Consider the following 57,537-nt stretch of genomic DNA (forward strand, 5'->3'; position numbering starts at 1 on the left):
GGCGTTGTAAGAGCGCCAGTTCGTCGTGCGGTAGGTCGGAGGTGCAGGTTTGCTCATACCCTGCGACTAACACCTTGCAGTCACGCAGGGAATCCCTCACGATTTGTGCAACAGAGCCTCTCTGAAGCTCAGAGACTGACCGGCCGGACGTGGGCAACGTCGAAAAAGGACTTAGAGAAGCTGTGTAGAAAAGGAATGCTTGAGTTTTCTGCTGGTGACTATTCACGAGATCCAAAGGCGCATTACCAATTAGCGAAAAAAGACTTATCGTAGGACTTCGCTCCGATTTCGACTATTGTGAAATCCCTATTCTTAGCTTGGGTTAATTGCGCCAAACCTTATCAAATCCTTAACGCCCCACCCCAACCAACTGATATAAAACAACAAAAAAAGGTCCCGAGTTGGGACCCTACCCGATCCGGCCCCGAACCCCGCCAGTCTGGCCCCGGTCCAGCAAGATATGGTCGGCCAGAACGCAGGCCATCATCGCCTCCCCCACCGGAACCGCGCGGATGCCCACGCAAGGGTCGTGCCGCCCCTTGGTGACCAGAGCAATCTCCGCTCCCGTCGCATCAATCGTCGCCCGTGGCGTCAGAATAGACGAGGTCGGCTTCACCGCGAACCGCACCACCACCGGCTGACCCGAGGATATCCCGCCCAATATCCCCCCCGCATGGTTCGACAGAAACTCCGGCCCCGATGCCCCCATCCTTATCTGATCCGCATTCTCAACCCCGGTCAAAGTGGCGGCATCGAACCCGTCCCCGATCTCCACCCCCTTCACCGCATTGATCGACATCATCGCGCTGGCCAGATCAGAGTCCAGCTTGCCATATAACGGCGCCCCCAACCCCGCAGGCACCCCCGACGCCACCACCTCAATCACGGCCCCCACCGAATTGTGGGCCAGCCGCAGCCCGTCCAGATAGTCCGCCCACCCCGCGACAGCCTCTGGATCAGGACAAAAGAACGGGTTGCCCGAGATCACCGAACTATCAAACCGCCCCCGATCAATCCCCATCACTCCCATCCGCACCATATATCCGCTGATGGTCAGCCCCGGCACCAACGACGCCAACACCGCCCGCGCCACCCCGCCCGCAGCCACCCGAGACGCCGTCTCGCGCGCCGAACTTCGACCACCTCCGCGATAGTCCCGCACCCCATATTTCTGATGATAGGTGATATCAGCATGACCGGGGCGGAAGGCTTGGGCGATGTTGCTGTAATCTTTCGAACGCTGATCCGTGTTCTCAATCATCAACTGAATCGGCGTGCCGGTCGTCACGCCCTCAAACACTCCCGACAGAATCCGAACCTCATCCGCCTCTTTGCGCTGGGTGGTGAACTTTGAAGTCCCCGGTTTGCGCTGATCCAGCCAGGGCTGCAAATCCGCCTCGCTCAGTTTAATCCCCGGAGGGCAGCCGTCTACTGTGCAGCCAATCGCAGGCCCGTGGCTTTCGCCCCAAGTGGTGACGCGAAACAGATGACCGAAGGTGTTCAGGCTCATGGGCGGGCTCCTCTTTGCATCTCCAATATGCCAAGCTATGCCTTCGATAAACCCATAAAGCGGTTTGTGGGCTATCTGAAGAGCCGGCCCTTAAGCTGCAAAAAGTCTTCCCAGCGGGGAGTGACTTGTGTTTTGGGGCCAGTTTAGCGGCGATTTCCACAACATATAGCGGTTCACCCGCGCGCGCTGTGTTAGGCTTTGTTAAAACTCCAACGCCCCCTGCCCCGAGCCATCAACCTCTTTCGCGGCTTTCTTGAAGCCATCGTCACGGCGCGCGGGCAGGCGCACGGCGCGGTCGCGCAGGGCGATGGACGGTTTCGCGCTTGCACCGATACGCCCGGCTAGGTAACGTAACAGTCTAGTCCCGGAGCCATAGAATGTTGAAATCGCGTCTCCCGAAGTTCATTCGGGACAGCTATGAATGCTATGAGTGGAAGCATGCGAGCGCGATCCTGTCGCAAGATTTCCCCAATGAGTGGCAAGATATCCTTGACGCACTTTCGACCTTCCGGCTGCGCAAATCCTGGATCAGCAAGGGCGGCGGCAACAAATCCCAGCTGTCGGCGTTCATTGATGGGTTTCTTACCGATAGGGGTTGGGTCGAAAAGCAGTTTCAAACGGCGATTGAGGTCGATGGCGCGCGGTTGGATTCACCGACGCACAAGATTGACTGCTTCAAGAATGGGGTCGCGCTTGAAATCGAATGGAACAACAAAGACCCATTCTTTGATCGGGATCTGAACAATTTTCGACTGCTTTTTGATCTGCGAGCGGTCAGTGTCGGCATCATCGTGACGCGGGCTGACGAGTTGCAGGATATTTTCAACGATCTTGGCCGCGGAAACTCTTACGGAAACTCGACCACACATATGTCAAAGTTGCTGCCTCGGATTGAGGGCGGCGGCGGCGCGGGTTGCCCGCTGTTGGTATTTGGCATCACCAAGGCGCTCTATCTGGAGGACGCGGAATGATCAGTGCTGCTGACGACCTGTTGGGTAAGGCGGGCAACACCAAGTTTCGCACAATTCTGGCCGATCCGCCGTGGCAGTTTCAAAATCGCACCGGCAAGATGGCTCCCGAGCATAAACGGCTTGCGCGCTATCCGACGATGACTCTGCGCGATATTTGTGAACTGCCTGTGCAACAAGTGGCGGCGGATACGGCGCATCTTTACCTGTGGGTGCCGAATGCCTTGCTGCCCGAAGGACTGAAGGTGATGGAAAGCTGGGGGTTCAGTTATAAATCCAACATCATCTGGTATAAAATCCGCAAGGATGGTGGCCCTGATCGGCGCGGGGTTGGGTTTTATTTTCGCAATGTTACCGAAGTGTTGTTGTTTGGTGTGCGCGGCAAAAACGCCCGTACTCTGCAACAGGGGCGCACCCAAGAGAATATACTATCAACCCAAAAGCGGGAACACAGCCGCAAACCTGATGAGCAATATAGCCTGATCGAAGGGTGCAGCAGTGGCCCTCGGCTAGAGATGTTCGCACGCGGGCCGCGCGTTGGATGGACAGTTTGGGGCAATCAAGCAGACGAATATACCCCAACTTGGGATACGTATTCCAATCATTCACAAGCCAACGTCACGCCGCTGGTTGTGGCTGCAAAATAGGTATTTGCAAAGCACCATTGGCTTAGATCGCAAGCCGTCAAGCGTGCCGCGCGACGTAAGGTGCCGCGCTCCACACCTTCGGCAAAGGTTAAGAATTGGTGAATGGGATATGTGTAACCTGTTGAAATCCAATAGTCATACCCGCTGTCCACACGTGGACACATATCCCCCTTGCACGCAGCACCGCATTCCGTATGCTTCGCCTTACCTCGGGGAGCCCCTCGGTCGTTTCTTTGAAACGAGCCGATAGGCTGAGATGCGAAAGCGAACCCGTCGAACCTGAACCGGATCATACCGGCGGAGGGAAGGTGCATGGGTTCTCCATTGCCGACCAATCCGTCGCACCTTGGAGAGACTTATGAACACCAGACTCCTCGCTGCGGGCCTCGCTGTTATCGCCGCGCCCGCGCTGGCTGACACGCCTGTTCTCACCGTGCTGACCTACGACAGCTTCACCTCGGAATGGGGCCCCGGCCCGGCGATTGAGAAGGGGTTTGAGGCGAGTTGCGGCTGCGACGTGAAATTCGTCACCGCAGGCGATGGGGCGGCGTTGTTGGCCCGTGTGAAGTTGGAGGCGGCAGATAGCAAGGCCGATGTTGTGGTGGGCCTCGATACCAATCTTACCGCCGACGCCACCGCAACCGGGCTGTTCGCGCCCGTTGTGGCAACCCCGAACACCCTGCCGGTGCCGTTCACCGATCCGAATTTTATCCCGTTCGACTGGGGCTATTTTGCCTTTGTCTACGACAAAACCAAGGTGGCGAAGGTGCCGACTTCGTTTCAGGAACTGGCGGCGTCTGATCTGAAAGTGGTGATTGAGGACCCGCGGTCTTCGACCCCCGGTCTGGGATTGGTGTTGTGGGTGAAGGCGGCTTACGGCGACAAGGCGCCGCAGATCTGGGCCGATCTGGCGGATAATATCGTGACGGTGACGCCCGGCTGGTCAGAAGCCTACGGGATGTTCACCGAGGGGCAGGCCGATATGGTGCTGTCGTATACCACCTCGCCCGCCTATCACCTGATCGCCGAGAGTGACGATACCAAGGCGGCGGCGGCGTTTACCGAGGGGCATTACATGCAGGTTGAGGTGGCGGGGAAGCTGGCCTCAACGCAACAGCCCGCGCTGGCGGATCAGTTTTTGGCCTACCTGACGGCGGATGCGGCGCAGTCGGTGCTGATCACCACGAACTGGATGTATCCGGCGAAAACTCCGCTGGAAGGTTTGCCGAAGGGGTTTGAGACATTGGTGCAGCCGGTGAAAGCTTTGCTGATGTCGGCAAGTGACGCCGAAGCCGCCCGCGCGCCCGCGATTGCGGAATGGCAAGCCGCGCTGTCGAAATAGGCCCAGCCCTCGGGCTGAGCCTTGCCATCGCCGCGCTGATTTTGGGCAGTGCGGTGATGGTGGCCGCGCGGGCGGATAGTTTTGCTTTGGCCGCGCAGGATTGGCAGGCGTTGCGGTTTACCGTGCTGCAAGCCAGTTTGTCGGCGGCAGTGTCGAGTGTGCTGGCGATCCCTGTGGCGCGGGCTTTGTTCCGCCGTCGGTTTGCGGGGCGCGGCGTGTTGATCCGGCTGCTGGCGGCTCCTTTTGTGCTGCCGGTGGTGGTGGCTGTGATGGGGCTTTTGACGGTGTTTGGGCGGGGCGGGCCTGTGAATGGGGCGCTGGCGTGGCTTGGTTTGCCCGAGGTGTCGATCTTTGGGCTGCATGGCGTGGTGTTGGCGAATGTGTTTTTCAACATGCCGCTGGCGACCCGGATGTTGCTGCATGGCTGGCAGTCGATCCCGTCTGAGCGGTTTCGTCTGGCGCAGTCGCTGGGATTGCCGCCATCTGCACAGTTGCGGCATTTGGAAGCGCCGATGCTGCGGGCACAGCTGCCGGGGACATTCGCGGTAATCCTGCTGATTTGTCTGGCGAGCTTTGCGATTGCCTTGATGCTGGGCGGGGGGCCGAAAGCAAGCACGCTGGAATTGGCGATTTACCAGTCTTTGCGGTTTGAGTTTGATTTGGGGCGGGCGGCTTTGTTGGCGGCAGTGCAGTTTGCGCTGTGTGCGGCGATCACGCTGGCTGCGGCCCGGTTGACCTTGCCGCAGGGATTTGGCGCGGGGCTGGGGCGGCGGATGGAGATTGCGGCGCCGAGCGGATGGCGGCGGGGGGCGGATGGACTGGCGATTGTGGGTGCTGCGCTGTTTTTGTTCGCGCCGTTGCTGGCGGTGGTCATTAAAGGATTACCGGGGATGGCGGCGCTGCCGAATGGGCTTTGGCCTGCGGTTTTGCGCTCGGTTTCGGTGGCGGTCATATCTGCCATTTTGGCGACGGGTGGTGCGCTGATCTTGGCTATGGGGGCGGCGCGCAGCAGAAGCCGCGCCATCGAACTGGCGGCGATGCTGCCGCTTGCAGCGAGTTCGCTGGTGTTGGGGACGGGGCTTTTCCTGATGGTGCGCCCGTTTGTCAGCCCTGAAAGCTTTGCGCTGCCGATCACGGTTTTGGTGAATACTACGCTAACGCTGCCCTATCTGTTCCGCCTGCTTTTGCCCGAGGCGCGGCAGCTTGAGGCGGATTATGGGCGCTTGACTGCCAGCCTTGGTTTGCCGCGCCGGACGGTGTTGCGGTTTATCACTCTGCCGCGATTGGCGCGACCCTTGGGCTATGGCGCAGGACTGGCTGCGGCTTTGTCGATGGGCGATCTGGGGGTGATTGCGCTGTTTGCGGGGGATGGAGGTGCCACTTTGCCGCTGTTCGTGCAGCATTTGATCGGGGCGTATCGGCTGCAGCAGGCGGCTGCGGCCTCGTTGATACTGGTCGCGATCAGCTTTGCCTTGTTCTGGGCCTTTGACCGATTGGGAAGCCATTATGCTGACGCTTGAAGCGCTGGTTTTGCAACAGGACGATTTCTGCCTGACGGCTGATTGGTCGGTGGCAGCGGGCGAGCGGGTGGCGCTGATTGGGCCATCGGGTGCGGGCAAATCAACGCTGCTGATGGCGCTGGCGGGGTTTTTGGCCCCAGCGCAGGGGCGGATTTTGTGGCAGGGCGCTGATTTGGCAGGGGTTTTGCCCGGAGATCGACCGCTTACGATTCTGTTTCAGGATCAGAACCTGTTTCCGCATCTGACGTTGACGCAGAACCTTGGGCTGGGGTTGTCGCCGACCTTGCGGCTGACCCAAGCGCAGGAGGTGCAGATTGAGACTGCGCTGCAGCGTGTTGGCCTTGGCGGTATGGGCGGGCGCAAACCCGGTCAGCTTTCGGGGGGGCAGCAGGGCAGGGCGGCGCTGGCGCGGGCTTTGCTGCGGGCGCGGCCTGTGTTGCTGTTGGACGAGCCATTTGCAGCGCTTGGGCCTGGATTGAAGGCCGAGATGCTGGATTTGCTGGATGAAGTGGCCATGGCCACGGGGGCGGCGGTGCTGATGGTGACGCATGACCCGAGCGATGCCAAGCGCTTTGCCGACAAGGCGGTGCTGGTGGCGGAGGGGGTGGCACAGGCACCGGTTGCTACGGCAGAGTTGTTCGCCAACCCACCGCAGGCGTTGAAAGAATATCTGGGTTAGGTGTTAGAACAGGCAGTTTGACGGAAATCTTTCGCTGTCTGCAAAAGCACAGCGTGCATTATGGGCGCCGAACCGAAAGAAAACGCTCTGGGAGAGCGTTTTTCGGTTTGTTGCGCGTAAGGCGGGACGCCGTTGCGCAAGGGGAGTGCTGCTAAACTAACGCTTTGTAATCGGGTCGCGCCTGACTGGGCTGGCGCATTTCGCGCCTGCCGGGGGCAGTCAGGCGCGGCCCGATTTGTCGGGGGACAAATCGGGCAAGATGAAAAGCGGCGGTTCCGTTAAAACCGATCCCGCTCTGGTCATTAAAAAGCCCCGCACAATGGCGGGGCTTTCTTAGAAGTATTGATCCGAAAATCAATGCGCTTTCTTGCCTTTGATGCCCGACCACAGACGCTTGTTGGTCAGATACAGCAGCGACGACAGCAGGATCAGGAACAGCACCGCCTTAAAACCAGTGTCCTTGCGTGCGTTCAGCTTAGGCTCGGCGGACCACATCAGGAAGGCCGCCACGTCTTCCGCCATGTGCTTTACGTCATTCGGTGCGCCATCGGCGAATTCCACCTGACCATCGGCCAAGGGCGGTGGCATCTTGATCCAACCGGTTGAGAACACGGGGTTCTCATAGAAGGTGGAGCCGGCTTCGTCTTTTTCTTCGCCGGTGTAGCCGTGCAGCAGCGCCACGATATATTCCGGCCCGCCCATGCCTTTGAACAGCTGATTGAAGCCCAAGCCGTAGGGGCCGTGGAAGCCCGCCCGTGCCTTCGCCATTAGCGAAAGATCGGGCGCACCCGCGCCATCATTGGCAGGGAAGAAGTCAACCGGCAGGCCGTCACGATCTTCGCCAGTGTCCTTGTCGGTCACAGTGAAGTTCTTGGCATAGGCGCGCACCTGATCTTCCGGCAGCCGCGGGCCGCCTTCATCCGACAGGGTGCGGATCGGCACCATGTTCAGACCATGGCAGGCCGAGCACACCTCGGTATACACCTGAAGGCCGCGTTGCAGTTGGTGCTCATCATAGCTGCCAAACGGGCCTTCAAAGCTGAACGCCACGTCTTCGACATGGCCGCCTTCTTCAGCAGCCATGGCCGCGCCCGTTATAAGGCCCCCCGTCATCAGACTCAGTGCAGAGACAGCGCTGATTGCGATTTTGCGAAACATCTCAGTCAGTTCCTTTCTCTCACTCAGCCGGTGCGGCGTAGTGCGACTTGAAGTCATCCTCAATCGTCGCCGGTTGCGGCAGTGGTTTTTCAAGCACCCCCAGCAGCGGCATGATGACAAGGAAGTAGGCAAACCAGTAGGCCGAGGCGAGCAATGAGATCCAGGCGTTCAGCTCATTCGGCACCTGGGCACCAACCCAAGTCAGCACCACAAAGTCGATGGCCAGCAGCCAGTACCACGCCTTGAACTTTGGCCGATACTTGCCCGAGCGCACCGAGGAGGTGTCAAGCCACGGCACCATCGCCATCACGGCAATCGCACCGAACATCGCGAGAACACCGAAGAATTTGGCGTCAACGATGCCGAAGGTCACGAAATGCACCAGTTGCACCACCCAGACATCGGCGGTGAAGGCGCGCAGAATGGCGTAGAACGGCAGGAAATACCATTCAGGCACGATATGCGCCGGCGTCGACAGCGGGTTGGCTTGCACGTAGTTTACCGGATCGCCAAGGAAGTTCGGCATGAAGCTGACGACGGCAAAGAAGATCGCCAGAATGATGCAAAGCGCGAACAGGTCTTTGATCACGTAGTACGGCCAGAACGGCACGGTGTCTTTTGCGGCATCCTCTTTCGAGGTGCGACGCACTTCTACGCCCGTCGGGTTGTTGTTGCCGGTGTTGTGGAACGCCCAGATGTGCAGAGCCACAAGCGCCGCAATCACGAAGGGCAGCAGATAGTGCAGGCTGAAGAAGCGGTTCAGCGTGGCATTGTCCACCGCAGGCCCGCCCAACAGCCATTCCTGAATCATCGGGCCAACACCGGGGATCGCGCCGAACAGGCCGGTGATCACCGTGGCACCCCAGAACGACATCTGACCCCATGGCAGCACGTAGCCCATGAAGGCGGTCGCCATCATCGCAAGGTAGATCAACATGCCGATGATCCAGGTGACTTCGCGCGGGGCTTTGTAGCTGCCGTAGTAAAGACTGCGGAAGATGTGCAGATAGACCGCAAAGAAGAACAAGGATGCGCCATTGGCGTGGATATACCGCAGCATGTAGCCGCCGTTTACGTCGCGCATGATATGCTCGACCGAACGGAAGGCGAAATCGACATGTGGCGTGTAATGCATTGCCAGCACGATGCCGGTGATGATTTGCAGGCCCAGACAGAACGTAAGGACGATGCCCCAGATCCACATCCAATTCAGGTTCTTCGGTGTCGGGATCGTCAGCGTATCATATGCGATGCTGACGATCGGCAGACGGCTGTGCAGCCAGGTTTGAAAACCCGGCTTTGGTTCGTAATGGTCGTGCGGAATTCCGGCCATGGTTTTTGTCCTTATCCCAGCTTGATCGTGGTTTCGTTTTCGAATTTCGCAGTCGGCACCGGCAGGTTGCGCGGGGCCGGGCCTTTGCGAATACGACCGGCCATATCATAGTGCGAACCGTGGCAAGGGCAAAACCAGCCACCGAAATCGCCGGCATCGCCCAAGGGCACGCAGCCAAGGTGGGTGCAGACGCCCATCATCACCAACCACTCACCGGCTTCATCCAGCGTGCGATTTTTGTCTTCGGCGGTGGTCGAGGCATCCAGATTGGCGTTCTCGGCATTGGTGTCTGCCAGATCGGTCAGCGGCACGGCACGGCCTTTTTCGATCTCATCCGGGGTGCGGCGGCGGATGAACACCGGCTTGCCGCGCCATTTCACCGTGATCTGGGTGCCGACTTCGACAGCCGTGATATCCACCATGATCGAGGCCAAGGCGCGGGTATCGGCCGAGGGGTTCATCTGGTTGACCAGCGGCCAAACCGCTGCGCCGGTGGCAACAATGCCCGCCCCGGCGGTTGCATAATACAGGAAATCCCTGCGGGTGCCTGCGTGATCGTCTGCGTGGGACACGAGAACTTCTCCCTTCAAAGGTCGCAAGACGTGCGACCGATATATAGCTGCGGCCCCGGTTTCCCAGAGCCTTACAGGCCGGGTTTAGCCACAGAACGCGCGGGCGTCCAGCGGACAAAGGCGCGCAGGGGCGGCGTAAATCAGCTTTTCCTGATCTGCGACCTTGAAGCGACGTAAATCATTCCCATGCGCTGCCTGATTTCGCATCTTGTGCTGTAATTAAAGTGTTTTTGTCAGGTTTTATTGGCTCAGACTTGCACGGGGCGAGTCGCCAACATCGCCGGACGCTTGGCAAATTCTGCTTCCCATGCCGTCAGTTGTGGCCGCCCCTGCCGCCAATTCCGCGCATCGTGCCGGAAGTCGAGGTAGCCCAGCGCGCAAGCCAGACCGATCTGTGGCATCTCTAGCGGCCCGTTCAAAACCTCCGCCCAATCCGCCTCGATCACATCAAGCGCGCGGGCCGCTTTGGCCCATTGCGCCTCAATCCATTCGGGAAATTGCTTGTCAACCGGGCGCAGGCGCACCTCATAGGCCATTGCCAGTGCGGCTTCCAGGATGCCATCCACCGTCGCCTCTCGCACCAAGCACGGCCAGATCGCGGAGCCGGTCGGATACAACGCACCCCCCGCCAGATCATTCAGAAAGCGGCAGATCACCCGGCTGTCATAGATCGCACCGTCATCGGTTTGCAGCGCCGGGATCTTGCCCAACGGGTTCTGATCCACCGGCAAAGACCCCGGAACAAGCGGCGTGCCCGCTACGGTGACGATCTCAACTCGATCTTCCAGAGCAAGTTCCACAATCAATGCCATAACCTTGCGGCCAAAGGGCGTCGCGGGAGAGGTGTAAAGCCGCATGATGTCTCCGTTCAGGATGATTCGCTGATTTGCCGCCAGTTAAGCCGTGCCAGCCCGCGCATGACAACACTTGTCAGTTGCCAACCGCGCCCGGCGTATCGCACCCTGCGCTTACCCCAACCGGAGCTTGCCCGTGCGCGCCTTTATCCTTGCGGCCTTTCTTGCCACCCCCGCCATGGCCGAAGACGCCTTTCAGTTGGTCGTCGAACCCGGTTTTCAGGATGCAGCCGCCGCGCATCAAGGTGTAGTGCCGCTGAAACAGGGCGGTCTGTGGGGGCTGATGGGGCGCGATGGTCAATGGATCGTCACCCCGCAGTATCAAGCTGTCGGCGATCCGGGGATAGGCTGGTTTCCGGTGCAGAAATCCGGCAAATGGGGCACCGTCGATCTGACCGGGGCCGAAATTGCGGGCTTTGACTATGACGCCATCGGCAAGCCCGCCACATACACGCCGTTCAAATATCAGGGCCTGTGGTACGCGCTGGCCCCGAGCGGCGACTTTGAGGCCAATCCGCTGCCGTTTGACACCCTGTTGGCGAATGATGGTGCCTGCATCACTGGAACGCAGAACAACGGTTTCGTCAGCTATTCGGGCGGGCCTGAGCCGTTCATCCAGACCCTGCCCGAGGTGCAAGACGCCCTGCCGCCATCCGAAGGCATGGTCGCGGTGAAACTGCCGGGGGGCTGGGTGCAACTGAACTGCGCCGATGGTTCGATGGTGATCGGCGATGATGCGCCCTTTGTCGCGATGCGCCCGGTCAGCGATGGCTATGCAGCAGTGCAGGGTGATCAAGGCTGGGGCTATGCCATGCCCTACGGCGTCGGCATCGAGTTTGGCGGTGACTATACGGCGGCGGGCGATTTTTCCGAAGGGCTGGCCCCGGTGCAGGTGGCGGGCGGCAAATGGGGCTATATCAACAAGCAAAACCAGATGGTGATCGCCGCCAGTTATGACCGCGCCTATGGCTTTGCCGATGGGCTGGCGGGGGTGCTGATCGGCGACAAGCGCGGCTTTATCACCCCGGATGGCAAGCTGGTGGCCGAACCGCAGTTTGATGATTTCTGGCGGCATGATGGCGGTTTGGTTCCGGTGCAAGTCGGCGATCTGTGGGGGGTGATTGCGCCGGATGCGACCGACCCCGCCACCCGGTTCACCCTGCCCTTGGCCGATCTGACTGCGGCGCAAGCCCAGCATCCGCAGGGGTTTGAGTTGGTGCCGTCAAATCCACATTACTATGTGGCGCAAGATGATGTGTCGCTACATTCGATCAGCTTCGCGCAGGATGGCACGGTGATGCTGACCGTGCTGGCGAACGACATCAACGCTGAACTGGCATTGTGGGATATGCGCAGCCATCGGCTGATCCGTAAGGTGAAGCAGCCCGACCTGACCCAAGCCATGCTGCTGCCGGGGCGCAATCTGATCGTGGCGGGTTACGCCTCGGGTCATATCGCGGTGCTTGATGCACTGACTGGGGCCAAGCTGTTGCGCCTGCATCCGTTCAAAGGCCCGGTGCTGGATATGGTGATCTCGCCCGATGGCAAGCTGCTGGGCATGACCGATGGCACGACGATCCGCATCTGGAACCTTGCCACCGGGCAGGCGATGCCGCCGCTGTTTGAGCCCGCGCAAAAGCTGCGCTTCACCGCGGATTCGACGCAGATCTATGCCGCCAACACGCAGGGCGGTCTGGTGCGGCTGGGGCTAGACGGAGCCATACTGAACCGCGTGCCCGAAGGCCCGCCACTGGAAAACGCGCTGCCGCCGACCTCTGCCATTCCCACGATGGCGCTTGGCCCGGATGGCAGTTTGGTGCTGGCGGGCAGTGTTTTGGTGCAGCAAGCCGATGGCTTTTACAAACCGCAAAACTGGCTGGATGTGATCACCGAAACGGGCAGCCGCCGCATTGATCTGCCTGCAACTGTTTCTCGGGTGATGACGCTGGATATCTCGCCCGATGGCAAAACCCTTGCCTATTCCAGCACGCAAGACGACCCCTATGTTGCCTATCTCGCCAGCCTTAATCTTGCCGATGGCAGCCTGATTGCCGAGGTGACGTTGGATAACTCCACCGATGCGCAAGCCAAGGGGATGCCGCGCGCGATGTCTGCGCTGGACCGCATCGCTTTTGCGCCTGATGGCAGCCTTGTGCTGATAGGGTCCGAAGGCAGCGATATTCTGGCGGTTGATCCGGCCTCGCTGACCAAACAAGCCACCTTCGCCACCCCGCTTGCCAATGCGCAAAACGGCACGGCTTTGCTGGACGGCAACCGATTTTTCACCTCGGATGGCGCAGGCACGGTCTGGGTCTGGGATCTGGCGCAAGGCCGACTTGAGGCGCAAGTGCCGATCACTGGTGCCGGCTTTGGTGTTGAAGAACAGATCGAGCCCGCTGGCGATCGGTTTTACATCTACTCCGGCATGGATGACAGTTCGGCTGCCGCGTTTGATATGAAAACACTGGCGCAACTCCCGCTGAGCCAGGATCAGATCAACGCGGTGCTGGCCGATTTAGATTTTGACCCGTCGCTGCCCTACAGTGATGAGATCAACGCGCAGTTTCGCAATTTGAACCTTGAAGGCCCGCGTGCGGCTTTGCTCGGCGGGCGCGTCGCGGTGGTGCTTGATCCGGTCGGCATTCATCACGCCTATGATCTGAAAACCGGGGCGCTGTTGACTGAGTTTCTGGCCACGCCTGATGGCGAATGGTTGATGCTGACGCCAGAAGGGTTCTTCGCAGCATCCCCCAACGGCGCGCAACTGGTGTCTGTGTCCAACGGCTTGCGGGCGTTTTCGGTCGATCAGGTCTATCAGGCTTTGTACCGCCCCGATCTGGTGGCGGCCAAACTGGCAGGCGATCCCGATGGCCTTGTCGCCAAGGCGGCCGCCGAGTTGGACCTTGCCCGCGTGTTGGGTTCTGGCCCCGCGCCGATCACCCGGTTCAAACTTCCCAGCGCCAAATCCTTGGAACCTGACTATGAGGTCGAGATCGAACTGCAAGACGAAGGCGGCGGCATTGGCCGCATTGAATGGCGACTTAACGGCATGACGGTCGAGGTGCAGCCGACCCGCGCTCCGGTGGCGTTGGATGAAGACCTGCCCACCGCGAAGGCGCGTGTGGCGCTGGACCCCGGTGAGAATATCATCGAGGTGGTGGCTTATAATGCAGCAGGTCTGCTCGCCTCCCCGCCTCGGCAGATGGTGGTGACTTGGGACGGCGTTGCCAGTTCGGAGCCGCCTGCGCTGCACGTTCTGGCGGTGGGGGTGAACGATTACGCCGATGGTCGCTTGCAGTTGAAATATGCCGCCGCCGATGCGCAAGCCTTTGCGGATGCGATGAAAAAATCTGGCGCGGGGTTGTTCAGATCGGTGAATGTGGTGACCTTGCTGGACAAGGAGGTGACAGAGGCCAAGCTGGACGCCGCCTTCACCGAGATCGGCAAACAGGCGAAATCGCAGGATGTTTTCCTGTTTTTCCTTGCCGGTCATGGCAAGACGATTGAGGGCAAATACTACTTCATCCCGCAGGATTTCCGCTTTGAAGGCGATGATCCGATTCGCGCCAATGGGATCAATCAGGATCGCTGGCAGGAATGGGCAGCGCGGGTGAAGGCTAAAAAATCGGTAATGATCTATGACACTTGCGAAAGCGGCAGCCTGACGGGCACGCGATCCGTCGATGCCGCGATGGCGCAGTCGGCGGCGGTAGAGCGGCTGACTAGGGCGATGGGGCGGACGATTCTATCGGCTTCAACCGACGATGCCCCGGCGCTGGAGGGTTACAACGGCCATGGCGTGATGACATGGGCGATGCTGGATGCGATGGGGCAGGCGGATAGCAACGGCAATGCGACGATTGAGGTGACGGAACTCGCGAACTTTCTGGATGTAAAGGTGCCAGAGGTTTCTTTCGCGGCCTTCGGGCTGCGGCAGGTGCCACAGATGTCGATCAAGGGATCGGATTTCGCCTTGGGGTCAAAGGTTTCGGTGCTGGATGCCAGCGCCGAAAGTTTCCCCGCCACGCTGACGCATGTGGTGGCAGGTGGCACGAAGGTGCTGGACGCGCCGGGTGGCACTCAGGTGCAAGTGATCGCTGCGGGAGTGTTTTCGGGCGTTTATAAGATTGAGGAGAAGGATGGCTTCGCGCGGATTGCCAAGGATGGTGCGGCGCTGGGCTGGGTGGCGGTGGGCGCGCTGACGCCTTTACAGTAAACTTTGCCGCCGCGGACTTGATCCGGGGCCTCCTGCATTTTGCGCAGCCGATGAGGCCCCGGATCAAGTCCGGGGCGGCGTGGCGTGGGTGGGTGGTGTCAGCCTAAATCGCGGCGCATCAGGGCTGCGATGGCTTGTGATCCCATATCGGCTTGCTGTTCCAGATGATCAGCAGCGCTGGCCCGCACCTCTCGCGTTTTGTTCTGGTTCAGTTTCCAAGTGCCATCGACCGAGGCAATGTCGAACCGAAACGGCAGGATCATCCGCATCATGCGGGGCATCACGCCTTCCGACATTTTGTCGGATTTCCACGGGGTCTTCGGCAGCAGGCGGTTTTCATGCTCGGCTGACAAAGCGTCAACATGCGGATGCAGCGCAGACTCGGGCAGCGACGACAGCACCCCGCGCAGATGCACCGCGATATAGTTCCACGTCGGCACCTGATCGCCGGCACCATACCAATCGGGCGATATATAGGCGTCGGGGCCAGAGATCGTGATCAGCGCAGGCAGACCCGCCGCGCAGGCGCGTACAATCGGGTTAGAGCGTGCCAGATGCAATTCGGCAAAGCTGGCATCCTCCGAGATCATAAACGGCACATGCGCGGCCAGTGGCCCCTCGGCCCCGTTCACCGACAAGATCCCAAAACCACGCGCGCGGGCGAAGGCGAGATTGTCCTCCATCGGGGTGGAGCGGAAGGCGGGATTGGGGTGCATGGGCGGGCTCCAGACATCGTGATTGAAGCGCGTTTAGGCGGCGGCGCACCAACCGACAACTTAATCTTTCTTATCCGGCATCAAACAGAGGCTAACCATCACCGCACTGCCCCGAATTGAAAAAGCCGCCAGAGATTGCTCTCGGCGGCCTATTCGGTGCTGCTGCGCGCGATCAACCTGCCAAGTATCAACCTTGGCGGGCCTTGTAGCGCTTTTGCGTCTTGTTGATCACATAGACGCGGCCTTTACGGCGTACGACCTGGCAATCGCGATGACGGTTTTTCAGCGAGCGCAGCGAGTTTGCAACTTTCATCGTAGCATCTCCCTTGTTCGCGGCGCGTCTTCGCGCCAGTTGAAAAGCGTAGCCCCCGTTACCGGAAGCGGCGAAATGGTGGGCGGTACAGGGATCGAACCTGTGGCCACTACGATGTCAACGTAGTGCTCTACCGCTGAGCTAACCGCCCACGAACCTGACGTTCCCGCCCAATCTATTCATCCAAGCCCGAAGGCCCAAACAAAAGGACGCGGGCGGAACCGCGTCGGATGGCTGGGCTATAAACAGAGTCGCAGCGCGGTTCAAGGGGGTAAAGGGGGGTATCGGTAAAGGATATTTTGCAGTTATATCACAAAGTAACAGGAGTGTGGCGTGTCGCAGGTCTACCTTATTCATCGCCCCGTTCGGCAGGATACGGCGGTGGTGTTTGCCTCGCCGCACAGCGGGCGGGCCTATTCGGCAGCGTTTCTGGCACAGACCGTTTTGTCGGATCATGCGATCAGGTCATCGGAAGATGCCTTTGTGGATCAAGTGTTTGGCGCGGCCATGCAGCACGGGGCACCCCTATTGGTGGCTGATGTGCCACGCGCTTATCTTGATCTGAACCGCGCGCCGGATGAATTTGACCCTGCGGTGATTGAGGGTATCGCCCGTGTGCCGCACAATCCGCGCATATCCTCGGGGTTGGGAGTGATTCCCCGCGTGGTGTCGGGCGGGCGCTTGATCTATCGCGGCAAGCTGGGTTTGGCGGAAGCCGAGGCGCGGATTGCTGAAGTCTGGCACCCCTACCACCGCGCGCTGCGGCAGTTGCTGGATGAAACCCACAAGACCTTTGGTGAGGCCGTTCTGATCGACTGCCATTCGATGCCACATGAGGCGATTGACGGCCACGGTCGCCCCGGTCAACCCAAGCCCGATGTCGTACTGGGCGATCGCTTTGGCGCTGCTGCCGGGCGACATGTGATGGACGCAGTTGAGGCCGCGTTTCAGCGCGCGGGCCTGCGGGTGGCGCGCAATACGCCGTTCGCGGGCGCGTTCATCGCGCAAAGCTACGGTCGGCCCTCGGCGCGCAGGCATGTGATACAGGTGGAAATTGATCGCGGCCTTTACATGGATGAGGCCACCATCACGCCACACAGCGGTTTTGATGATTTCCGCGCGCTGATGGCCGGGGTGATCGCCGAAATCGCAGGCATTGGCCGCGAACAACTGCCGCTTGCTGCGGAATAGCGGTGGTTTGGCGGCTGGTCGCCCTTGGTCAGAGGCTTCCCAGATGCGTCGCGTCATGGCCCTTTGACGCTCAATCGTTAAAAATGTCTTAAATTCACGACATCAAGCCATTGATTTTCATAGCATAAAAAAGGTCCCGAGTTGGGACCACTCCCGTTATCGCAGCGCCCGCCCCTTGATAATTGCCGCGCGGCCAAAGCGGGCGCGGATCGCGTCGGTCGCGCGCTCGGCTGCGGCGCGTTTTCCTGCGGTGGGGTCCAGCAGGTCGGCGGAAAGATCGGCTTGCGATTCTGGCGCGAGATCGCTGATGCCGACGCCGATCAGCCGGTAAGGGCCTTTGCGGTCGGTCTGATCGAACAAGGCGCGGGCGGCGCGGTAGATGCGGTCGCTCAGCTGAGTCGGATCGGTCAAACTGTGGCGGCGGCTGATCAGTTGAAAATCGGCGCGTTTCAGTTTCAGGGTGACGGTTTTGCCCGCCAGCGCCTTGGCCTTGGCGCGGTCAGCGACCTGCTCGGCCAACCGCCAGAGATGGCCGTCCAGCAGATCGGGGTCAGAGGTGTCCTCAAAGAAGGTGGTTTCCTTGCTGATCGACTTCAGCTTTTCATCGCGGTTGACGCGGCGGGTGTCCAGACCTCGGGCGAGGTGCCATAGCCTGTCGCCCATGCTGCCAAAGCGGGCGACAAGATCGGTGCGGTCCCAGCGCAGCAGGTCGTTGATGGTGCGGATACCGGCCTTTTCCAGCGCGGCTTGGCTGGCGGTGCCGACGCCCCAGATGATCCGCACCGGTTTGGGACGCAGGAAAGCCTCGGTCTCGGCCTGCCCGATGATGGAAAAGCCGCGTGGTTTGTCGAGGTCGGAAGCGATCTTGGCGAGGAACTTGTTGTGCGACAGGCCGACCGATCCTGACAAGCCTAACTCGTCCTCCATTCGCTTCACCAGCCTTGCCAGCACTACGGCGGGCGGTGCGCCGTGCAGGCGTTCGGTGCCGGTTAAATCCAGGAAAGCCTCGTCGAGGGAAAGTGGTTCAATGGCGGGGGTCAGCGCCTCCATCATCGCGCGGATGGCACGCGAGGCGTCGACGTAGACGGACATGCGGGGTTTGACGACCACGGCATCCGGGCAGAGTTTCAGCGCCTGAAACATCGGCATGGCAGAACGCACGCCATGGATGCGGGCGAGGTAGCAGCAGGTCGAGACCACGCCTCGGGTGCCGCCGCCAACGATCACGGCCTTGTCGCGCAGATCAGGATTGTCGCGTTTCTCGACGCTGGCATAGAAGGCGTCGCAGTCCATGTGGGCGATCAAAAGTTGGTTCAACTCGGGGTGGGCAAGCAAACGGGGAGAGCGGCACTTCGGGCAGCGGGCTCCGGCGTCAAATTGGGTGAGGCAGTCGCGGCACAGGGCTGGCATGGTTGGATTATGCCAGATCGGGGGCGGGGTTGTCCACGCGTGGCGCATTGGGGCGTTTTATAGGAATCAATGGGTTATGAGGTAGTGTTTACGAATTGTTTACGGTTGTGTCCACGCGCCCTTAGGTCATCCTCTCTGCTCAAATATCCCCGCCGGAGGCATCCGACACCCCCCACAAGCGTCTTCGCGTCAGAACTCTGGCTGCGGCCCGCAAATCTTCTATAACAGGCGGCATGTCAGACTCGATCAATCAAACCTTAGTGGTGGGCGCAAGCGGGCGGGTCGGGCGGCTGCTGGCGCGGGCTTGGGCGCTGGGCGGTCTGGCCCCGACCTTGCAGCATCGCGGCGCAGGGTGGGCTGCGGGTTTGCCGCAGATGGAATGGCATCCGCTTGCGGGTGCCGCGCTGGAGCAGGGGCGGTTTCGGGCGATGATCGTGTTGGCGGGGGCGGTGCGGGGGGATTTGGCGTTGAATACGCAACTGACCCAAGCGTGCTGTGCGGCGGCAGCGCAGGCGGGAATTGGGCAGGTTTTGCTGGCCTCGTCCTCGGCGGTGTATGGGGTGAATGGTGGGCTGGCCTGCCGCGAGGATACGCCTTGCCTTCCCGTCAATGACTATGGCCGTTCTAAGCTGGAGGCCGAGGCGGCGGCCAACCGCTGGCGCGGGCGCGGGCTGGCGATCACGGCGCTGCGGATTGGCAATGTGGCGGGGGCGGATGCTTTGCTGGCGGCGATACAACCCGGTCAGCCGACCAAGATCGATTGTTTTGCGGACGGAACGGGGCCGATGCGCAGCTATATCGGGCCGGAGACTTTGGCCGATGTGCTGGTGAAGTTGGTTGGCAAGACCCTGCCGCCTATCCTGAACATTGCTGCTCCAGACCCGGTGGCGATGGCTGATCTGGCGCAGGCGGCTGGGTCAGCTTGGGCCTATCAGCCCGCGCCAGACAGTGCGCATCAGCGCATCACGCTGGATTGTGGCCTGCTGGCGCAGCATTACCCCTTCAGCGAAAGTCAGTCCGGCGCGCCTGTGATGGTCGCGGAGTGGCTTTGTATGCGAGAGCCACAATGACGCCGATGAAACGCTTTCTGGATGTGCTGGCCGTGCTGGTGCTGGCGATCCCGCTGCTGCCTTTGGGGCTGCTGACGGCGCTGGCGATCCTTATCCTCGACGGTCGCCCGGTGATCTATTGGGCCGAACGAATGAAGACCCCGACGCAAAGTTTCAAGCTGGCAAAGTTCCGCAGCATGACGGTGCGGCCTGCCGAGGCGGGGGTTTCGGGCGGTGACAAATCCAGCCGGATCACCCGGACCGGGCGGTTGCTCCGCCGGAGCCGTTTGGATGAATTGCCGCAACTTTGGAATGTGCTGAAGGGCGATATCAGCTTTGTCGGGCCGCGCCCGCCGCTGCGGGAATATGTTGAACGCTTCCCGGAGATTTACCGCCAAGTGCTGAAATCGCGCCCCGGTATCACCGGCCTTGCGACGATTGTGTATCACCGTCACGAGGAATTGCTGCTGGCGCGCTGCAAGACGGCGGCGGAAACCGATGCGGTCTATGCGCGGGCCTGCGTGCCCCGCAAAGCCAAGCTGGATTTGATCTATCAGCGGCGGCGCAATCTGCGGTTTGATTTTTATCTGATGCTGAAGACGGTGTTCAAAAGGTTGCCACTGTAGGCTGGTTCTTGCCCAAACAGCACGAACCTGCCGTCAAGCAGCAGATTTTCGGATGATCTTTCCAAAGCCGCCATCATCTTTGAAATGGAGGTTCAGCGACAGCACGTCTGAAGTCTATCAACTTTATCGTGTTTAGGAAGCTGCTGATGCGCTCGCTGAAACTGGTCGGTTTGTCCGGCAATATAACTGCGCCGTCCAAGACCCGTGCCTTGGTGCAAACGGCGGTGACTTTGGCTGCTGATCGCTTGGGGGCAGGGGCTGAGGTGATCGAGGTCGGTGACTTTGGCGACCAGCTTGGCCGCGCGCGGCGGTTGACCGATCTGGACGCTAAAGGCCAAGCGCTGGTTGCCCGCATCGTAGACGCCGATGCCTTGATCGTCGCCACACCGATCTACAAAGCCAGCTGACCGCCATTGGCGCAACGCCCGCACCCTGCACGACCCGGTGCGCTGGAAGTATGCGATCCTTGGAAATTACTATCTGAACGGCGTCAACCCGCCCTTCCATGCATGGAGCTGATATGAGCATTCCCGACAAAATCAACGTGCTGTGGTTCATACCCACCCACGGCGAAAGCCGCTATCTTGGCACATCAGAAGGCGGGCGGCAGGTTGATCTGGCCTATCTGACACAGGTGGCGAAAGCGGCGGATTCGCTGGGGTTTTATGGTGCGCTGCTGCCGACTGGGCGCAGTTGTGAGGATAGCTGGGTGGTGGCTTCTGCGCTTGCCACCCAGACCGAGCGTTTGCGGTTTCTGGTTGCCGTGCGCCCCGGCCTGCAATCGCCGACCTTGGCCGCGCGGATGACCGCCACGCTGGACCGGATTTCCAACGGGCGGTTGTTGATCAACATCGTCACGGGTGGCGATCCGGCGGAGAACAAAGGCGACGGCATCAACCTGCCGCATTCTGAGCGCTATGAGATCACGGATGAGTTTCTCGGCATCTACCGCGCCTTGCTGCGTGGCGAAACGGTGGAGCATACCGGGAAACACTTCCAAATCTCGGATGGCCGCCTGATCTATCCGCCCGCGCAAAAGCCCTATCCACCCCTGTATTTTGGCGGCTCGTCGGAGGAGGGCTTCAAGGTTGGCGCCAAGCATATCGACAAATACCTGACATGGGGCGAACCCCCGGCGCAGGTGGCCGAAAAGATCGCGACAATGCGGCGTCATGCAGAGGCTGAGGGGCGTGAGGTGTCCTTTGGCATCCGGCTGCATGTGATCGTGCGCGACACCACTGCCGAGGCTTGGGCGGCAGCCGATAAGCTGATCAGCAAGCTGGATGATCACACCATCGCCGAGGCGCAAAAGGTGTTCGCGCGGATGGATTCGGTGGGCCAAGCCCGGATGACCGCGCTGCATGGCGGGCGGCGGGATAAGCTGGAGATCAGCCCGAACCTGTGGGCGGGCGTCGGCCTTGTGCGCGGCGGGGCGGGCACCGCACTGGTGGGTGATGCCGACACAGTAGCCGAGCGCATCGACGAATATCGTCGCATCGGTGTCGATAGCTTCATCTTCTCGGGCTATCCGCATCTGGAAGAAGCCTATAGCTTTGGCGAATTGGTGCTGCCGAAACTTCCCCTTGGCCATCCGATCCCACGCCGCGATATGGTGGTCAACACCGGGCCTTTCGGCGAAACCATCGCGGGCGATCACAAGCCCAAACTACAGGCGGCACAATGACCCAACCCAACACCAAGCACCCGATAACCGTCGCCATCATCGGCGGCGGCCTGTCTGGGGCAGCGGTGGCCTATCATCTCGCTGGGCTGGGGCAGGCGATGGATCTGGTGGTGATCGAACCGCGTGAGGGTCTCGGGCGCGGTTTGGCCTATGCGACACCCGACCCCGATCACCGCCTGAACGTGCCGGACCACAAGATGACGCTGCGCTCGGACCGCCCTGAAGATTTCCGGCGCTGGCTGCATACGGCGGAGGCCCCCAGCCTGCCCGCCAATTCGGCGCGATTGTCGGGTGAGACTTTCGCGCCCCGCGCGGTGTTTGGCAGCTATGTCGCGGCGCAGCTTGCGCCTTTGCTGGCTGCGGGGCTGTTGCGGCATGTGCAGGCGCGGGTGGTGTCGGTTGGGCGGGCGGATCGCTATAGGTTGGGGCTGTCGGATGGTGGTAAGGTTGTGGCGGATATCGTTGTGCTGGCAACCACGCATCCGAACGCGGGTCTGCCGCGTGAATTGGCCGGGTTGGCGGGCGATCCCGCGCTGATTGCTGATCCGTTTGCCGAAGGTGCTTTGGCAGGCGTGGCGGAAGACGCGCGGGTATTGATCGTGGGCAATGGGTTGACCTCGGCGGATATCGTGGCATCCCTGCACAGGCGCGGCCATCGCGGCCAGATCACGGCGCTGTCGCGGCATGGGTATCGCTCGCAACCGCACGGGCCTGTACAAGCGGAGACGACGGCGGATTTCGCGCATACCCCGGCGCGGACAGCGTTGCAGTTGCTGCGACGGGTGCGGGTGGCTTTGGCGCGGGATCAGGCATTGGGCCTGACATGGCACGCAGTGTTTGACCGTTTGCGTGCGCAGGGGCCCGCGATCTGGACGGCTTTGTCCGAGGCGGAGAGGCGGCGGTTTCTGCGGCATTTGCGCGCCCTGTGGGACATCCACCGCTTTCGGATCGCGCCGCAGACCTACGAGGCGAACCAACAGATGCAGCGCTTGGGGCGGCTGGTCAGTTTGGGCGCGCGGATTGTCTCGGCTACGCCAGGCAGCCCGGTCAAGCTGAGCTTGCAAGCCAGCCGCAATCGGGCGCGGTTTACCGTGGCGGTGGATCGGGTGATTTTGGCCACTGGACCCGCGCATGGTGGCGTGATTGCGGCGGTGCCTGCGCTGGCTGATCTGGCGGGTTTGGGGCTGTTGCAACCCGATCCGCTGGGCTTGGGTCTGCTGACTGCGGCAAATGGCCAAGCGGTGCCAGTGTCGGGTGCTGCGGATGGCACGCTGTTGGTGGCGGGGCCGCTGGCGCGGGCTGCGGTGGGCGAGTTGATGGGGGTGCCAGAGGTGATCACCTGGGCCGAACATATTGCGCGGGAAGTGGCAGGGCAGGTGGCGGTGCGGCGGGGTTTGGTGGCGGCGCAGTAGGGTCTGAGCCCAGTGTCGCGGCTCTGTCACGTTCACTGCCACGTCCGCTGCGGACCATGGCCGCGATTACGGGGTGACACTGCGGGGTGACACTGCTTGCGCCGATCAACCAAGTTTGCCGCCACCAGACCTATGACGGAACCGCACCACACCGCGACGGCGGTGCGCGCCATTGATCTGCGTCGGCCGTGTCCGCATGAGGGCCGCGCGTTCAGATCCTGTCCTTGCGCCTGAACCAAACGCACCCGGTGCTGGTGCGCAGCCAAAGCAACCTGGGTCAGATTGACGCCAGTTCTGCGCAAGCGAAACTCTGGTCAGACGGGTCAGATGCTGCCTGATTGCCGCGCCCGGTGCCGTGTCATACCTATTCAAAGCGCGCGCTGGGCAAGTGTATTGATCCAGAAGTTCGGGGCGTTGCATTGGCAGTGAATGATCCGAGCGACGGTCGCAGATGGTGTACGCCCCGGTCCGAAGCCGCTGCTGACTGACGCGCTGGGTCAATCTAGCGAGGGCAATGATCGGTATGGCTCAGTCTCGATCCATTTTGGGTTGAGAAAGCAAGCGGCGCGGCAAAGTCTTGGTCTCGAATTTTGATCTGGAGCGGCAGTGTGGCACGACTTTCGCCTTGGACGATTCACTTCGTGAATCCATGTGGTTAGAGGCGGTATGAGCAAGCCTTCGCCCTTGAACTTTTGCACGACGCACTGGTCCAGCGACAGTCCGGGCTTGCCGAAACGGCTTGACCAGATCCCCGAGGGTGAAGAGATCGGCACCGTGACCACCCCCTCTTATGGTTTGCAGGCAAACCATTGCCGGGCAACGGATGGTGCAGGTGGCACCCGCCGATTACACCCGCCGATGCCATGCCGCGATCCTCGACCGCCAAACCGCCGAAATCCAGATCCGCAGCACCCGCGTGAACCGTTTCTCAACCCGCGGCACCGCCAAAACCATTGGCGTGGCTTGCAATCGGCGAGGAAAGCGGCTGTCACGCCTCGGACATGAGTTGTGCCGCAAAGTTCGACTGTGGGCCGGTCTCTGATCACCACCATGCACTTAGATACCGCTTTGCGTGATCGCAGGCCTTGATCAGATCCTTTCCAAGCGCCAGTTGGGCGGCGATCGCTGTGGCCAAAGTGCAGCCGGTGCCACGCCGCGTGCCCGGTTTTCGCGGCGCGGCGAACCGCAGAGGCAGGTGATTCGGGCGATGTAACCAATCGACCGCCTCGGGCCCATCGGCATGGCCCCCCTTCAGCAGCACCGCCTTTGCACCCATCACAAAGAAAGCTGTGGCAAGGTCTTGCAGCGGTGCATCGGCGGTCAGGCCAGTCAGGATGGCCGCTTCCGGCAAGTTCGGGGTCACCAGCGCTGCGCGCGGGATCAGCCGGGCAATCATCGCGGCGCGTCCGGCGGCATCCAGCAGCTCGGCCCCGGCGCTGGTCGCCAGAACCGGGTCCAGCACGAACGGCAGGTCGGGCAAGGTATCGGCGATGGCGGCGACAATATCGGCATTGACCAGCATGCCAAGTTTGGCTGCCAGCACCGGGCCTGCGGCGCGGATCTGGGCCGCAACCATGGCAGCAGGCATTGGATGCACGCAGCATCCGCCCCCGGCGTCCTGCGCCGTAACGGCGGTTGCGGCCAGTCGCGCCGTCACGCCAAAATCGGCGAGCACCGCTAGATCGCGGGCCAACCCGGCCCCGGTGGAGCTGTCCAGCCCGGCAATCAGCAGAACCGTCATTGGCCGTCTGCGAGCAGGGCAAGTGAAGTGGCACCACGCGCGGCCAGAACTTGCGCGCACCGCCACGCCCGCAGGCCCGAGGAGCAGCACAGCACCACCCGGCCGGGCGGGATCGGCCAGTCGGCAAGATCGGCGGCGGCAAGTGTTTGCGTATCGGGTAGGGGTTGCACGCTGCCTGCGGGGCGCAGATCGACCACCGTGTCATTGGGGCTGATTTGTGACGCGGCGATAAAGCCAAAGCCGGGTGACTCGGCGGCCCCGGTAAAGCTGAAACCGCCCAGACGCCAGCTGGACAGATCAAGTGTGACGACGCGGCCCAGCGGGCTTGGTTGCAATCCGATAAGCTGGGCCAGAACCATCTGCGCCTGCACCGCCGCCAATGTGGCAACCACCGGCCCCAGAACACCCGCTGTCGCACAGCTTGCCGCCTGTGTTGGCAAGTCGGGAAACACGGCGCGGTAGCTGGGGGCCGAGCCACAAAACCCGCCCGCATAGCCGGATTGGCCGATGACCGAGGCCGAGATCAGCGATTTACCTGCGGCAAGGCACAGGTCCGACAAAATATAGGTGACGGCAAAGCTGTCGGCGGCATCGACGATCACATCAGCGGACGCGATCAGCTTTGGTGCGTTGGCCGGGTCCAGCCGGGCGACGAGCGGGGTGGGCCGGCAGTCAGAATTCAGTGCTTGCACGCGACGGGCGGCGGCTGTGGCCTTGGGCATGCCGATGTCGGCCATGGTGTAAAGCGTTTGCCGATGCAGGTTGGTCAACTCGATCAGATCGGGGTCGATGAGGGTCAGTTGGCCGACCCCTGCCCCCGCCAGCGCCGGGATCACCGTGCAGCCCAGACCGCCAGCCCCCACCACCAGCACTCGCGCATTGGCAAGTTTTTCTTGCCCGGACAGCCCCACCCCCGGCAGCTGAATCTGGCGGATGTAGCGGTTCATGGCGTTGGCCTTTCGGGCTGGGTCGTTTGCAGCCAAAGCCGGATGCGTGCGTCTGGGTCGGTGGCGGTCACAAGGTCAGTGACAACCGCAGCCACATCGGCCCCGGCGGCAAAAACGGCGGGCAGGCGTTCTGGGGTCAGGCCACCGATGGCGACCAGTGGGATCGCGGCGATCCTTGTCTTCCAGAGTGCCAGCTTTTTTAACCCCTGCGGCTGCCATTTCATCTGTTTGAGCGTGGTCGGGTAGATCGGGCCGAGGGCGATATAGGCCGGGTGCAGCGCCAAAGCCCGATCAAGTTCGGCGTGGTCATGGGTGGAAATGCCCAACCGCAGCCCGGCGCGGGCGATTGCGGGCAGATCGGCACTGTCGAGATCCTCTTGCCCCAGATGAATGAAATCCGCCCCGGCCAGCAATGCCGCGCGCCAATGGTCGTTGACCACCAGCTGCGCAGCGTGACGCTGGCAGGCGGCTTGGGCTGCGGCGATCTGATGCGGAATATCCGCCGCATTGCCCTTGAAGCGCAACTGAACCAGCCTTGCGCCTTGGGCGACCACGCGGCCCACCCAATCGGCATCAGGCAGCACCGGATAAAAGCGCGGCAGGATCATGATCGGCCCCCCATGTTCAGATTGGCGAGGTTCAGATCGGCCATGCCCAGCACGGGGGTTGACGGCACTGCCATATCGCGCGGCGGCATCAAACCGGCCTGATAGGCGATCCGTCCGGCTTCTACCGCTTGCCCGAAGGCGCGCGCCATCGCCACCGGATCGCCCGCCTTGGCGATGGCGGTGTTGAGCAGAACCGCGTCAAACCCCATCTCCAGCGCTCGCGCCGCCTGACTGGGCGCGCCAAGGCCTGCATCAATGATCAGCGGCACCTGCGGAAAGTACCGCCGCATCGAGGCCAGAGCCTCGGCATGGCGCAGCCCCTGCCCTGAGCCGATGGGGGCACCCCAGGGCATCAGCACCTTGCAGCCTGCGTCCAGCAAGCGCTCGGCGACGATCAGATCTTCGGTGGTGTAGGGGAATACTTGAAACCCGTCGGCACATAAGGTCTGCGCGGCTTCGACCAGCGCAAAGGGGTCGGGTTGCAACGTGTCGGCATGGCCGATCACCTCTAGTTTGATCCAGTTGGTGCCGAACACCTCACGCGCCATCTGGGCTGTGATGACGGCTTCGCGGGCCGAGTGGCAGCCTGCGGTGTTGGGCAATAGCCGCGCGCCGCTGGCTTGCAGCAGCGACCAGAAACCCGAGCCAGCGGTTGCCCCCCGCGCCGCCTCTCGCCGCAGCGATACGGTGATGACGTCGCAGCCAGAGGCCGCGATGGCGTCGGTCAGCACCTGCGGCGAGGGGTATTGTGCGGTGCCCAGCAGCAGGCGCGATGGAATGTCGATGTCGTACAGCCGCATGTTAGCCCCCCTGCATCGGGGCCAGCACCTCGACCCGGTCGCCGTCGTGCAGTGGTGTTGTGGCGCGGGAGGGGGCAGCGATGAAAGCGCCGTTCAAAGCGGTGGCGAGGGCAGCAGCCCCATAGCCAAGTTCGGTCAAAGCCTCGGCCAGAGTGGCCGCGCTGATGTCGTGTTGGCTTCCGTTTAACTCAATGCGCAAGGGCTGTCTCCTGTGTTGCAAGGGCGAATTGGTCGGCCAGTTGTTCGGCAAGTGCAGGTGCGGTCAGAAAGCCGTGGCGATAAAGCCCGTTCAGATGCCAGCGCCCGCCCAGCTTGACGATGCGCGGCACATTGTCGGCAAAGGCGGGGCGCAGGCCGCTGCCGGTCTCGACGATGGCGGCCTCGGCAAAGCCCGGATGCAGGGTGAAAGCGGCTGACATCAGTTCCATGGCAGAGCGCAGGGTGATCGGGCCGGGATCGTCGCTTTCCAGCATGGTAGCGCCGATCATGTAAAGCCCGTGGCCGCGCGGCACGACATAGACCGGGAAGCGCGGGTGCAGCAGGCGGATGGGGCGGGTGAGCGTCACAGAGGGACAGTGCAGCATCAGCATTTCGCCGCGCACCGCCCGCAGGCCGGGTAAATCAGCGCGGGCAGCGATGCCCCGGCAGTCGATATCGGCCTGTTCGGGGTCAAGCCGGGTGTTGCTGCGGATTGCAACGCCGCGCTGTCGTAGGCCGTCGGCCAGCGCCCGCAAAGCCGTACGCGGATCAAGGTGCGCCTCGTCGGCATAGAACAGCGCAGAGGTAAAACGTCCGGCGAGGTCGGGTTCCAGCGTGGCGGTCGCCTCGGTATCCAGCCGTCTGTGCCCGGTGGTGCGGGCGGCAAAACGCTCAAGCTCGGCGCGGTCGCGTGCCGGGGCCACCACCAGTGAGCCGCGCCGCATCACGCCCGGCACCCGCGCCGCCCACCAATCGGCAGCGCTGGCCCCCAGCCGCGCCACCTCGGGCGCGGCCGTTTCGCCCTCGACGTAGGGCGCAAGCATGCCCCCCGCCAGCCAGCTTGCACCGCCATCGGCGGGGCCGTTGTCTACCACCTGAACCTGCAAGCCGCGTTCAGCCAAAGTGGTTGCGACGCAGAGCCCCGCAACCCCGGCCCCCAGAATGGTGATCATTCCGATACCTCTGCGGCGGGCAGATAGACCTCGCCCTTCTCGCGGAATTTCAGGGCCATCGCGGCCATACCTTCTTTCTGCGCTTCGGCGCGGATGTCATGACTGATCCGCATCGAGCAGAACTTCGGCCCGCACATCGAACAGAAATGTGCGGTTTTGTGCGCCTCTTTCGGCAGGGTCTCGTCATGGAAACTGCGGGCGGTATCGGGGTCGAGCGAGAGGTTGAACTGATCCTCCCAGCGGAATTCAAACCGGGCACGGGACAGCGCATCATCGCGCGCCTGCGCCCCCGGCAGACCCTTGGCGAGGTCAGCAGCATGGGCGGCGATCTTGTAGGTGATCACTCCCAGCTTCACATCGGCGCGGTCGGGCAGGCCCAGATGTTCCTTGGGCGTGACATAGCACAGCATCGCGGTGCCGAACCAACCGATCATCGCCGCCCCGATGGCAGAAGTGATATGGTCATAACCGGGAGCAATATCGGTGGTCAGCGGCCCTAGGGTATAAAACGGGGCTTCGCCGCAGGTGGCCAGTTGCTTGTCCATATTGGCCTTGATCTTGTGCATCGCCACATGGCCCGGTCCTTCGATCATCACCTGACAGTCTTTTGCCCAAGCGATTTGGGTCAACTCGCCCAGCGTTTCCAATTCGGCAAACTGGGCGGCATCGTTGGCATCCGCGACCGAACCGGGGCGCAGGCCATCGCCAAGGCTGAAGCTGACATCATAGGCCCGCATGATGTCGCAGATTTCGTCGAAATGGGTGTAAAGGAAGCTTTCGCGGTGGTGATGCAGGCACCACTTGGCCATGATCGAGCCGCCACGGCTGACGATCCCGGTCACCCGGTTGGCGGTCAAGGGGATGTAGCGCAGCCGCACCCCGGCGTGGATGGTGAAGTAATCCACGCCCTGCTCGGCCTGTTCGATCAGCGTGTCGCGGTAAATTTCCCAAGTCAGGTTTTCGGCCACGCCATCGACCTTTTCCAGCGCCTGATACAACGGCACCGTTCCAATCGGCACCGGCGCATTGCGCAGTATCCATTCGCGGGTGTTGTGGATGTTGCGCCCGGTCGAGAGATCCATCACCGTATCGGCACCCCAGCGGATCGACCAGACCATCTTGTCAACCTCCTCTGCCATCGACGAGGTGACAGCGCTGGTGCCCATGTTGGCGTTGATCTTGACCGCGAAGTTGCGGCCAATGATCATAGGCTCCAGTTCGGGGTGGTTGATGTTTGCGGGGATGATCGCGCGACCTGCCGCAATCTCCTGCCGCACGAATTCGGGCGTGACATGGTCGGGGATCGCCGCGCCAAAATCTTCGCCATCGCGGGGGCTGCCCGTCGGGGTGGTGCGGCCCAGATTTTCGCGGATCGCGACATATTCCATCTCTGCCGTGATGATCCCAGCGCGGGCATAGGCGAGTTGGGTGACGGCTTTGCCATCGCGGGCGCGCAGGGGCTGGCGGGTTTGGGGGAAGCTTGGCACCAGCCGCTCGCCGGTGGCAAAGCCGTTGTCGGCGGGCTGCACGACACGGGGCGCATATGCCGCGCAGTCGCCGCGCGCGGTCAGCCATGTGGCGCGCAATGGGGCCAGACCTTGGGCGATATCGGTGGTGATCGCCGGATCGGTATAGGGACCGGAGGGGTCATAGACCGTCAGCGGCGGCTCTCCGGCAGAAGGGTGGACGGCGATCTGGCGCATTGGCACCAACAGATCAGGATGGATTGTGCCCGACACGTAAATCTTGGTTGAGCCCGGCAGTGGGCCGGTGGTGACAGAGGGCAGCGCCGCGGCGCTGGTTTGCGGGATTTGGTTGGACTGGTTCATCAAAGCCTCTTTGCGTTGATGACCCGTGGTAAAGGGAAAGAAGCCGGGATTGCCCCCGTATGGTGGTGCCCCGTCGAAAACTGACGAAGTGGCGACCGCTTGTGCTTCCTACGCCAGTATCAACTGGGTCAGGTTCAAAGGGTCGCTTCACCGCAGGCCAAACATTGCTGTTCGCCCCACTATCAGCCTCTCAGTCCTTTAGGCAGGACTCCCCCGACAGTGAAAGTTTTCTAGACAGGCGACGAGGCTGCGTCAAGAGAGGCGGTTCGGTCAATTTCGTCCGCGCAGTACAGTCCCGGAGGCAGCGACGGCACAACCAAAGGTAAAATGGAATCGAATCAACGCAATCGATACTTGCAACGAGGCCAGATCGCCCGCGACAAGTTGTTCGGGGGCGTCGCCACATGTCTGGCGGTTTGAGCATAGGCAAATGCGCCTTAGAGCGGCACGTTCAGGCTGTTCTTGACCCGCTTCAGCGTGAAGCTGGTGTTGATCGACTGCACGTTTGGCAGTTCGACAAGTGCATTCTTGACCGTCGCCTCATACTCCCGAACGCTGGTCGCGATCACCTGTAGCACATAGTCATATTCGCCGCTGAGCGAGTAGCATTGCATGATCTCGGGAACTTTCGCCACAGCCTCTTCGAAGGCTTTGAGCCTGTCGCGTTGGTGATGCGATATCTTCACAAAGCAAAACACCAGGATCTCGAACCCGATGGCCTCGGGATCGACGATGAAGCGTTTGGCACTGATCGCCCCCGCCGCCTGAAGCCGTTGCAGCCGCCGCCAACAGGGTGAGTGGCTGAGGCCGCTGGCCTCTCCCAATTCCCGCAGCGTCAGGTCGGGCCGCTCTTGCAGCGCCTTCAGGATACGTCGATCCGAATCGTCCAGCAGCATGGTTTACCCTTCATGCCAAATGAACTGAAATCCGTGCAGGACTCAAAACAACCTGCCCCTAAGTGGCGCATAAGTGGTACAATGTTGCAAGATGGCCGTCAACAAGGCCAGCAATAGCGACCTTGTTTCGCGCAACCTAGGCTAGAGTGCTGCCAGAAGGACCAAGCCGCGTCGGGAGGATGCACATGGCCATCTCGCTGGACGACAAGTACACGGCGGAAAGCGGTTCGGTCTTGCTGACCGGGACACAGGCTTTGGTCCGGCTGCCGATGACCCAGATGCGCCGGGATCGCAGCAGCGGGCTGAACACGGCGGGATTCATCTCGGGCTATCGCGGCTCGCCTTTGGGCGGGTATGATCAGCAACTGGTCAAGGCCCGCAAGTTTCTGGACCGCCATGACGTGGTGTTCCAGCCGGGCTTGAACGAGGATCTGGCCGCAACTGCCGTTTGGGGTAGCCAGCAGTTGCAGCTGTCGCCGGGTGCCCGCAAGGATGGCGTGCTTGGCATCTGGTATGGCAAGGGGCCGGGGGTTGACCGCTCGGGCGATGTCTTCAAGCACGCCAATGCGGCGGGGTCGGCGCGACATGGCGGGGTGTTGGCGATTGCGGGCGACGATCACACCTGCAAATCGTCTTCGATCCCGCATCAATCGGACCACGCCTTCATCTCGGCGCTGATGCCGATGCTTTACCCGTCTTCGGTGCATGAGTTTCTGGAGATGGGTCTGCTCGGCATCGCCATGTCGCGCTATTCCGGCTGCTGGGTCGGCTTCAAGGTGATCTCCGAGACCGTCGAGATCACTTCCGTCGTCGATCTGGCACAAGAGGCGCGGCAGTTCGTGCTGCCCACCGATTTTGAATTGCCGCCTGACGGGCTGAACCTGCGCTGGCCCGATCCGCCATTGGTGCAGGACGAGCGGCTGCAAGAGCACAAGGGCTATGCCGCCATCGCTTTTGCGCGCGCCAATGGCGTTGATCGCCTGATCATCGACCACGCCCGCGCCCGCTTTGGCATCGTCGCCTCGGGCAAGGCCTATGAGGATGTGCGGCAAGCTTTGGCGGAACTGGGGCTTGGTGCGCCGGAGCAAGCGCTGATCGGGCTACGTCTTTACAAGGTGCGCATGCCATGGCCGCTGGAGCCTGAAGGCATCCGCGCCTTCTCGCAGGGTCTGGAGGAGGTGCTGATCGTCGAGGAACGCCGCGAGATCATTGAGAACCAGATCAAACAGCAGTTGTTCAACTGGCGCACCGATGTGCGGCCCCGCATCGTCGGCAAGTTTGATGAGGCGGGCAAGCCGTTCCTTAGCCTGTCTGCAGGGCTGAGCGTGGGCCGCGTGGCGGGTGCGATTGCAGAACGGCTGCTGCGGCTTGATCTGCCCGGTGATCTCGCCACCCGGCTGCGCGCCCGCGTCGAAGATCTGCATCGGATCGAGGCGCGGGCCGAGGCCCATATTCCCCCGGTCTTGCGTCTGCCGCATTATTGCGCCGGATGCCCGCACAACACTTCGACCCGGGTGCCTGAAGGATCGAAGGCAATGGCCGGGATCGGCTGTCATTTCATGGCGCAATGGATGGACCGGCGCACCGAAACCTTCAGCCAGATGGGCGGCGAGGGTGTGGCATGGACGGCGATCAGCCGCTTTACCGATGAGAAGCACCGGTTCGTCAATATCGGCGATGGCACTTATTTCCACTCGGGTCATCTGGCGATCCGGCAGTCGGTCGCGGCAGGGGTCAATCTGACCTACAAGATTCTGGTCAACGATGCCGTGGCGATGACCGGGGGTCAGCCGATTGATGGTGAACTGACACCCGAACAGATCACCCATCAGGTCTATCACGAGCGCGTGGCGAAGATCGTGCTGATGTCCGACCATCCCGAAGCTTACCGCGCCGCAGACCTTGCCCCCGGCACCGAAATCCGCCACCGCGACGACATCGACGCGGTGATGCTGGCCTTGCGTGAGGTGCCCGGCGTCACTGTGATTGTGTTCGAGCAGACCTGCGCTGCCGAACTGCGCCGCAGGCGTAAGCGGGGCACGGCGGTGGACCCCGATATGCGGCTTTGGATCAATCCTGTGGTTTGCGAAGGTTGTGGCGATTGTTCGGTGCAGTCGAATTGCATCGCGATTGAGCCGCTGGAGACCGATCTGGGCCGCAAGCGCCGGATCAACCAATCGGCCTGCAACAAGGATTACTCCTGTCTCAAGGGGTTTTGCCCGTCTTTTGTCACCGTGCGCGGCGGGGCGTTGCGCAAAAACCAAGCCCAAGGCGGGGCGGATGTTTCCGCGCTGCCCGACCCGGCGCTGCCGCAGATCGAGCGGGCTTGGAACCTTGCGCTTGCTGGTGTTGGGGGCACCGGGGTGCTGACCATCAGTGCCATTCTGGGCATGGCCGCCCATGTCGAGGGCAAAATCCCGATGGTGCTGGACACGGCGGGGCTGGCGCAGAAAGGCGGCGCGGTGATGAGCCATGTCCGCATCTCGCGCCCCGACCGCCCCATTGCCGCGCCCCGCATCGCAGCAGGGTCGGTCGATGTTTTGCTCGGCGCGGATTCCGTGGTGGCTTCGTCAAAAGACTGCATCCTGTTGTGCAGCCCTGAGCGGACGCAGGCCGTGCTGAACACCCACATCACCCCGGTGTCGGATTTCATTCGCCAGCGTGACTTTGACTTCAAGGAAGCCCGGTCGGAGGCCTGCGTGGCGGGGGCGGTGCGCTCGGCGCGGTATTTCCTGAACTTCTCGGATCTGGCCATACGACTAACCGGCGACGCGATTGGGGCGAACCTGATGCTGCTGGGCTATGCTTGGCAGTCCGGGATGGTGCCGCTGACCAACGCCTCGATCTTTGAAGCCATCCGGTTGAACGGCACGGCCATCAAGCCCAACACCGAGGCGTTCAACTGGGGCCGCTTGCTGGCGAATGACTCGGCAAAGGTGGCCCGTCTGGCAGGCATTGGGGCGGAGATGCCCGCGCCTGACACCCTGCCGCTTGACGCGCTGATGGCAAGCCGCGCCGATCACCTGCGGGCTTACCAGAACGCGGGCCTTGCCCAGCGTTATCTCGACGGTGTGGCCCGGATCGCTGCTGCCGCCCGGCCCGAACGTGTAGGCGTTAATGACCTGACCCTTGTGGTGGCCCAGAGTTACGCCAAAGTGCTGGCCTACAAGGACGAATACGAGGTGGCGCGGCTTTACAGCCTGCCCGGCTTCCGCGCCGGGCTTGAGGCCGAGTTCTCTGGCTCTTATCGCCTGTCGCTGAACCTCGCCCCGCCGATCCTGTCTGGCAAGGCCTCGGATGGGCGGCCCAAAAAGCGCGAATTCGGCACATGGATTCTGCCCGTGCTTGGCCTGCTTTCGCGGTTGAAATTCCTGCGCGGCACTTGGGCGGACTCTTTCGCGCACAGCAATGACCGCAAGCTGGAGCGCGATTTGATCACGCAGTATGAAGATGATCTGACACTGGCCGAGCAGGTGCTGACCGCTGACACGCTGCACTTGGTGCGCGATCTGCTGTCCTTGCCGTTGGAAATCCGCGGCTACGGTCCGGTCAAGCAAGCGTCCTATCAGAAACAGATGGCGCGGCGGCAGGATCTGCGCGCCACATTGCAAGGCAATAGTCCCGTGGCAATGGCTGCGGAATAGGGGGAGCGGCATGTTTCTGGCATCAATGCAGTTCGATCTGGGCGATGAGGTGGCAGCACTTCGCGACATGGTGCACCGTTGGGCGCAAGAGCGGGTGAAGCCGATTGCCGCCGAGGTGGACAAGCTTAACGTCTTTCCCGCCGAGCTTTGGGCAGAGATGGGCAATCTTGGCTTGTTGGGCATCACGGTGCCCGAAGCCTATGGCGGCGCTGGCATGGGGTATCTGGCGCATGTCGTCGCGGTCGAGGAAATCGCCCGCGCATCGGCCTCGGTTGCCCTAAGTTATGGCGCGCATTCCAACCTTTGCGTCAACCAGATCAGGCTGAACGGTACGGCGGTGCAGCGGCAGAAATACCTGCCGAAACTGGTCTCGGGGGCCAATGTCGGGGCGCTGGCGATGTCGGAGGCAGATGCTGGGTCGGACGTTGTATCCATGAAGCTGCGGGCGGATCGGAAGGGCGACCACTATGTGCTGAACGGCACGAAATACTGGATCACCAACGGCCCCGACGCCGATGTGCTGGTGGTCTATGCCAAGACCGACCCCGCTGCCGGATCAAAGGGCATGACCGCCTTCATCGTCGAAAACACCATGCAGGGCTTCAGCACCTCGCCGCATTTTGACAAGCTGGGGATGCGGGGGTCAAACACTGCCGAGCTGATCTTTGACAATGTCGAGGTGCCCGCCGAAAACCTGCTTGGGGCTGAGGGCAAGGGCTTGCTTGTGCTGATGTCAGGTCTGGATTACGAACGCGTGGTGCTGTCGGGCATCGGCACCGGCATCATGGCCGCCTGTCTGGATGAGATCATGCCCTATATGGTCAGCCGCAAGCAGTTCGGCCAAAGCATCGGTCATTTCCAACTGATGCAGGCCAAGATCGCCGATATGTACACCAAACTGAACTCGGCCCGTGCCTATGTCTATGAGGTGGCTCGCGCCTGTGATCGGGGCACCGTCACCCGGCAGGACGCCGCCGCCTGCGTGCTCTATGCCTCGGAAGCGGCGATGGAGGTCGCGCATCAGGCGGTGCAAGCCATGGGCGGGGCGGGGTTTATGAACGAAACCCCGGTCAGCCGGATCTTCCGCGATGCCAAGCTGATGGAGATCGGCGCGGGCACCTCGGAAATTCGCCGCATGTTGATCGGGCGCGAATTGATGGGGGCGATGGTCGTATGACAGTCCTGACCACCAATATCTCGCCGCGCAGTGCGGCGTTCCGCGCGAACCTTGCGGCAAATATGGCAGCACTTGAGACTGTGCGGGCGGCGGCAGGGCTGGCGCTTGCCGGAGGCGGCGACAAAGCGCGCGATCTGCACCAAAGCCGCGGCAAGCTGTTGCCGCGCGAACGCATCGACCGCCTGCTCGACGCAGGCGCGCCGTTTCTCGAGATTGGCCTGTTCGCTGCGCACGGGCTATATGACAGTGCCATCCCCTCGGCGGGGCTGATCGCCGGGATTGGTCGCGTCGAGGGCCAAGAAGTGATGATCATCTGCAATGACGCTACCGTAAAGGGTGGCACCTACTATCCGATGACGGTGAAGAAGCATCTGCGGGCGCAGGAAATTGCCACCGAAAACCGACTGCCCTGCGTCTACCTTGTGGATTCTGGTGGTGCCAACCTGCCCAATCAAGATGAGGTGTTCCCCGACCGCGACCATTTTGGCCGCATCTTCTTCAATCAAGCCAATATGTCGGCGCAGGGCATCGCACAAATCGCCGTCGTGATGGGGTCGTGTACCGCTGGCGGTGCCTATGTGCCCGCGATGTCGGATATCACCATTATCGTGCAGGGTCAGGGCACGATCTTTCTCGCCGGCCCACCTTTGGTTAAGGCCGCCACGGGCGAGGTGGTCAGCGCCGAAGACCTTGGCGGCGGCGGCGTTCACACCCGGCTTTCCGGCGTGGCCGACCTTCTGGCGCAGGACGATCTGCACGCGCTGGCGCTTGCCCGCCGCGCGGTCGCTAACCTGAACCGCCAAAAGTCGCCGCAACTGGTGCTGCAATCGTCGGAAGAGCCGCTTTACGACCCCGCCGAAGTGATGGGCGTGGTCCCGGCTGAGGTGAAAACCCCCTATGACATTCGTGAAGTGATCGCCCGCACGGTGGACGGCTCGCGCTTTGACGAGTTCAAACCGCGCTACGGCACCACCATTGTCTGCGGCTTTGCGCATGTGATGGGGACGCCGTCGGCATCATCGGCAACAACGGGGTGATCTTTTCGGAAGCCGCCCTAAAAGCCACGCATTTCGTCGAGCTTTGCTCGCAGCGCAAGATCCCCTTGGTTTTCCTGCAGAATATTTCGGGCTTCATGGTAGGGCGAACGGCAGAAAACCGCGGCATCGCCAAGGATGGTGCCAAGCTGATGACAGCGGTGGCCACCAGCCAGGTGCCCAAGATCACGCTATTCGTCGGTGGCTCCTTCGGGGCGGGCAATTACGGCATGTGTGGCCGCGCTTATGGCCCGCGCTTTCTATGGACCTGGCCCAACAGCCGCATCTCGGTGATGGGTGGCGAACAGGCGGCGGGCGTCTTGGCCACGGTCCGCCGCGACGCAACCGAGCGCAAGGGCGGCAGTTGGTCGACCGAAGACGAGGCCGCGTTCAAGCGCCCGACGGTCGAGATGTTTGAGCGCCAGTCGCATCCGCTTTACGCGACGGCCCGGCTTTGGGACGATGGCATCATCGACCCGCGCCGCACGAGGCAGGTGCTGGCGCTGTCGCTGTCGGCTGCCCTGAACGCTCCGACCCCAGAGACGCGCTTCGGCGTGTTTCGCATGTGAGGCAAGCCGATGTTCCGCAAGATTCTGATTGCCAACCGAGGCGAAATTGCCTGCCGCGTCATCGCCACCGCCCGCCGCATGGGCATCGCCACCGTCGCCGTATATTCCGATGCCGACGCCGCCAGCAAACATGTGGCGATGGCCGATGGGGCGGTGCGGATTGGTGCCGCTGCCGTCGCCGAAAGCTATCTGAAAGGCGATGCGATCATCGCGGCAGCGCTGCGCACCGGGGCCGAGGCGATCCATTCCGGCTATGGTTTTTTGTCGGAAAATCCCGGCTTTGTCGAAGCGGTTCAGGCGGCGGGTCTGGGGTTTATCGGCCCCCCCGCCAGCGCCATTCGGGCCATGGGCCTGAAGGATGCCGCCAAGGCGCTGATGATCAAAGCCGGGGTGCCGGTGGTGCCGGGCTATCATGGCGAAAGTCAGGACCCGGCGCATCTTGCCGCCGAGGCTGCCGCCATCGGCTACCCGGTGCTGATCAAAGCGCGGGCTGGCGGCGGTGGCAAGGGGATGCGGCTTGTCACCGACCCCGGCGATTTTGCTCAAGCGCTGGAAAGTGCCCAGCGCGAGGCCCGCAGCAGCTTTGGCGATCCTGCCTGTCTGGTTGAGAAATACATCACCCAGCCCCGCCACATCGAGATTCAGGTCTTTGGCGACACCCAGGGCCATGTCGTGCATCTGTTCGAGCGCGATTGCAGCCTGCAGCGCCGCCACCAGAAGGTGATCGAGGAAGCCCCAGCGCCCGGTATGCCTGCCGAGGTGCGCGCCGCGATGGGCAAGGCTGCGGTCGAGGCTGCGCGGGCGATTGGCTATCAAGGTGCCGGCACCGTCGAATTCATCGTTGACGGCTCTGGCCCGCTGCGGCCCGACGGGTTCTGGTTCATGGAGATGAACACACGGCTTCAGGTCGAGCATCCGGTGTCGGAGGCGATCACCGGGCTGGATTTTGTTGAGTTGCAACTGCGCATCGCCGCAGGTGAACCGCTGCCGTTCCGACAGCAGGATCTTCGGATCGACGGCTGGGCCTTTGAGGCCCGGATCTATGCCGAAGATGTGGAAAAGGGCTTTCTGCCCGCGACCGGCACGCTGGAGCACCTGTCTTTCCCGGAGGGCGTTGAATTCAGGCGCGGTGCGGTGCGCATCGACAGCGGCGTCCGTCAAGGCGACGAGATTTCGCCTTGGTATGATCCGATGATCGCCAAGGTGGTGGTCCACGGGCCGGACCGTACTGCGGCGCGGAACCTGTTGTCCACGACACTGGAGCACTGCCGGATCGCCGGATCGACCACCAATCTGGAGTTCCTCGCCGCACTCTCGCGGCATGACGGGTTCCGCGCCGGTGATGTCGATACCGGCCTGATCGCCCGCGATCTGGATCAGTTGATCGCCGCCGCCCCGCTGCCCGCCGCTGCCCCGGCACTGGCGGCCCTTGCCGCGCTGAACCTGCTCGACCCTCCCCAAGCAGCCGATCCTTGGGATCGACTGACCGGCTGGCGCGGTTGGTCCGCCGCTGAAAGCTTTGTCGCGCTGGACCATAAGGATGGCCCGCTTGCGTTGCGTGTCATCCATCTTGACCCCCGGCAGTTCCACGTCACCGGAGCCGGGTACGACACCACGCTCACCCTGCTTGACCATCGCGACGGCGCGCTTCGCTTCAGCTGTGACGGCCTGCAATCCACCGCGCATTTTGTCGCAACCCCGGACCGGATCAGCCTGTTCCTGTCAGGCCGGAAGCACGATTTCACCCGGATTGACCCCCTGTTGGCTGGCGAGCACGATGCTGCAGGTGGCGATACTATCCTTGCGCCGATGCCGGGCCTTGTGGCCGCGCTGCGAACCAGCGCGGGCGCTCGGGTGACCAAAGGCGATGCGCTGATCTTTATTGAAGCGATGAAAATGGAGCATATCTTGACCGCCCCCCGCGATGGTATCGTGGCCGAGGTTCTGGTGGCGGAAGGCGATCAGGTCAGCGACGGCACCGTTTTGGTAAGGATGGAGGCCGAAGATGGCTGATCCGGTCACGCTTTACGAAATGGGCCCGCGCGACGGCTTGCAGAACGAAGCGCGGCTGATCGGGACCGCCGACAAGATCAAGCTGGTCAATCTGCTTTCCGACTGCGGCTTCTGCCATATCGAAGTCACCAGCTTTGTCAGCCCGAAATGGGTGCCACAGATGGCCGACGCCGCCGAGGTCATGGCAGGCATCACCCGAAAACCCGGCGTCTGTTACGCAGCGCTCACGCCCAACCTTCAAGGTTACGCCCGCGCAATCACCGCCCGCGCCGACGAAGTGGCGGTGTTCGCCTCGGCCTCGGAAGGGTTTTCGCAAAAGAATATCAACTGCTCGATCCGGGAAAGCCTTGAGCGTTTCCAGCCCGTGCTACTCAGCGCCCGCACCGCGATGATTCCGGTCCGGGGCTATGTGTCTTGCGTGACAGATTGCCCCTATGACGGGCCAATTGCGCCCGATGCCGTGGCCGAGGTGGCCGAGGCGCTTTTTCAGATGGGCTGCTACCAGATCAGCCTTGGCGATACTTTGGGCGCAGCTAAGCCCGACGGGATTGCGCGGATGCTGGATGCGGTGCTGCAATCCGTTCCTGCCAGCCGCCTTTCCGGGCATTACCACGACACGCGCGGCCAGGCACTTTTGAACATCGCGGTCAGTCTTGACCGGGGGCTTCGGGTGTTTGACAGTTCGGTCGGCGGTCTGGGGAGGTGCCCCTACGCGCCCGGTGCCAAAGGCAATGTCGCCACCGAAGCGGTGGCGGCGATGCTGGACAGCCGCGGCTTTGATACCGGGTTGGACCTTGACCGACTGGCCGATGCAACCGCCTTTGCCCAAAGCCTGAGGAGGCCCGCATGAGCTGGCAAACGCTCGACACCCGCACCGATCCGCGCGGCGTGGTGTATGTCACGCTGAACACCCCGGAACGCCGCAACGTACTGTCTGCGACGATGATCGCCGAGCTGACCGAGTTTGTCCGCACGCTGGATCAAGCCCGCGCCGTGGTGCTTTCAGGCGCGGGCGCGATCTTCTGCGCAGGTGGCGATCTGGTCTGGATGCAAGCGCAGATCGAGGCCGACCGCCCGCAGCGCCTGCGCGAAGCCCGCAAGCTGGCCGAGATGTTGCAGGCGCTGAACACGATGCCGGTTCCGCTGATCGGTCGGTTGCATGGCGGTGCGTTTGGCGGTGGGATCGGCATGGCCTGTGTTTGTGACGTGGTCGTGGCGGCGCGCGGCACGAAGTTCTGTTTCTCAGAAACCCGGCTGGGCATCATCCCCGCCACCATCGGCCCCTACGTTCTGGCCCGCATCGGCGAAGGTCACGCGCGGCGCGTTTTCATGTCGGCCCGTATGTTTGGCGCAGAGGAAGCCGCAACCTTCGGCATCGTTACCACAGTGGTCGATACCGACGGCCTTGATGCCGCAGTGGAGGCCGAGGTCACGCCCTATCTCTCCACCGCTCCGGGTGCAGTGGCCGCTGCCAAGGCGCTCGCCCGCGCGCTTGGGCCCCGGATTGACGCCGACGTGATCGACGACAGCATCCGGCGTCTGGCCGACATCTGGGAGGGGCCCGAGGCCTTGATTGGCGTTCGGGCCTTTCTGGACAAGAAGAACGCTCCTCGGAACTGAAGCGAACGAAGTATGAGATCGGGGCGACGGCAGCCCATCCAGACGGTCGGAGGGCAGTGCCCCATCGCCCGCATAACCGTGAACATTCTTGCGGGACATTCGGGTCGGCACCTGCTGGGAGGCGGGGATGGATTCTTTGCTGCCCCGCGCGGGGCCTCGGCCATCGGTGCCAAGATCAATGGCCATTCGGGCAGCGCGCTGTGCAAAGCCCGCAGTGTATGGTCGCGCAGTGGGGCCATGACGGTTTCTGCGCACGTCGGCCAAGTTTCGATATCGTCGATGTGGCGCATCGTGACGACGGTTGCGCGACCCTTACGGCGAAGGGCGGCTTTCTTAGCCGATGAAATCGGCTGAGGGTTAACGCCTCGGGCTGATCGACCCTGAGATGGCGTTCTCGAATGACGACCTCTGCAAGACAAGGCCCGGCGGTTTTTTCGCCAGAGCCCCTTACAACCCTGCGGAAATACGGCGATGCTGGGCTGCGAAGCCTAGTCTTTCACCAAAAGGTCAAAAACGTCGCTTTGTGAAGGGTTTGCGTCATCCGCAAAAGCTATTATAGCCAGCCTTGCACCCAAACGGGTTCAGTCTTGCAGCCAAGTACGGGAACGCCAGCTTGCCCACTCTTTTTGACCAGCGCGCCGAGCTTGCGGCGCATTATGATCTTTCCCCTTCTATGGCCGCCGCCGAAGCGACGCGCGCGATCTACGCGCGGATGGCGCGCGTCGTGCCTTTGGCCGATTGGGCGATGTTTGCGCCCTATGTGATTGCGATCAATCGGCTGAAAGCGGAACGCAATGCGGTGATTTTGGGTCATAACTACATGACGCCCGAGATTTATCATGGCGCGGCGGATTTCGTCGGCGACAGCCTGCAACTGGCGATCAAGGCGAGTGAAGTTGAGGCTGATGTGATCGTGCAATGCGGTGTGCATTTCATGGCGGAAACCTCGAAGATCATGAACCCCAGCAAGATCGTGCTGATGCCGGATATGGCGGCGGGCTGTTCGCTGGCGGAATCGATCACGGTGGATGGTGTGGCGGAAATGCGGGCGATGTATCCGGGGGCTGCGGTGGTGTCTTATGTCAACACCACGGCTGCGGTGAAGGCGGCGTCGGATGTGTGCTGTACCTCGGCCAATGCCTTGCAGATCGTCAACGCGATGGAGGGCGACACGGTGATCATGACGCCGGATCAATATCTTGCGCGCAACGTGGCGGCGCTGACGCATAAGCGGGTGGTTTGGTGGGAAGGCTCGTGCATCGTGCATGAACTTTACACCGCCGCTGATCTGCGCGCCTATCGCGAATTTGACCCGGATGTGAAGATCATCGCGCATCCCGAATGTACCCCTGAAGTGGTGGCGGAGGCGGATTTCACCGGATCGACCAAGGGCATCATTGACTGGGTGCATCAACACAAACCTGCCCGCGCGATGCTGGTGACGGAATGTTCGATGGCCGCCAATATCGCGGATGAATTGCCCGAGGTGGAGTTCGCCAAGCCCTGCAACATGTGCCCCTATATGAAAATGATTACGCTGGAGAAGATCCTTTATGCGCTGCACAGCATGACGGGAGAGGTGCTGGTTGACCCAGAGATTTCCGCTCGGGCAAGGGTCGCGGTGCAGCGGATGATCGACATCAGCCGGGCTGCGGCCTGACCCGATGGACATGCCTGTTGTCGAGACTGGGCGCGTGATCATTGTTGGCGCTGGTCTGGGCGCGCTTTATGCCGCGCTGCATCTTGCGCCGCATCCGGTGGTGATGATCTCACCCGAGGCTTTGGGGCAGGGGGCGAGTTCGGCTTGGGCGCAGGGCGGAATTGCGGCGGCGATGGCTGCGGGGGACAGTCCTGCGGCTCATGCGGCGGATACTGTGCGCGCCGGGGCGGGCACGGTGGATGCCGAGGTGGCCGCAAGTGTCACCGCCGAGGCACGGGCGCATATTCTGGAACTGACCGCACTGGGGACGCCGTTTGATCGCGATGCGCAGGGCGGCTATGTGCTGTCACGAGAGGCAGCGCATGGCTTGGCGCGGGTGGTGCGGGTGCGTGGTGATCAGGCCGGGCGCGAGATCATGGCGGCGCTGATTGCCGAAGTGGCGCGCACGCCCTCGGTGCAGGTGCTGGAAGGCGTGATGGCGGAGGGCTTGCAGGTGCAGGCGGGCCGGGTGACGGGCGTGGCGGTGGCTGCTGCGGACGGTGGTGGCGCTCCGGTCATGCTGCGCGGGGCGGCGGTGCTGCTGGCGGGCGGTGGCTCGGGTGGGCTCTATGCGCTGACCACCAATCCGCCGCGCATCCGGGGGCAGGTGATCGGCATGGCGGCGCGGGCGGGCGCGGTGATTGCCGATGCCGAGTTCGTGCAGTTTCATCCGACCGCGATTGATGTAGGCGAAGACCCGGCCCCTTTGGCGACCGAGGCGTTGCGGGGTGAAGGTGCTACGCTGATCAATCGCGATGGCGTGCGGTTCATGCAGGCGGTGCATCGCGATGCCGAACTTGCGCCGCGCGATATCGTCGCCCGCGCGATCTTTGCCGAAACCCAAGCCGGACGCCGCCCGATGCTGGATACCCGCGCCGCGATTGGGGCCGAAATTGTGGACCGCTTTCCCGCTGTCGTCGCGGCCTGCCAGCGGGGTGGGATTGATCCGGTGACGCAGCCTATTCCGGTGGCCGCCGCTGCGCATTACCATATGGGCGGCATTGCGGTTTCCAGCACAGGGCGCAGCAGTCTGGCGGGGCTTTGGGCTTGCGGTGAAGCCAGCGCGACGGGGCTACATGGCGCGAACCGGCTGGCCTCGAATGGCTTGCTGGAGGCTTTGGTTTATGGTCGCCGCGTGGCGCAGGACATTGCGCAGGACCGATTTGGGCAACGATCGGGGGATGCGGTGGCGCCGTTGGTGGTCTTGCCACTGGTCCGCGGTGGACGGCGGCCCGACCCTGATCTGATTGCGCAACTGCGGCAACTGATGACGGAACATGTCGGCGTGGTGCGCGATGCGGCCGGATTGAAAACCGCGCTGCGCCGGATCGCTGTGCTGGAAGCGCAGGCTTTGGGTGACGCGAATGTGCTGAACATGACCGCCACCGCCACGCTGATTGCCGCCGCCGCCCTGCTGCGCGAAGAATCGCGGGGGGCGCATTGCCGCAGTGATTTTCCTGTGGCCAACCCTGCATTGGCGCGACCAAGCCGCCTGACCTTGGCCGAGGCGTTGGCGCTGCGGCAAACCATATCGGAGGCTTTAGAATGACCGGATTTGCCCCGATGCCCGATCTGCTGCTGGAACCTTTGGTGCGGGCGGCGCTGATCGAAGATCTTGGCCCGAACGGCGATATCACAAGCCGCGCGGTGATTCCGGCCAGCACGCGCTACCGGGCCCGCCTGAACGCGCGTGAAGCGGGGGTGGTGTCGGGGATGCAGCTGGCGACGATTGCGTTTCGGCTGGTGGACCCGGCGCTGGTGGTGACTTTGCACCGCGCGGATGGCAGCACCTGCGCGCCGGGTGATCTGCTGATGGAGATTGAGGGCGCTGCGGCCTCGATCCTGTCGGGCGAGCGGGTTGCGCTGAATTTTGCCGGGCGGCTTTCGGGTATCGCCACGCTCACCGCCGCCTTTGTGGCGCAGGCGGCAGGCACCGCCACCCGCATCACCTGCACCCGCAAGACCACGCCGGGGCTGCGGATGGTGGAAAAGGCCGCCGTGCTGCATGGCGGTGGGTTTAACCACCGCTTCGGGCTGTCGGATTCTATCCTGATCAAGGACAACCACATTGCGGCGGCGGGCGGGATTAGCGCGGTGCTGACGGCGGCGCGGGCGGCGGTTTCACATATGATGAAGGTGGAGATCGAGGTCGATACGCTGGCGCAACTGGCCGAGGTGTTGGCGCTTGGCGGCGCGGATGTGGTGCTGTTGGACAATATGGACACGCCCACGCTGTGGCAAGCGGTTGAGATGGTGGCGGGGCGGTTGGTGACGGAAGCCTCGGGCAATATGGCGCTGTCCCGGATTGCGGAAGTTGCGGCGACGGGGGTTGATTATATCTCGGTCGGGGCGTTGACCCATTCAGCGCGGGCGCTGGATCTGGGGCTGGATTTCTGAGACCTGAGATCAGAGTGTCTGAGCCTGACTGCGACCGGGTCGGGTGAAATCTTGTTGGGAAACGAGATATTTCGCCGAATTGGATTTGAGTGTGCGATTGCTTTGGCCGCAGCCATAAAGATTTTCTGCCACGGCAAAACAGGGGACTGCGGGGCCGGGGCCACCAGGAAGGGCGGGCAGCATGAGCGCCAAGCAACGTATGAACGACGGTATCCGCGCCGCCAGAGATCTGGTTGCAAAGGGCGACTTCGATGCCGCGACGACGATTTTGGCCGCGCTGACCGCAGATCGCGAGATCGCGGCCTTGCCCGCGCAGACTTCGTTGGGCTTGCCGCGCAGGCTTCATGCGGCGCGGTTACATCTGGCGAAGGCGCTGGGCGATCCTGTCGCGCGGGCGGGGTATCAGTTTCATCTGGTGCCACCACCAGAGGTGCTTGCGCCGTTGTTTCGGTTTTCCACCGCCGAGCAGCAGGCGATCACTATCGTCAATCGCAAGCCTGTGCCGCGGGTGATCCATCAGATCTGGATAGGTAGCCTGCCTGTCCCCGTTGGGGTGGCGGCATGGCGGCGTCATGCAGGGTTGCAGGGGTATCAGTATAGGTTGTGGCAAGAGGCGGATTTGGCGCGTTTGGGTCTGCCCGATCAGCCTGTTTATGCAGCGATGCTGGCGCGGGGGGATTATCCCGGTGCGGTGGATGTGGCGCGCTATGCGATTTTGGCGGCTGAGGGTGGGATTTATCTGGATTGCGATTGGTATCCGGCGCGGGATGATATCAGTTTTCATGACGTGCTGCCGTTGATCGGCCTGACCGCTTGGGCCGAGACGGTGCCGCGTCAGACCGGCCTTGGCGGTTTGCTATTGGGCAATTCGTTTGTCGCCACGCCGCCGGACCATCCGGCGCTGCATCGGCTGAATCAGCGGTTGCCGCAGGTGCTGGCTCTGCTGCTGGAGGCTCCGGCATGGTGGTCAACCGGGCCGCTGGTGTTCACCCTGGCGGTGCGGGGTGGGGCGGTCAGCGTGGCACCGCAGACATTGGTTGCGGGGGTGATGGCCGACCGTGCGGCTATGGCCGAGGTGGAGGCGCTGCGGGCGCAGGTGGAGGACGGTCTGCTGATCGCGTGGAAATCATGGTGAGGCGATAAGCGTGGGCAGGCCGAACCAGCGGCAGCCGGGATGATTGGCGGTCAGGGCAAACAACCGTGTGAGAAAGCTCCAGACCTGCGCATCATGCACGAGGTGGTGGGTCAGCAGGCCAATCGGGGCATCGCTGCGTGCCATGGCTTGCGCAATTTCATTCATTAGCACCGTGTCGGGGCGGCCAGAGCGGGTGCCGCGCCAGTCGATCACATCGACATGGGTGTTGTAGAGGGGCAGGTCGGCGGTGGCCTCGGGGCCAAAGACCGAAAGGGCTTTGAAGCCGAGGGCGGGAAGGCCCGCGACGACTTGTGGGGCGATGCGGTTCCACGGCGGCACCAGCACAGGCGTGAAATGCTGGGGGTGCAGCTGCGCGAGATGGCTAAAGCCGCGCGCGAGTTCGTCCAGTACCTGAGGGGCGGGGCGGTGCGGGCCGAGTTCTTGCTTTTTCTCGAAAGCGGGGGCGTGGTTGGTATGCGACCAGCCATGCACGGCGACGGAAACGGCTTGCGCAGTATCCAGCCGTTTGGCCAGTGCCGGGCCGGAATGGGCGGGGATGACGGCGAGCGTGACGGGGACGTGTGCGGCTTCGGTCAGGGAGAGCAGGTGGTCGAGTTCCGCGCTGGGCGCTATGGCATCATCATCGCGCAGCCACAGTTTTGCAGGACTTCCGTTGGCAGCGCGTAGATCGAGAGCGCGGATCAGGGCTTCGGTCATGGTTTGCCCTCGACTATGGTTTGCAGCAGGGTGTTCAGGCGCTGGGCAGCGCCTGCTATGGAATGGTCGCGCAGAACGCGCAGCCGGGCGGCTTGGCCCATGCGGTGCTGAAGGTCGGGGTCAGTCAGGAGGTGCAGGGTGGCTGCTGCCGCCGCTGCATCGTCGCCCGGATCAGTGAGGAAGCCTGTTACGCCATCGGCCACCACTTCGGGCACGCCTGCGGTGCGTTGCGCTATGACGGGGACGCCTGCGGCTTGCGCCTCTAGGTAGGCGAGACCGTAGGCCTCGCCACAACCGGGCCAGATATAGGCCGAGGCGCGGGCCAGAGTTGCGGCGATCTGCGGCCGGGATTGCTGGCCCAGCCATGTCAGACGAGCCGGTGGCAGGTGTGCGAACATCGCCTGCACCTCGGCGCGCTGCGGCCCGTCGCCGATGACGGTGAGATACCAGTGTAGGCTGGGCGGCAACAGGGCCAGCGTTGCGGCGAGGCGGCGGTAGCTTTCCGTTTTGTCGCCTGCCCGCATCATCGCAACCGTCACCAGATGGCCGGATTTCGGGTTGGGCAGGGCGGAGAAGGCATCGGGCTCTATGAAGGGCGGAAACCGGGCCAGTTGGGCGGTGGGGGTGGCGTCTTGCAGACCATTCATATCGCGGGCAGTCAGGCAGAGGTTCAGATTGGCTTGCTGCACGGCGATTCTCACATGGGCCTGCGTCTCGGCCCAGATGCCGATGTTGCGGCGTGTGGATAGCGAGGCTTCCACCGTGACATAGGGTAGTGCGAAACGCTGAGCGAGGCGGGGGCCAAGCAGGTCGGGGGCTTTGTAATAGGGGTGGTAGCAGAGCCAAAGATCGGGCGGCTGACCGGCCAAGAGGGCGACGATCCGGTTGGACTCGAGTGCGGCGTCAGTGAGTAGTTTGGCCCAGCCTATGAGGTCTTGCGGGTCGCCAAGATAGGCGCGCAGGTCTGAGGCGAGATCCACCTGATGCCCTGCTTGCTCCATGCAGCGGACCAACAGTTGCGCCATCAGGCGATCTCCCGAGGGCACCGGATGCGTCGGAGCCTTCAAAGGCGCGTAAAAGGCGATCCGCAGGCGGCGGGTGGGCGGCGTCATCGGGTAATGTTCCCAGTGGATAGCAGGTCTGCGCCAAGGGTAAGCGCAAAGCTGGTGCGGGGCGACAGGAATCGACCGCCCCCGCCCGTGTGCCGCCGCTAACCTTGACAGCATTGGCAAACTGGCCCATTTCCAGATCAGCCTTTGCCATGGCGGAGTGACCCTTGCCCCTATCCCAACTTCTTGAAAACATCACCAGCCGAGCCGCCCGCGTTGGGGTGATCGGTCTGGGTTACGTCGGCCTGCCGCTGGCGATCACCGCCGCGCGGGCCGGGTTTCGGGTGACCGGGTTTGACACCGATCCCGCCAAGATCACCGCCGTTGAGGCCCGCAGAAGCTATATCGAGGCGGTGCCGGATGCGGTGCTGGCGGATGAGGTGGCCGCAGGGCGGTTCACGGCGACGGCGGATTTCGCTGGGCTTGGGCTGTGCGATGTGATCGTGATTTGCGTGCCGACGCCGCTGACGCGGCACCGTGAGCCGGACCTGTCTTTCATCACCCGCACCTGCGACGACATCGCCAAGACGTTGCGCGTGGGGCAGATGATTGTATTGGAATCGACCACCTATCCGGGCACGACCGATGGCCCGGTGAAGCGTATTCTTGAGGCGGGCGGCCTGGTTTCGGGAAAAGATTTCTACCTTGGGTTTTCGCCTGAACGCGAAGATCCGGGCAATCGGGCTTTTGACACCTCGACCATTCCCAAGGTGGTGGCAGGCGATGGTGTTGACGCGGGGCGTCTGGTGGAGGCGTTTTATGGGGCGGTGGTCAAGACCGTCGTTCCGGTGTCGTCGACCGCGACCGCCGAGGCGGTGAAGCTGACTGAAAATGTTTTTCGTGCCGTCAACATCGCCTTGGTGAATGAGTTGAAGGTGATATACGAGGCGATGGGCGTAGATATCTGGGAAGTGATAGAGGCCGCTAAGACCAAGCCTTTCGGCTATATGCCGTTCTACCCCGGCCCTGGTTTGGGCGGCCATTGCATCCCGATTGACCCGTTTTATCTGACGTGGAAAGCGCGGGAATATGACATTCCGACGCGGTTTATTGAGTTGGCGGGAGAGATCAACTCGGGGATGCCGCGCCATGTGGTGCAGAGGGTGGCCGAGGCATTGGATCAGCGGTTGGGGCTGGCGTTAAGCCGATCCAAGGTGTTGGTGATTGGGCTGGCCTATAAGAAAAACGTGCCGGATATTCGCGAAAGTCCGTCGCTGAAACTGATCGAGTTGATTGAGGAGCGCGGCGGGCAGGCGGCTTATCATGATCCGTTTGTGGCCGAGATTCCGAAGACGCGGGCTTATGGTGCGTTGATGGGGCGCAAATCGGCGGCGTTTGATCAAGTTACGGTGGGCGGCTTTGACGCGGTGCTGATCGCGACCGATCATGATGGGTTGGACTATGCGGGGCTGGCACAGTGGTCGCGGCTGATCATTGACACCCGCAATGTGTTTGCGCGCAATGGGATCGTGTCGGATCATGTGGTGAAGGCCTAAGGATGGCACCCTACGCGGTTGCCGTACTTGCTGATGCACATTTCCACGATCCGGGTGGGGAATTCGGCGGCGCGGGGATTGTTGTTGACGGCAAGCGTCTTGCCTTGCGCAGTTGGGCTGATACGCGGATTGCGGCGCGGGCGTTCAATGAAACCGCCGGGGTGCTGCGGGCTGCATTGGAGAAGGTCGCCGCTGCGGGGGTGCGGCATGTGGTTCTGGCGGGGGATTATTCCGACGACGGGCAGGCCGAGAACATGCGGCGGCTGGTTGACGTGTTGCAGCGGTTTGAGCATCGGTATGGGCTGCGGTTTTATGTCATTCCCGGCAACCATGATCTCTATGGCCCGCATGGCAAGGATGTGACGACGCGGTTTGTCTCGGCACCGGGGCAAACCGTGATGGTGACGAGCGATGCGGAGCAAGCGGCGTTGGACGTCTCGGCCATTCTGACGCCAGCGATGCGCTGCGGCGGGCAGCCTGCGGCATTGCTGCCGATGGCGCGGTTCGGGCTGTTTCGCCAGCCGGAGTATCTGCATTGGGAAAGTCCGTTTGACGCGGATGATCGGCCTGAAGCGCGGATGTATGAGGCGGTAGCCAAGGATGGCTCGGTGACGCAGCGGCTGATGGATGCGTCTTATCTGGTAGAGCCGGAGCCGGGGCTGTGGCTGTTGATGATCGACGCCAATGTGTTCGAGCCACGCGCGGGGCGGCCCGATGCGACGCGCAAGAAGGCGTTCATTGGCCCGTCGGATGCTGGCTGGAACGCAGTGCTGCGGGTCAAGCCGTTCTTGCCGGATTGGATTGCTGATGTGACTGCGCGGGCGGCGGCGCTGGGCAAGACATTGATCAGCGTCTCGCATTATCCGGTGTTGGACCCGTTTCAGGACGGGGCGGGATCAGAGCGGGCGTTGTTTGGCGAAACAGCAATTGTGCGGCGCACCCCCGGCCCGCAGGTCGCACAAGCGTTGATCGACGCTGGGCTGCGCTGGCATATCGGCGGGCATATGCATGTCAATGCCACCACGCGCACGGCGGATGGGCGGCTGACCGATCTGTCGCTGCCCTCGCTGGTGGCCTTTCCTGCGGCGTTCAAGATCATTCATGCCAGCGTCGATTTAGTCAGCGTCGAGACGATCTCGCTGGAGCATGTGCTGCCCGATCCTGACATTTCGGCGGTGTATCGGGCGGAGGGGCAAGAGGTTGTCCTGCCGTTGGGGGCAATGTTGGCGGCGCAACGGCGGGCGCATGTGCTGGAGCGGCGGTTGCTGCATGATTGGCCGCCTGCGGTGCTGGCGCTGGTTGAGGGTCGGGATGTGGGGTTTTTGGTGGAACTCGTCGGGGGGGAGGTTGCGGCATTTGTGTCGCGGCATGGGTTGGGTGTTGCGGCGATTTCCGCCTGCCCGTTTGCCGACTTGATCGCCGATGCTTACCTGATCAAAGTCGCCGGGCCTTTGTCTGTGGACTGGATTGCGGCGGACAGGCTGGCTTTATGTCGCGCGCTTGCGGCGGATTATGGCGATGCCAGTGCCGATCCACGCCAGGGCCCGTGTGGGTTTTTGCAGCGGTTTCTCTCGGTGCTGCAGCTGTCATTGGATCGGGTGGACGCGGGGGATAGCGCTATTCTGCCGGTTGCGGCAGGCTTGTCGCGCGCGCTGCCACCACGATATCCAACGGCTGGCTGAGGCCACGAATATCCACGGTTTGCTGCAGGGTCTTTTCGGTCACCGCAAGCCCTGATAGCGTCAGCGCATAGGCCGACACCGCCACTTGCACGCCCAGACCCTTGGTCTTTTGCTCCAATCGGCTGGCGATGTTCACCGTCTCACCCAAAGCTGTCAGGCGAGCGACGGCTTCGGTGCGATGCGCGGCACCGATGCGGCCCAGAATGGCGGGGCCGGAGTGGATGCCGATGCCCATCGACAGCGGCACGCGGAGTTCTTCGTGCAGGCTTTGATTGAGGCTGTCGAGCACGCCGCCCATCGCGCGGGCGGCGGCAATGGCGCGGCGCGCACCTTCGGTCGGAGTGGTCTCCATCCCGAAAATCGCCATGATGCCGTCGCCCATGAACTTATCGACAAATCCGCCGCTGTCTTCGATCGCCTCGGCCATGCGGCCAAGGAACTGGTTCAGCAGGAACACCACGTCAAAGGACAACCGCCCCTCGGACATCTGGGTAAATCCGCGCAAATCACAGAACAGCAACGTGACTTCGCTTTCAATGCCCCAGTGGTATTTGTCAAAGCCGTTGGTCTGACCGGGTTCCAGATTGGCGGGCAGCAGGGTTGAGATCGTCAGATCAGCGGTCGGGCGCAACTGGCAGGCCAGCCGCACATTCGCGGGCGCACCGACGCGGCGCAGCACCTGCTGTTCGGTCACGGAGGCCGGAGGCAGTTGATCCAGCCCTTCCAGCACCCGCACCCGACAGGTTGAACAGCGCGCCCGGCCGCCGCAGACCGAGGCATGCGGGATACGGTTCATCTGGCTGATTTCCAGCACCGAAAGCCCGCGCACTGCTGAAATCACCGGGCCAAAAGTGTAGCGCACCCGAATATGCGCACCCATTTTGTTGCCCATTTGCAGCAGCATCCAGCCGCCGACCGCCGCCGCCAATATCGCAAAATAGCTGTAGGAGCCGAACAGAAAATTCTGTTGCATCTCGGCGTATTGCGCGGCGCTGAACGGGCTGGAGACGCCGCCGCGCAGATGAAGCATCCTTCCCGCCGAGACATAACCCGCATAGGCCAGTGACGGGATTAGCACGGCCAAGCCATTCATCGCCCAAAGGTTGCGGCGATACCACGGTTTTGGCGACAGCCACATGTGGAGGCCAATACAGCCATGTATCCAGACCAGCGCTACCAGCAGCGCCAGTCGAACGCCCTCACCCGGCCACATCGCCCACAGCGCATAGGTGTAATTGTCGGTGACGCCAAACAACTCATGCGCGCCACGGGTGCCGAGCACATGCCGGATGAGCAGGATCGGAATCATCAGCCCGAACAAAAGCTGCACCACCCCACGGGTTCCGATGCGCCATGTTTGCAGGCGCATGAAATGTGCGAGACCCAAGCCCATATGCACCAAGGCGGCGAGACAGAGTATCAGCGTGCCGATCAGACTGCGGGTTATCAACAGGCGCAGGTCTTGCCCTGCCTGCATCGCCTCAAGCGAGATCAGCCCAAGTGCGTGGTTCAGCAAATGCGTGGTGGCAAAAGCGAACAGCACCAAACCCGACCACAGCCGCAGCTGTGCGATGCTGGGTCGAGAGCGTCGCCACAACCGGCGCGCCACTGTGCTTGGCGATTGCGCAACTTTGTTCATACTGGCACCGTGCCGGCTGGGGCCTGATCAAGTGCGAATATGGAGGGGCAAGGGGTGCGCATTTCAGGCCAGAACCACAAGATCAACGGGGGCCGCAAGCCCAGCTACACCCTCGCCGTCGCGGCGCAGCACGCCGGGATTGACATAGCCTTGCGCCTCGGCGCGGCTGTGGGTGCTGGCGTCGGTCAAGGCGCGGGTGTGCTGCGTCTTGTTGGCGCTTTCCAGTTTCGACGCCAGATTGACGGCATGGCCGATCACTGTGAACTCATAGCGGCCTTGCGAGCCCACAATCCCCACTGTCACATCGCCTGATGCCACAGCAACGCCGGTGGCAAAACGCCCCGGCCAGCCCAGTGCGGCGAATTCGTCTTGTCGTGCATCCAGTGCTGCGATCACCGCCGAGGCAGCGCGTAAGGCATCTGCCGCATAGGTTTCGCCCGGCTGGACTGCCCCGAATGTTACCAAGATACCATCGCCCATGAATTTGTCGATCTGGCCGTTATGCTGTTCAATTTCGGTCAGGGTGATCTGTTGATAATGCGCGAGAACCCGCATCACCGTTTCCGGCGGCAGCGAGAGGGCGGTTTTTGTAAAGCCGCGCACATCGACAAACATGATGGCAGCGGCCCTGATCTCACTTTGGCCAGCACTAGGCATTTCTGCGGATTGGGTGATCAGATCGGCCACCTTTGGCGCGAAGAACTGGCTGAGATCCTCGGCAGCGGCATGGCTTTGAATGGCGTCAAACAGCACAGAGCGCGCCCGGAACAAAGCGAAGGTCAAAATCAGGGTGACCCCCAATATCGTGATCACCTTGTCAATTTCGGCCCCGATCAGAATGGTGTTTGATGTCAGATATTCGACGTAGTTGCGGGTAACGTGCATGTTGTTCATGTCATAGGTCAGCGCGTAAAGCACCATCAGCGTCCATCCAGATGCCGCGATCAGCCCCGACATGAAAACATAGCGCGGATCAAAGCGCAGCGCGCGCAAGGCGATGAAAAAGAACAGATAAATCATCGTCGGAGATTTGAGATAAAAGGCGGGCGGTTGTTGATACTGGATGTGGAAGGAAAAGATCATGCCGCACAGCAGGCCGACATCAACCACCATCGACAACATCAGATACCAGCCGGGCAGCACCATCCGGTAAGACAGAAACACCCGAAACAGAGTAAATACCAGATAGGCGACCAGTGTCATTGGCACAAAGTTTTCGCCCGCAGTGCCCTCGGCGCGGGGCGCTATCCAATACAGCAGGGTCAAGAATCCGACGATGCTCAGCTGCGCCCAGCTTATGGTCTGCTCGGCTGCGGTCTCACGGCGGTCAATTTCGGCCATGACGCGCGCGGGAACGGATTCGCCATGCGGGTCGCCTGTCCAGATATAGACAACAAAATCGCGGAGAGAGGCGGGAATGTAGGGCACGAGACTTTCCTTCTTTCCGCATTGGCCGTGTGATCTGGGAAATGTGATCTTGGAAAGACGTTGCTCTTAGCGGGTTTTCGCGTCACAAAAAAGCGACATTTCTGTTAGCAGAGCCAGTGTGCGGAAATGGTTAGCTGCCATCGCCCAGGATGCGTCTTAGATATCAACCACCTGAAAATCACGCCCACAGAACGCGCCCGGAAACTGGCGTTTTGCCGCGCGCTCGATTTTGCTTAATGCGGTGTCGGTCCGGTTGAAGCTGTGGTGAATGAAGCCCACTTGTTTCGCGCCTGCAGCCTGCGCGAGACGCACCGCCTGCTGCCAAGAAGAATGACCAAAGCCTTTGAAGGTCGCCATTTCTTCATCCAAGAAAGTGGCGTCGTAGAGAAACAGATCCACCTTGTCGATCAAGCGCATAACATTGGGGTCCAAAGTGCCGGGTTCGTGTTCGGTATCGGTGATGATGGCAATCGAGCGACCGCCAAATTCTACCCGATACCCAACAGCATTGCCGGGATGATTGAGCATCCCGGTGCGGATCGTCACGCCGGGGTAGGGGGTCAGAACATCGCCTGCGCTGAAATCCCGCGCATCAATCCCGGCGCTGCAATAGTCTGGCCCAATCGGGAAGAACGGCTTGCGCATGAATTCCGACAGCATCTGCCGGGTGGTCATCGCAGGCCCCATATGGCCAGACCACATCTTCAGCGACGATTGGTTGCAGTACATCGGCTTGAAGAATGGCAGACCGCAGACATGGTCGTAATGGGTGTGGGTGAAGTAGAGGGTGAGTTCCTTGCAGCCTTCAGCGGCGAGGGCATGCCCAGCCGCCAAGGCCCCGCTGCCCGCATCGAACAGGATCACATGCTCGCCGCAGCGCATTTCGATGCAGGTCGTGTTGCCACCAAACTTCTGAAACTGTGGGCCGCTGACGGGTAGGCCGCCGCGCGCACCCCAAAGCTTGAGTTGAAATTTCGGCTGCGCGGTCATGTGCCCGACCTGCCCGAAAGCCGCTTGTTGCCGCACCGTGGGCACAGGCCAGAAGCTTTTTCATTGCCGCGCATCGCCAAGATCAGACTTCCCCAGATCGCTGATATACAGAAGGATATGAAGCATCGCAGCAAGATGCGAGAGCCGATTGCAGAGCGCACCAAAAAGAAGATCCGCCACGGAGGCAGAATGCAGGCAGGTCTTGTCCAAAACATGGCAATTCTCGATCCAGATCTGACCTTTGATCAGCTCTTCGAGAGGGCTGCAACGCGGCTTCGCGCCTCAGACAGCTCTACCGTGGTTTGGCTGAGACGATTTGCCAGCACGCGCACCACTTCGATAGTCATTTCCGGGAAGTCGGACATCAGTTTGAAAAAGTTGTCTTTGCTGATTCGCAGTGCCTCAACCGGAGTCGCGGCCTTCACTGTGGCGGTGCGGGCGACATCGCACAGGATGGCGATTTCACCGACGATGGCATTTTCTTCTAGGTCAGCCACCTTGATCTGGCCGGTGGGGCCATCGACTATCACATCGGCCCGCCCTGAAAGCAGCACAAACGCCGCATCGCCTGCGTCGCCTTGGCGGCACAACACTTCGCCCACGCGGTAGGAAACACGTTCAGAGGTGAATGCCAACAGTTTCAGCTTCGCCGGAGATACACCGGCAAACAGCGGAACCTGCTTCAGCATTTTGACTTCGTCATTCAAGAGCACGTCGTCACCTTCCCACTTCTGTAACGGCTGGATAGGCCAAGCCCTTAGACTATGCCGACATCAGTTCTTTGAAGATACCATTCTTTTGTAAAAGTTCTGCATGAGAGCCGTCTTCGACCAGTCTGCCACGCTCAAAAACCGCCACCCGGTCGAACAGTTGCGCAAACTTCGCATTTGAGATCACCCAAGCCACGGCGGGCTCGCGTCCATCCTTGCGCAGATATTTCAGCGCGGCGATCAGCACCTGTTCTTGCGTCCGGGTATCGAGCGCCGACAGCGGGCGGTTGAACAGATAGTAATCCGACCGCCGGATCAACGCCCGTGCCAAGGCAAGTTTTTGCCGCTGCACCGAGGTCAGCCGCTTGCCGCCTGCGCCGATGTGGAAGTCGAGGCCAATCGACAACAGCGTGTCATAGATGCCCAATTCGCGTAGCACGTCCCCCGCCACGGCATAGATCCGCTCGACACCGTCACGGTATTTCTGGCTGATGCGGCCAAACAGCATATTGTCCAGCAAAGTACCCGAAACCATATATTGCTCAGGGTCGTAAAGTTCGATCGCCTCTTTCAGATTGGCCGGAAGCCCTTCGTGGAAAGCCGTCCTGAATTCAACAATCTGCGCCATCAACTCGGGTGTCAGCAGGCCAAAACGATGCCGCGGCTCGATGTAGTCAAAGCTGAGGCGGATCATCATGGCGCGGTCGCTGGCGGTAATGTTCGCGGTGCTTTTATCTATGTTTTTCAACAGCATCGCATAGGCTGGGATGTCGTCAGGTTTCATAAAGGTCAGTTGCTGGAAGAACGGATGATCTGGCGGCAGGTCGCTGAACAATTCGATGGCATTACGGGCGATCTCGGTGCCCATCGTAAACAGGGTATCCGCCAATCCGCGCTGTTTCAGAACGCTTAGGAAATACGGGTTGCTGATGATCGCGCCCGCTTTCAAATCCGGGGTTCGGGCATTGCCGAACAGCAGGTTTTCGATCACCGTCGCTTCGGTATTATAGGCGCCGGGCTCGAACGGCTCGATCAGCCCGTTCAGATCGGCTTTGGTCAACGCATCGCGCAGCACCCGGCGCATCTCGACGGTTTTGGCGGCGAGATCGCCATGCTCGGCCAGATTGACATGGGACCGCAAAGCAAGATCGAACATGTCGCGGGTCAGCGCCACGGCATCCAGTGCGGCATAGACCGAGGGCATCAGAGCCGTCTGATCCGCGGCCCCCTGATGTTCAAAGTCGATCCAGTCGGAGTGAATATCGAACTCGGGGTTGCCCGCCCAAATGGCCTCACGCCGCTCCCA

The 57,537-nt window shown here is 61.8% G+C and carries 46 protein-coding genes, 1 tRNA gene, 2 pseudogenes and 1 riboswitch (1 of these 50 only partly in view); of the genes and pseudogenes, 25 read left to right on the plus strand and 24 right to left on the minus strand.

Features of this window, described 5'->3' with window-relative positions; all coding sequences use genetic code 11:
- Positions 1–409 precede the first annotated feature (409 nt).
- Positions 410–1,510 (minus strand): chorismate synthase, encoded by a 1,101-nt coding sequence (aroC, locus tag ACP7AP_RS15940; RefSeq protein ID WP_426035524.1) that lies wholly within the window; start codon positions 1,508–1,510, stop codon positions 410–412.
- 377 nt (positions 1,511–1,887) lie between these two features.
- Between aroC and ACP7AP_RS15945 the strand changes: the two genes are divergently transcribed.
- The 5 genes from ACP7AP_RS15945 to ACP7AP_RS15965 all read left to right on the plus strand — a co-directional run bounded on the left by ACP7AP_RS15945 (position 1,888) and on the right by ACP7AP_RS15965 (position 6,666).
- Positions 1,888–2,481, plus strand: a complete 594-nt coding sequence (locus ACP7AP_RS15945; protein WP_426035526.1) for a BglII/BstYI family type II restriction endonuclease — start codon at positions 1,888–1,890, stop codon at positions 2,479–2,481.
- Positions 2,478–3,125, plus strand: coding sequence for an MT-A70 family methyltransferase (locus tag ACP7AP_RS15950; RefSeq protein ID WP_426035528.1), 648 nt, complete (start codon positions 2,478–2,480; stop codon positions 3,123–3,125). The genes ACP7AP_RS15945 and ACP7AP_RS15950 overlap by 4 nt, the downstream gene beginning before the upstream one ends.
- A 200-nt stretch (positions 3,126–3,325) precedes the next feature.
- Positions 3,326–3,448, plus strand: a riboswitch (TPP riboswitch).
- 35 nt (positions 3,449–3,483) lie between these two features.
- A complete protein-coding gene (thiB, locus tag ACP7AP_RS15955; protein WP_426035530.1) occupies positions 3,484–4,467 on the plus strand; it encodes a thiamine ABC transporter substrate binding subunit in 984 nt (327 codons plus the stop codon).
- A complete protein-coding gene (locus ACP7AP_RS15960; RefSeq protein WP_426035532.1) occupies positions 4,443–5,987 on the plus strand; it encodes a thiamine/thiamine pyrophosphate ABC transporter permease ThiP in 1,545 nt (514 codons plus the stop codon). Before thiB ends, ACP7AP_RS15960 begins: the two co-directional genes overlap by 25 nt.
- Entirely contained in the window at positions 5,974–6,666 is a 693-nt protein-coding gene (locus tag ACP7AP_RS15965; RefSeq protein WP_426035534.1) for an ATP-binding cassette domain-containing protein, read from the plus strand. The genes ACP7AP_RS15960 and ACP7AP_RS15965 overlap by 14 nt, the downstream gene beginning before the upstream one ends.
- Positions 6,667–7,020: 354 nt before the next feature.
- Here ACP7AP_RS15965 and ACP7AP_RS15970 read toward each other — a convergent pair whose 3' ends face one another.
- The 4 genes from ACP7AP_RS15970 to ACP7AP_RS15985 form a co-directional block, all read right to left on the minus strand.
- Entirely contained in the window at positions 7,021–7,824 is an 804-nt protein-coding gene (locus ACP7AP_RS15970) for a cytochrome c1 (RefSeq protein WP_426035536.1), read from the minus strand.
- 19 nt (positions 7,825–7,843) lie between these two features.
- Positions 7,844–9,157 carry a cytochrome b gene (petB, locus tag ACP7AP_RS15975; RefSeq protein ID WP_426035538.1) on the minus strand — a complete coding sequence of 438 codons (1,314 nt, stop codon included), beginning with the start codon at positions 9,155–9,157 and terminating at the stop codon, positions 7,844–7,846.
- A gap of 11 nt (positions 9,158–9,168) precedes the next feature.
- Positions 9,169–9,729 (minus strand): ubiquinol-cytochrome c reductase iron-sulfur subunit, encoded by a 561-nt coding sequence (gene petA / locus ACP7AP_RS15980; RefSeq protein ID WP_426035540.1) that lies wholly within the window; start codon positions 9,727–9,729, stop codon positions 9,169–9,171.
- Positions 9,730–9,977: 248 nt separating this feature from the next.
- Positions 9,978–10,586: a glutathione S-transferase family protein gene (locus tag ACP7AP_RS15985; protein ID WP_426035542.1), complete on the minus strand. Its 609-nt coding sequence runs from the start codon at positions 10,584–10,586 to the stop codon at positions 9,978–9,980.
- A gap of 133 nt (positions 10,587–10,719) precedes the next feature.
- On the opposite strand from ACP7AP_RS15985, the gene ACP7AP_RS15990 reads away from it, so the two are divergent.
- Positions 10,720–14,799: a WG repeat-containing protein gene (locus ACP7AP_RS15990; RefSeq protein WP_426035544.1), complete on the plus strand. Its 4,080-nt coding sequence runs from the start codon at positions 10,720–10,722 to the stop codon at positions 14,797–14,799.
- A 98-nt stretch (positions 14,800–14,897) separates the two neighbouring features.
- On the opposite strand, the gene ACP7AP_RS15995 is transcribed toward ACP7AP_RS15990, so the two are convergent.
- From ACP7AP_RS15995 to ACP7AP_RS16005, 3 genes are all read right to left on the minus strand, one after another.
- Positions 14,898–15,515: an FMN-binding negative transcriptional regulator gene (locus ACP7AP_RS15995; RefSeq protein ID WP_426035546.1), complete on the minus strand. Its 618-nt coding sequence runs from the start codon at positions 15,513–15,515 to the stop codon at positions 14,898–14,900.
- Between the two features lie 187 nt (positions 15,516–15,702).
- Positions 15,703–15,828: a type B 50S ribosomal protein L36 gene (gene ykgO, locus ACP7AP_RS16000; RefSeq protein ID WP_054006596.1), complete on the minus strand. Its 126-nt coding sequence runs from the start codon at positions 15,826–15,828 to the stop codon at positions 15,703–15,705.
- Between the two features lie 76 nt (positions 15,829–15,904).
- Positions 15,905–15,979: transfer RNA gene (locus tag ACP7AP_RS16005), tRNA-Val, on the minus strand.
- Positions 15,980–16,161: 182 nt separating this feature from the next.
- On the opposite strand from ACP7AP_RS16005, the gene ACP7AP_RS16010 reads away from it, so the two are divergent.
- Entirely contained in the window at positions 16,162–17,019 is an 858-nt protein-coding gene (locus tag ACP7AP_RS16010) for an N-formylglutamate amidohydrolase (RefSeq protein WP_426035548.1), read from the plus strand.
- Between the two features lie 156 nt (positions 17,020–17,175).
- On the opposite strand, the gene ACP7AP_RS16015 is transcribed toward ACP7AP_RS16010, so the two are convergent.
- Positions 17,176–18,429: a DNA polymerase IV gene (locus tag ACP7AP_RS16015; protein WP_426035550.1), complete on the minus strand. Its 1,254-nt coding sequence runs from the start codon at positions 18,427–18,429 to the stop codon at positions 17,176–17,178.
- 233 nt (positions 18,430–18,662) lie between these two features.
- On the opposite strand from ACP7AP_RS16015, the gene ACP7AP_RS16020 reads away from it, so the two are divergent.
- The 6 genes and pseudogenes from ACP7AP_RS16020 to ACP7AP_RS16045 form a co-directional block, all read left to right on the plus strand.
- Complete coding sequence (locus ACP7AP_RS16020) at positions 18,663–19,499, plus strand: NAD-dependent epimerase/dehydratase family protein (RefSeq protein ID WP_426035552.1); 837 nt, start codon at positions 18,663–18,665, stop codon at positions 19,497–19,499.
- Entirely contained in the window at positions 19,496–20,104 is a 609-nt protein-coding gene (locus ACP7AP_RS16025) for a sugar transferase (RefSeq protein ID WP_426035554.1), read from the plus strand. Before ACP7AP_RS16020 ends, ACP7AP_RS16025 begins: the two co-directional genes overlap by 4 nt.
- Before the next feature lie 146 nt (positions 20,105–20,250).
- Positions 20,251–20,511, plus strand: coding sequence for an NADPH-dependent FMN reductase (locus ACP7AP_RS16030; RefSeq protein ID WP_426035556.1), 261 nt, complete (start codon positions 20,251–20,253; stop codon positions 20,509–20,511).
- Between the two features lie 113 nt (positions 20,512–20,624).
- Positions 20,625–21,788 carry an FMNH2-dependent alkanesulfonate monooxygenase gene (ssuD, locus tag ACP7AP_RS16035; protein WP_426035558.1) on the plus strand — a complete coding sequence of 388 codons (1,164 nt, stop codon included), beginning with the start codon at positions 20,625–20,627 and terminating at the stop codon, positions 21,786–21,788.
- The gene (locus tag ACP7AP_RS16040; protein ID WP_426035560.1) at positions 21,785–23,200 is read left to right on the plus strand and encodes an FAD/NAD(P)-binding protein; all 1,416 of its coding nucleotides are present in this window, start codon (positions 21,785–21,787) and stop codon (positions 23,198–23,200) included. The genes ssuD and ACP7AP_RS16040 overlap by 4 nt, the downstream gene beginning before the upstream one ends.
- A 714-nt stretch (positions 23,201–23,914) precedes the next feature.
- Positions 23,915–24,107, plus strand: a pseudogene (locus ACP7AP_RS16045) (hypothetical protein); the annotation flags it as partial.
- A gap of 135 nt (positions 24,108–24,242) precedes the next feature.
- On the opposite strand, the gene ACP7AP_RS16050 reads toward ACP7AP_RS16045, so the two are convergent.
- From ACP7AP_RS16050 to ACP7AP_RS16085, 8 genes are all read right to left on the minus strand, one after another.
- Positions 24,243–24,941: a hydroxymethylpyrimidine/phosphomethylpyrimidine kinase gene (locus ACP7AP_RS16050; protein ID WP_426035562.1), complete on the minus strand. Its 699-nt coding sequence runs from the start codon at positions 24,939–24,941 to the stop codon at positions 24,243–24,245.
- The gene (locus ACP7AP_RS16055; protein WP_426035564.1) at positions 24,938–25,888 is read right to left on the minus strand and encodes a ThiF family adenylyltransferase; all 951 of its coding nucleotides are present in this window, start codon (positions 25,886–25,888) and stop codon (positions 24,938–24,940) included. The genes ACP7AP_RS16050 and ACP7AP_RS16055 overlap by 4 nt, the downstream gene beginning before the upstream one ends.
- On the minus strand, positions 25,885–26,496 hold the full coding sequence (locus ACP7AP_RS16060; protein ID WP_426035566.1) for a thiamine phosphate synthase: 612 nt from the start codon (positions 26,494–26,496) through the stop codon (positions 25,885–25,887). Before ACP7AP_RS16060 ends, ACP7AP_RS16055 begins: the two co-directional genes overlap by 4 nt.
- Positions 26,493–27,296 carry a thiazole synthase gene (locus ACP7AP_RS16065; RefSeq protein WP_426035568.1) on the minus strand — a complete coding sequence of 268 codons (804 nt, stop codon included), beginning with the start codon at positions 27,294–27,296 and terminating at the stop codon, positions 26,493–26,495. Before ACP7AP_RS16065 ends, ACP7AP_RS16060 begins: the two co-directional genes overlap by 4 nt.
- A 1-nt stretch (position 27,297) precedes the next feature.
- Complete coding sequence (thiS, locus tag ACP7AP_RS16070; RefSeq protein ID WP_426035570.1) at positions 27,298–27,495, minus strand: sulfur carrier protein ThiS; 198 nt, start codon at positions 27,493–27,495, stop codon at positions 27,298–27,300.
- Complete coding sequence (locus ACP7AP_RS16075) at positions 27,485–28,447, minus strand: FAD-dependent oxidoreductase (protein ID WP_426035572.1); 963 nt, start codon at positions 28,445–28,447, stop codon at positions 27,485–27,487. The genes thiS and ACP7AP_RS16075 overlap by 11 nt, the downstream gene beginning before the upstream one ends.
- Positions 28,444–30,276 carry a phosphomethylpyrimidine synthase ThiC gene (gene thiC / locus ACP7AP_RS16080; protein WP_426035574.1) on the minus strand — a complete coding sequence of 611 codons (1,833 nt, stop codon included), beginning with the start codon at positions 30,274–30,276 and terminating at the stop codon, positions 28,444–28,446. Before thiC ends, ACP7AP_RS16075 begins: the two co-directional genes overlap by 4 nt.
- A gap of 437 nt (positions 30,277–30,713) precedes the next feature.
- Complete coding sequence (locus ACP7AP_RS16085; protein WP_426035576.1) at positions 30,714–31,172, minus strand: Lrp/AsnC family transcriptional regulator; 459 nt, start codon at positions 31,170–31,172, stop codon at positions 30,714–30,716.
- Positions 31,173–31,357: 185 nt separating this feature from the next.
- Between ACP7AP_RS16085 and ACP7AP_RS16090 the strand changes: the two genes are divergently transcribed.
- The 10 genes and pseudogenes from ACP7AP_RS16090 (at position 31,358) to ACP7AP_RS16135 (ending at position 46,460) form a co-directional block, all read left to right on the plus strand.
- Positions 31,358–34,816 carry an indolepyruvate ferredoxin oxidoreductase family protein gene (locus ACP7AP_RS16090; RefSeq protein ID WP_426035578.1) on the plus strand — a complete coding sequence of 1,153 codons (3,459 nt, stop codon included), beginning with the start codon at positions 31,358–31,360 and terminating at the stop codon, positions 34,814–34,816.
- A gap of 10 nt (positions 34,817–34,826) precedes the next feature.
- Positions 34,827–35,993, plus strand: a complete 1,167-nt coding sequence (locus ACP7AP_RS16095; RefSeq protein ID WP_426035580.1) for an isovaleryl-CoA dehydrogenase — start codon at positions 34,827–34,829, stop codon at positions 35,991–35,993.
- Positions 35,990–37,596: pseudogene (locus ACP7AP_RS16100) on the plus strand (carboxyl transferase domain-containing protein). Before ACP7AP_RS16095 ends, ACP7AP_RS16100 begins: the two are co-directional and overlap by 4 nt.
- A gap of 9 nt (positions 37,597–37,605) precedes the next feature.
- Positions 37,606–39,609: an acetyl/propionyl/methylcrotonyl-CoA carboxylase subunit alpha gene (locus ACP7AP_RS16105; protein ID WP_426035582.1), complete on the plus strand. Its 2,004-nt coding sequence runs from the start codon at positions 37,606–37,608 to the stop codon at positions 39,607–39,609.
- Positions 39,602–40,459 (plus strand): hydroxymethylglutaryl-CoA lyase, encoded by an 858-nt coding sequence (locus ACP7AP_RS16110; RefSeq protein WP_426035584.1) that lies wholly within the window; start codon positions 39,602–39,604, stop codon positions 40,457–40,459. Before ACP7AP_RS16105 ends, ACP7AP_RS16110 begins: the two co-directional genes overlap by 8 nt.
- A complete protein-coding gene (locus tag ACP7AP_RS16115) occupies positions 40,456–41,229 on the plus strand; it encodes a crotonase/enoyl-CoA hydratase family protein (protein ID WP_426035586.1) in 774 nt (257 codons plus the stop codon). The genes ACP7AP_RS16110 and ACP7AP_RS16115 overlap by 4 nt, the downstream gene beginning before the upstream one ends.
- 673 nt (positions 41,230–41,902) lie before the next feature.
- Complete coding sequence (nadA, locus tag ACP7AP_RS16120) at positions 41,903–42,889, plus strand: quinolinate synthase NadA (RefSeq protein WP_426035625.1); 987 nt, start codon at positions 41,903–41,905, stop codon at positions 42,887–42,889.
- Between the two features lie 10 nt (positions 42,890–42,899).
- Complete coding sequence (locus ACP7AP_RS16125) at positions 42,900–44,477, plus strand: L-aspartate oxidase (RefSeq protein WP_426035627.1); 1,578 nt, start codon at positions 42,900–42,902, stop codon at positions 44,475–44,477.
- On the plus strand, positions 44,474–45,325 hold the full coding sequence (gene nadC / locus ACP7AP_RS16130; protein ID WP_426035588.1) for a carboxylating nicotinate-nucleotide diphosphorylase: 852 nt from the start codon (positions 44,474–44,476) through the stop codon (positions 45,323–45,325). The genes ACP7AP_RS16125 and nadC overlap by 4 nt, the downstream gene beginning before the upstream one ends.
- A 181-nt stretch (positions 45,326–45,506) precedes the next feature.
- Complete coding sequence (locus ACP7AP_RS16135; protein WP_426035590.1) at positions 45,507–46,460, plus strand: glycosyltransferase family 32 protein; 954 nt, start codon at positions 45,507–45,509, stop codon at positions 46,458–46,460.
- Here the strand turns inward: ACP7AP_RS16135 and ACP7AP_RS16140 are convergent.
- Both ACP7AP_RS16140 and ACP7AP_RS16145 read right to left on the minus strand, forming a co-directional pair.
- The gene (locus ACP7AP_RS16140) at positions 46,452–47,177 is read right to left on the minus strand and encodes a polysaccharide deacetylase family protein (RefSeq protein ID WP_426035592.1); all 726 of its coding nucleotides are present in this window, start codon (positions 47,175–47,177) and stop codon (positions 46,452–46,454) included. The genes ACP7AP_RS16135 and ACP7AP_RS16140 overlap by 9 nt on opposite strands.
- Entirely contained in the window at positions 47,174–48,289 is a 1,116-nt protein-coding gene (locus ACP7AP_RS16145) for a glycosyltransferase family 4 protein (RefSeq protein WP_426035594.1), read from the minus strand. Before ACP7AP_RS16145 ends, ACP7AP_RS16140 begins: the two co-directional genes overlap by 4 nt.
- A gap of 164 nt (positions 48,290–48,453) precedes the next feature.
- Here ACP7AP_RS16145 and ACP7AP_RS16150 point away from each other — a divergent pair, with 164 nt between their 5' ends.
- Complete coding sequence (locus tag ACP7AP_RS16150) at positions 48,454–49,782, plus strand: nucleotide sugar dehydrogenase (RefSeq protein ID WP_426035596.1); 1,329 nt, start codon at positions 48,454–48,456, stop codon at positions 49,780–49,782.
- Between the two features lie 2 nt (positions 49,783–49,784).
- The gene (locus tag ACP7AP_RS16155) at positions 49,785–51,464 is read left to right on the plus strand and encodes a metallophosphoesterase family protein (RefSeq protein WP_426035598.1); all 1,680 of its coding nucleotides are present in this window, start codon (positions 49,785–49,787) and stop codon (positions 51,462–51,464) included.
- Here the strand turns inward: ACP7AP_RS16155 and ACP7AP_RS16160 are convergent.
- The 5 genes from ACP7AP_RS16160 to ACP7AP_RS16180 form a co-directional block, all read right to left on the minus strand.
- On the minus strand, positions 51,400–53,103 hold the full coding sequence (locus ACP7AP_RS16160; protein ID WP_426035600.1) for an adenylate/guanylate cyclase domain-containing protein: 1,704 nt from the start codon (positions 53,101–53,103) through the stop codon (positions 51,400–51,402). The two genes, ACP7AP_RS16155 and ACP7AP_RS16160, sit on opposite strands and share 65 nt — an antisense overlap.
- A 63-nt stretch (positions 53,104–53,166) precedes the next feature.
- Positions 53,167–54,531: an adenylate/guanylate cyclase domain-containing protein gene (locus ACP7AP_RS16165; RefSeq protein ID WP_426035602.1), complete on the minus strand. Its 1,365-nt coding sequence runs from the start codon at positions 54,529–54,531 to the stop codon at positions 53,167–53,169.
- Between the two features lie 156 nt (positions 54,532–54,687).
- Positions 54,688–55,521, minus strand: coding sequence for an MBL fold metallo-hydrolase (locus ACP7AP_RS16170; protein WP_426035604.1), 834 nt, complete (start codon positions 55,519–55,521; stop codon positions 54,688–54,690).
- Positions 55,522–55,766: 245 nt separating this feature from the next.
- A complete protein-coding gene (locus tag ACP7AP_RS16175) occupies positions 55,767–56,210 on the minus strand; it encodes a Crp/Fnr family transcriptional regulator (protein ID WP_426035606.1) in 444 nt (147 codons plus the stop codon).
- A 73-nt stretch (positions 56,211–56,283) separates the two neighbouring features.
- A protein-coding gene (locus ACP7AP_RS16180; protein WP_426035608.1) for an ABC transporter transmembrane domain-containing protein crosses the window boundary here: on the minus strand, positions 56,284–57,537 show its 3' end. It continues 1,467 nt past the right edge of the window; the window shows 1,254 of its 2,721 coding nt (coding positions 1,468–2,721); its start codon lies beyond the right edge, outside the window; the stop codon is at positions 56,284–56,286.

Origin of the sequence: Cypionkella sp. TWP1-2-1b2 (genome assembly GCF_049896245.1) — a bacterium.
Taxonomy (GTDB): Bacteria; Pseudomonadota; Alphaproteobacteria; order Rhodobacterales; family Rhodobacteraceae; genus Cypionkella.

What these genes read in the sequence shown, in the direction of transcription:
- aroC (WP_426035524.1), bottom strand. Translation starts at nt 1,510, where the DNA reads ATGAGCCTGAACACCTTCGGTCATCTGTTTCGCGTCACCACTTGGGGC.
- ACP7AP_RS15945 (WP_426035526.1), top strand. Translation starts at nt 1,888, where the DNA reads ATGTTGAAATCGCGTCTCCCGAAGTTCATTCGGGACAGCTATGAATGC.
- ACP7AP_RS15950 (WP_426035528.1), top strand. Translation starts at nt 2,478, where the DNA reads ATGATCAGTGCTGCTGACGACCTGTTGGGTAAGGCGGGCAACACCAAG.
- thiB (WP_426035530.1), top strand. Translation starts at nt 3,484, where the DNA reads ATGAACACCAGACTCCTCGCTGCGGGCCTCGCTGTTATCGCCGCGCCC.
- ACP7AP_RS15960 (WP_426035532.1), top strand. Translation starts at nt 4,443, where the DNA reads ATGGCAAGCCGCGCTGTCGAAATAGGCCCAGCCCTCGGGCTGAGCCTT.
- ACP7AP_RS15965 (WP_426035534.1), top strand. Translation starts at nt 5,974, where the DNA reads ATGCTGACGCTTGAAGCGCTGGTTTTGCAACAGGACGATTTCTGCCTG.
- ACP7AP_RS15970 (WP_426035536.1), bottom strand. Translation starts at nt 7,824, where the DNA reads ATGTTTCGCAAAATCGCAATCAGCGCTGTCTCTGCACTGAGTCTGATG.
- petB (WP_426035538.1), bottom strand. Translation starts at nt 9,157, where the DNA reads ATGGCCGGAATTCCGCACGACCATTACGAACCAAAGCCGGGTTTTCAA.
- ACP7AP_RS15985 (WP_426035542.1), bottom strand. Translation starts at nt 10,586, where the DNA reads ATGCGGCTTTACACCTCTCCCGCGACGCCCTTTGGCCGCAAGGTTATG.
- ACP7AP_RS15995 (WP_426035546.1), bottom strand. Translation starts at nt 15,515, where the DNA reads ATGCACCCCAATCCCGCCTTCCGCTCCACCCCGATGGAGGACAATCTC.
- ykgO (WP_054006596.1), bottom strand. Translation starts at nt 15,828, where the DNA reads ATGAAAGTTGCAAACTCGCTGCGCTCGCTGAAAAACCGTCATCGCGAT.
- ACP7AP_RS16015 (WP_426035550.1), bottom strand. Translation starts at nt 18,429, where the DNA reads ATGCCAGCCCTGTGCCGCGACTGCCTCACCCAATTTGACGCCGGAGCC.
- ACP7AP_RS16020 (WP_426035552.1), top strand. Translation starts at nt 18,663, where the DNA reads ATGTCAGACTCGATCAATCAAACCTTAGTGGTGGGCGCAAGCGGGCGG.
- ACP7AP_RS16025 (WP_426035554.1), top strand. Translation starts at nt 19,496, where the DNA reads ATGACGCCGATGAAACGCTTTCTGGATGTGCTGGCCGTGCTGGTGCTG.
- ACP7AP_RS16030 (WP_426035556.1), top strand. Translation starts at nt 20,251, where the DNA reads ATGCGCTCGCTGAAACTGGTCGGTTTGTCCGGCAATATAACTGCGCCG.
- ssuD (WP_426035558.1), top strand. Translation starts at nt 20,625, where the DNA reads ATGAGCATTCCCGACAAAATCAACGTGCTGTGGTTCATACCCACCCAC.
- ACP7AP_RS16040 (WP_426035560.1), top strand. Translation starts at nt 21,785, where the DNA reads ATGACCCAACCCAACACCAAGCACCCGATAACCGTCGCCATCATCGGC.
- ACP7AP_RS16050 (WP_426035562.1), bottom strand. Translation starts at nt 24,941, where the DNA reads ATGACGGTTCTGCTGATTGCCGGGCTGGACAGCTCCACCGGGGCCGGG.
- ACP7AP_RS16055 (WP_426035564.1), bottom strand. Translation starts at nt 25,888, where the DNA reads ATGAACCGCTACATCCGCCAGATTCAGCTGCCGGGGGTGGGGCTGTCC.
- ACP7AP_RS16060 (WP_426035566.1), bottom strand. Translation starts at nt 26,496, where the DNA reads ATGATCCTGCCGCGCTTTTATCCGGTGCTGCCTGATGCCGATTGGGTG.
- ACP7AP_RS16065 (WP_426035568.1), bottom strand. Translation starts at nt 27,296, where the DNA reads ATGCGGCTGTACGACATCGACATTCCATCGCGCCTGCTGCTGGGCACC.
- ACP7AP_RS16075 (WP_426035572.1), bottom strand. Translation starts at nt 28,447, where the DNA reads ATGATCACCATTCTGGGGGCCGGGGTTGCGGGGCTCTGCGTCGCAACC.
- thiC (WP_426035574.1), bottom strand. Translation starts at nt 30,276, where the DNA reads ATGAACCAGTCCAACCAAATCCCGCAAACCAGCGCCGCGGCGCTGCCC.
- ACP7AP_RS16085 (WP_426035576.1), bottom strand. Translation starts at nt 31,172, where the DNA reads ATGCTGCTGGACGATTCGGATCGACGTATCCTGAAGGCGCTGCAAGAG.
- ACP7AP_RS16090 (WP_426035578.1), top strand. Translation starts at nt 31,358, where the DNA reads ATGGCCATCTCGCTGGACGACAAGTACACGGCGGAAAGCGGTTCGGTC.
- ACP7AP_RS16095 (WP_426035580.1), top strand. Translation starts at nt 34,827, where the DNA reads ATGTTTCTGGCATCAATGCAGTTCGATCTGGGCGATGAGGTGGCAGCA.
- ACP7AP_RS16105 (WP_426035582.1), top strand. Translation starts at nt 37,606, where the DNA reads ATGTTCCGCAAGATTCTGATTGCCAACCGAGGCGAAATTGCCTGCCGC.
- ACP7AP_RS16110 (WP_426035584.1), top strand. Translation starts at nt 39,602, where the DNA reads ATGGCTGATCCGGTCACGCTTTACGAAATGGGCCCGCGCGACGGCTTG.
- ACP7AP_RS16115 (WP_426035586.1), top strand. Translation starts at nt 40,456, where the DNA reads ATGAGCTGGCAAACGCTCGACACCCGCACCGATCCGCGCGGCGTGGTG.
- nadA (WP_426035625.1), top strand. Translation starts at nt 41,903, where the DNA reads ATGGCCGCCGCCGAAGCGACGCGCGCGATCTACGCGCGGATGGCGCGC.
- ACP7AP_RS16125 (WP_426035627.1), top strand. Translation starts at nt 42,900, where the DNA reads ATGCCTGTTGTCGAGACTGGGCGCGTGATCATTGTTGGCGCTGGTCTG.
- nadC (WP_426035588.1), top strand. Translation starts at nt 44,474, where the DNA reads ATGACCGGATTTGCCCCGATGCCCGATCTGCTGCTGGAACCTTTGGTG.
- ACP7AP_RS16135 (WP_426035590.1), top strand. Translation starts at nt 45,507, where the DNA reads ATGAGCGCCAAGCAACGTATGAACGACGGTATCCGCGCCGCCAGAGAT.
- ACP7AP_RS16140 (WP_426035592.1), bottom strand. Translation starts at nt 47,177, where the DNA reads ATGACCGAAGCCCTGATCCGCGCTCTCGATCTACGCGCTGCCAACGGA.
- ACP7AP_RS16145 (WP_426035594.1), bottom strand. Translation starts at nt 48,289, where the DNA reads ATGACGCCGCCCACCCGCCGCCTGCGGATCGCCTTTTACGCGCCTTTG.
- ACP7AP_RS16155 (WP_426035598.1), top strand. Translation starts at nt 49,785, where the DNA reads ATGGCACCCTACGCGGTTGCCGTACTTGCTGATGCACATTTCCACGAT.
- ACP7AP_RS16160 (WP_426035600.1), bottom strand. Translation starts at nt 53,103, where the DNA reads ATGAACAAAGTTGCGCAATCGCCAAGCACAGTGGCGCGCCGGTTGTGG.
- ACP7AP_RS16170 (WP_426035604.1), bottom strand. Translation starts at nt 55,521, where the DNA reads ATGACCGCGCAGCCGAAATTTCAACTCAAGCTTTGGGGTGCGCGCGGC.
- ACP7AP_RS16175 (WP_426035606.1), bottom strand. Translation starts at nt 56,210, where the DNA reads ATGCTGAAGCAGGTTCCGCTGTTTGCCGGTGTATCTCCGGCGAAGCTG.